Genomic DNA, 56,730 nt, shown 5'->3' with positions numbered 1-56,730 from the left:
TCGGTAAATTCCATCGTATTGCTGTGTTGATGGTTGCTCATTGCCCATACAAGCAAACCCGCAGGAAGAAGAAACGGTCCATAAGAATGGTGCTTGGCAACCTGCTGCAGTCCCATCATAGCAGCAAGAAAACAGATTACGATTTTGGCAAAAATCCCGACTATCCAAACAACGGCAATCAGGATCTCGATCCGCTCCAAAAGTTTAACAATATTAATGGCGCGCATCAGTTCAAATGTAGGAAATGTAGTCCGGCTGACCATGTAGTAGCCGTCACAGCCTATGGCTACGATAATGGTAATGAGGAGTATAATTCCTGACGCGACAATCGCATTCAAGTAAGTTCTCATCAGCTTCTTCTTTTTCTTCACATAGGTAAAAACGGTGCCAAACAGTATGACCTCAATAAACGGAAAACCGGTCGTCGTATAAGCCCCTTGCAAGATTTTCGTAAGCGGCTCCTCCATAACCGGCTTAAAATATCTGATATCAAACCGGTTAAGCGTTAATAAAAGTGATGCAATAAAGAGAACCGCCATGATCGGGTTTAAGAATTCGTTCACTCGTGCAATATTGTTCAGCCCATAATAGCACGAATACAAAGAAACAAGAATCAGCATGACCTGAAAGGTCCATGCGTTCGTATCCGGGAGTACGCTTGAAATCATGAAGTTGCTGACATTTCTGACGACATACGAACACAAATGAAGGGAGTAATATACGATGATGAGCGAAAGAATGCTCCCTATCCATTTGCCGCTAACCGTTTCTACTATGTCAAAAATGGATTGATACTGATAGAGCGACAAAAGGTAAATCCAAAGCGAATTAATCAGGACCCCAATAGCTATGGCTGTAATCATAGACAGCCATGCATCCTGTTTGGAATAAAAGGATGTCAGATTGGGCGCCATCAATAACGAACTTCCTGTCAGGAAGCTGACTGTTAATAGAAATAGCTGCCATCGATTCAAGGTGTGATTCATCGTTAACCTCCAAACCACATTTCGTAAATCGGTACAAACATGTTATTGATCCATCGGGTTAAGTGAAGAAAGTCATGATTCTTTAAATAACTGAACGTGTAAAGCAGGGTAAACATCCAGAAACCAGCCAGTACATAACGGTATTTGCGTTTACTTTTCTTGGTTGATGGTTTCAATTCTAGCACCTGTCGTTTCCAGTTTAATATTTACCCGTGCCTTTATTTTGGCTTCTGCAAAGTTTTTGGGCCAGTCGTTCTTCTTCGTTTCCCAATAATCAGGATCATCTTCATATAGAAGCTGACCAAACCCGAATACATCTGTTTTTTCTTTTTGTGCTTTATTCACTGCGCTCACCACTTCCTTTTTCAGCACTTCCGCCAAAAACTTCTCAATAATCTCCAATTCTGCAGGGTCACCAAGACTCACATTGCATGTCACTTCCTGCAGGTAACCCTTACCATTAACTTCTACGGAAAAAAAAACGTTATTCCCTTTTACTATAGGTTTCACACTTGTTTTAATTTCCTTGGCTACCAATGCAAGATGGCCTTTTTTGTTCCCGCATTTTTGAGTAAAAACAGAGATCTCCTTCGTTCTCCCTGAAATCATCGCCCATCCCTTAGATTCTTCCGCAGTTAACCAGCTCTTCAACCTGTCTTTATCAAATATGGCCAGTCCTGTAATCAGAAAGGTTTTATCGTTGGCTCGAATATTATTAAGATTGGAGGTGTCTGAAGCCTGTTTTGAGCTTTCCAATATCTCAATACCGGGAATGGCGGGATCCCTGTGTTCACCAAATCTCCACCGTACCACATCTTTTTCCAATACACCTTCTGACAGTCCCGTAGTTAAAGAAGATAATTGTAAGCGGTTGTTCAACGACTCACCAGGATTTTTAAAGATTGGCGTGTAGATCGTCAGGATTTCTTTTGCTGTTGAATGCTTTGCTATAAACATAGGAACAGTTTCTCTGAACTCATGATTTCGTTCCATAAAATCAAAAAGGGGCTTTAACCCTTTTTTTCTCGCATATTTCTCACCGATGACCACACTGTTAATATGAGAAAACATCATATACCGGGGAAGTATCCTGCCTGCCTTTTCAATCCCTTCATATATGGTAGAACCCTTCACAGAATAAGTATAGACAGAACCTCCTGACCCTCCTGATACCGCCCCTCCCTGGTTTCCAGTTGCCCCGTTAGGATTTAAAACTTGAATATGAACCTCTGTTTTTCCGGTTTTGCTTATGTCAATTCCAAGGGAAGAAACGATAAGCAGTTCATTCAATTCGCGCCTCCCGTTGCATCCAGTTAAACAGAACGTGACTACAATTGTAATAATCAATAGTATTTTTAGTCTTTTCATGAGGTTGCTTTCCATTTTTTATAGAGTTTTGTCTGTTTCCACCAGAAAGGAAGACGTAAAAGAGTATCATCCTGTTCGTCTGTAAATGGGGCAAGGGATGTGAAATAAGGTTTTCCCATGGAGGTCAATGAACATAGATGAACAAACAGGGCCAGATAGAACATGATGATGCCGTAAATTCCTATTGTTGCCGCTAAAATCATTAACGCAAAGCGGAGTATCCTTGCCGCACCGCTGAATGCATAGTATGGGGAGACGAAACTTGAGATTGCAGTAAGCGAGACAACAATAACAATGGCAGGTGATACTAAACCCGCAGCAACTGCTGACTCCCCGATTACAATGGCCCCAACGATAGAGACGGCAGAACCGATCGGCCTCGGCATTCGAATGCCCGCCTCCCTTAAAATTTCAAAGATAATTTCCATGATCAACGCCTCTAAAAAAGCAGGAAAAGGAACTCCTTCACGCTGTGCGGCAAGGCTCACTAGCAGGTTCGTTGGGATCAGTTCCTGATGAAAGCTTGTAACGGCAATATAGACAGCGGGAAGCGAAAAGGAGATGATAAAAGACATCAACCGTACAAACCGGACAAGAATGGAAAGATCATAATGGCTGTAGTAGTCTTCAGCTGCTTGAAAGAATGAAATAAAGGTGACAGGCGTTATAAGAACGAATGGAGTTCCCTCTATCAGAATCACTATTTTCCCTTCAGCAATTGCCGCTGCTGCTACATCAGGACGCTCTGATGATTGAAACGTCGGAAACGGAGTATAACCATTTTCATCGATCAATTCTTCAATCATCCCTCCTTCAAAGACTTTGTCCGTGTCAAGATTGATCAGTCTGTTCATCACTTCATTTAATACTTGTAGATCGGCTTTGTTTTCCATATAAGCTACAAGCGCCGTCGTTTTTGTTACATTTCCTATCTGCAAGGGCTTGAAGCGCAACAGGGGGTTAGAGATTCTTCTTCTCAGCAGCGTCGTGTTAATTTGAAGGGTTTCAATAAACCCTTCTCGCGGACCCCTGACGGTCGTCTGTGACTCGGGCTCATCGATTCCTCTCGTTGGAAAGAATTCCAGCGGGATCGTATAAGCCACGACCAGTCCATCCACAAAGACAGCCACTTGCCCTTTTAAGATGGGTGTAATAATATGTCCGAACAGCTGATGTTTGTTGACAACAGCGGAAACCTCAATCTGCTGAATCAATTTCTGAGGGGTTACATCCTCTTCAGAATCCTGCCAATCGTGTATAGGCTGAAGAATGGATAGATCAATCTGCTGCTTGTTTACGAGCCCTTCAATGAAACAAACGACAAACGGAACAGGTCTCTCATAGAAAGGCAGGATCTTCACATCCATGCTCTCACCTAAGATATTTTTCAAGTGATCGAGGTTTTCATGAATCTGTAAAGAAACTTCAATATTTTCATAAGCTTTAGCTTCTGAACCTGCAATCGGCCGTCGTTTTAAACGTTTCCTGATCTTCATCCATTCATTCACCTCCACTTTGTTTTCTTCTCATTTTCTGTAGTATGCTGCCTTTTTATTCGATAAAACAAAAAGCCCTGCTGAAAACTCAGCAGAGCAAATAGATAATGACGATTATTTGGCTTGTTGTTTCAAGAATTCATCACTTGAAGTTTTGCCTTTATTTCTATTTAAATACCAATACAGCGGCAAGCCCAACAAAGTCACAGCGATTGCAATTAAGCTGTCCCTCGGATCATCAAAGATCGTCGCAATCACGATATAACCAGCCCCTATGATCGCAAACGCTGGAACAAACGGAAACAGAGGAACGCTGTACGTCCTTTTTTTCTCTTTGTTTCTCTTTCTCAATAAAAAGACGGCATAGAAGGCAAAAATGTAAAAAATATAAATTGCAAATATCGCCATGGCTGATAGGTAATCCGGGTTGGAAACAAGCATCAGAATAACGGCAAACACGACTTGCAGCCCTGTCGCAGGGATCGGTGTTCCAAACTTTTCTGAAACAGAAGCCAGAAAGCGGGATGCCGGAAGCTGCTTGCGTTGAGCCATGGCGTACGTTACCCTTGGGAACGTCAGAATTTTCCCATTAAGACAACCGAAAATAGAAACGGCGATTCCAATAGCAATCAGCTTTCCGCCAATATCTCCGAATAATAAGGAAGCTGCTCTACCTGCAGAGTTCTCGCCGAGGTCGACGATCGTGCTTGCAGGAAGTACATGAAACATCGCTACATTTACAAGGAGGTAAGCTGCTGTGACAACAAGAATACCGCCGACGATGGCTTTAGGAAGAATTTTTGCAGGGTTCTTCATTTCACCTGCTACAAAACCAACCATCAGCCATCCATCATATGCCCACAATGTCGCCAATATGGCTGCTCCCATACTAATCTCGCCTGTTAGTCCGCTGCCTGCATTCAGGACCTCTTCATTTCCTTTCCAGATCCCAAACACAATAATTAAAATAATAGGCAGCAGCTTTCCTATCGTTGCGGCGTTCTGAACAATTCCCCCGTACTTGGTGCCGAAACTATTAATGGCCGCCAAGAAAATAACGGTTATAATGCCAATCCATGGACCGGTCTTTTCATTCCATCCAAAAAGGTTCGCGATCAAAGAGCCAAAATAGAGTCCAAGCCCTCCAATGACAGCAGGTCCGTAGATGACCGTCTGAACCCATCCGCTTAAATAACCCCATACTTTTCCGTATACTTCTTCCATATAGACGTATAGCCCGCCTGTTTTTGGAATTTGAGTGGCAACTTCTGCAATAGTCAGGCCGCCTGCCAGGGTGATGAGTCCCCCCAGTATCCATGCCAGCAGCGCCATATTGGAGCCTCCAGCATACTCAATTACCTTTCCAGGCTTCATAAAGATACCTGATCCGATCACTGTTCCAATTACAATAGACATCGCCACTGAAAGCCCGATGTCTTTTTTGAGACCTGCTTCTGTGTTCACTTTTCTGTCCACTCCCAAACTATTTTTGTCTATTCTAGAAGGACTTTCTTTTAAAAACTTTATCATAGCCGGGATCATCTGTCACTACGCTCAAAAATAGTAATAGTATTCAAAAAAATCCAAATATACTACTAAGAACTTAATCATCATCTAATTCTGACTCAGCCAGCCTTTTCTCTTTATATGCCTTGTCTTTTTGGGCATAAAATACTTCAGCCTTTTCAATCAAGGCTCCTGAATTGTATTCCGGAATTCCAGCAGATCTTTCATAAACACCTTTAGGGATTAAACAATTGGCTTCTGGCCAGTATAAAGCGGCGTTACGCCTTTTTATGTCTGCAATCTTCACCCGGCCCCGAAACAAACCGTGCCGATTGTAAACCACAACGGATTCTCCTTCCCGTAAACCAAGCTCTAAAACGTCCTTCAAGTGAAGGAGTACGTCTTCTCTGGATGCTTGGTTAAAAGGATCCGTTTTATGATAAACCATGGAATTGAACTGTTTTCCTCTCCTTGTCGTAATGGTAAATTCTCCTCTTCCCTGCCGCTGTTCCGGCAGATCAATAGCAAAAAGCCGCCCCCTGCCGTCTTCTGTCGGGCAAATGCCTCCTTCACAAAGCCAGGCACCTCCCCATTGAAACACATCTCCTTTTTTGCAAAGATCCTGTATCCCTTTATAGTTTGGAGCAGCCATTGCAATCTCCTTTCTGACTGCTTCTGCATCGGAGAATTGCATGATATGCCTTTGATCCGGCCTGACTCTAGAAGCAAGTTCACTATAGATCTCCCATTCCGGACGTGCTTCTTCCATCCGCGGCCCATTAATTTCAGGTGAAAAATAGACCATTCTCTCGGTTGAAGTGGAAGTCCCGCCACCCGGCTGTTCATACCTTGTCATTGCAGGAAGGACGATGACATAATCCCTGGCATCAAGCAGAGTAGATGTATTAAGGATGATGTCCTGATGGACTCTGACTTCTATGTTTTCGAGACAGGACTTTACAAAGTCTGGATCTGGCATGGTCTCCAAAAAGTTCCCGCCTGACATGTAATACAGCTTCAGCTTTCTGTCTGCATCTTCAGTAAGGAGAGCATTCTCCAGGCTGATGCCAAGTATGTCTCCTTGCCAGTCTGGTATAGCAAAACCCCAAACCGATTGTACACGCTGCCGTGTTCTCTCATCAAATCCGCCGCCCGGCAAACTAAAGGGATCGGCTCCCATCTCACCTGCACCCTGGACACCCGAATGCCCGCGAATAGGCATCAAACCGCAATTTTCCCGGCCCAGAAATCCTCTGAGCAGTGCGAGATTAACAATCTGTGACACATTATCGGTGCCAAACCTATGCTGGGTCAGACCCATTGACCAGACAAATACACCCGACTTTGAGCAGGCCAGGATCTCTGCCAGTTCGCAGATTCGCTCTCTCCCTATGCCCGAAGACTTTTCAAGGTTTTCCCACGTCAGACCGCGCACATGACGTTTCATCTCTTCAAGTCCTTTTACATGCTCGTTAATAAACGAATGCTCCAGAGCTGAACCTCTCTCTTTACGCTCCATCTCAAACCAGTGCTTAATGATTCCATTAATCAGTGCAATATCCCCGCCAATCTTTACTTGATAAAAATCATCAGCAATTTTGGTACCGAATACAGCTGAATCAGGAATGGAAGGAATCCAATAGCGTTCCATGGAAGGCTCTGCATAGGGATTGATGATAATTACTTTTGTTCCCTTTCTTTTGGCAGCATAAATATACTTTGTAGTAACCGGCTGGTTGTTCGCTGAAACAGATCCCCAGAACACAAGAACGCCGGTCCCGATCCAATCCTTATAGCTGCAGCTTGATGCCCCTATACCAAGCATCCGGTGTAAAGCTGTCTTAGAGGGAGAATGGCAGATTCGCGAGGCGTTATCAATATTATTCGTTCCAATAAAACGAGCTGCTTTTGCTGCTATATAATAGGATTCATTCGTTATTCCCCTGGAAGTCAAATAGAACGCAAGCTGTTTCGGAGAAATGGCTTTTATTTTTGTGGCAATCGTATTTAGTGCTTCATCCCAGGTGATCCGCCGAAAATGCTGATCTCCTTTTTTTCTAATCAGCGGGTAAGGAATTCTGCCAAGCTGACGAAGCTCGGAACTGCTGTATTTCTTTAAGTTTTGTATATCATCATGCAGCATTTTTTCAGGTATTGCCGGCATTGTGTTTAAACGAAGCACATTGAGCCGGGTGGTGCATAGATGCATCCCTGAAAGGGTCTGGTCACGCAATCCGGAAACACCAAGTGCACATCCGTCACATACCCCCTCGTTCAATATTTTTGCTGCATATTTCAAGTTATCACGGTTCTCCCATGCTGCTTTCAGTGTGTCTCTTACATGATGAGGTTTGTTTTTCCCAAAACCAAATGGAACAGGACTCGCCCAAAGTGAGGGATCCGGCTTGAGCGGAAGTGATACTGGCCCTGTATGCTTTGTATTTCCCATACCATCGCCCCTTTGTCTGCTTGTGACGATTCTTTCTACTATTTTAAGAAAGGGACATCCTGTATATTCTGATTTTCCCTATACCTAATAACTCTTTTTAAAAGCAAGGATCGCCAGGTACGACAGACCGATGACACCAAAAAGGGGATAGAGATAATGGAGAAGAGAGGAATACCCAAACAAACTGATGACATATCCGCCTCCCATTAAAAGGCCTAAAATGACATTGGAAGATAACTTGAAAGATTGTTTCATCGGTTCGATCAGCCCGAATAAATTGCCGATCAATGTAGTGAAAATCTCCCCATAAACCACAATCAAAAATAGAAAGTGGACAAAAATACCCAGTTTGCTGATGATCTCTGCTACCGGAATTTCATATTGTACAGACTGCGGCACTAAGTATAGAGCAAAATGGCTGTTCAAAAGGATAAATGTAAGGCCTAATCCACCGAGGGCCCCTCCCCATTTAATGACTGTATCATCTTCTGCTTCACGGCTTAATGGCACGAGAACGGCCTGTGACAAGGTCAAATTAAAGGCAGCATATGTAAAGGGGCTGAGCAGCCATTTCCAATGCTGAGTAAAGTCTTCTGTTCTAATAAGGGGAGCTTCTATGGGAGAAAAAAGCATCGATACGGAAATGATCAAGGAGAATAAAATCATGACCGGAACGATTACTGAATTGGTCCACAAAATTCCGTTCATTCCTTTTTGCATCACCAAAAAGCACAGGATGATCGTTAGCATGATACCTGCATGAAACGGAAGATGAAGCTGTTCTGAAAATAGGGCTCCCGTTCCTGACAGCATGACCGAAGTGACCCCAAACAGCATGATGAACATGATGAAATTAATTCCCGAAGCAAATCGGTCTCCAAATAAATACCGGTTTAACGATTCATAGGTATCCGCCCCAATCGTTCGGGCCAGCAGCATAACTTTCGTCCCCAAAAAAATAAATAAGAAACCGCTGATTAAGATTCCCAGGAAACCCGCTGAACCATGGACGGTAAAAAACTCCACGATCTCTCTTCCTGTTGCAAAACCCGCTCCTACGACCGTCCCGATATAGGTGGCGGCTATTTGAATGATCTGTTTTCGCCGAATACCCATCCTGCCCTCCACTCAACTCGACCTCTCCGTTTAAATGTATGCCTGTACGAGGAAATTAGAAGAGCCCTGTGAGAGCCGGTACGCTCTACGTTTAAACATTAAGCTCTGTTATTGATTTTTGCAGGGTGTGATCGAAACGCCTTCTTTATGAGAAAAAGACTTGAGTGTCTCTTTCAAGCAACAATATGCTGTAACAAAGCTAAAACAAAAAAAGAACACAGCATTCTGTGTCCTCTTTTTGGTATCTTATTTCTTTTTTCGTTTTGGCAGTTTATCAAGGAGCCATCCTTTTCCGATTTCACAAAACCGAATTGGCATCTCCATTGAAATTAATATCTGGTCTTTTCCGATTATATTTAACATCCCGGTTTCCTCGTTCACTTGGCTAACTTCCGCTCTATCTGTTCCAGACACCGGTACGATCATCTTTTCATTGTTTAATCCTTTAATTTTAAAAACCTTTCCATCGAATGAAACTTTGTGACAATGTGGAGGGAGACCAAGAGTAATTTTGTTCACATTAAATACCTCCTAATAAAGATTTTCTCCATTGTAACAGATTATGTGCCTGTCTGTTCCTTATTTTTAAATTTTTTTAAATATTTAATTAATTTGTCGTATTATTGTATATAATCTTGCTATTTCTGCAAAAAAAAGGTTCTTTACTGATGCTATTTCCCCTCACGTATGAACCAAATCTTGTCCGTCATCATATTCTATTAATCAATACTAGATTCACTACTCTCGAAAGTTTGAGGTGTTTTCACATGAGTAGAGCGCAATTATTATTTAAAAGCGGATCGGCACTGGCTGGTGTTTATGCTGGCTATTTGTTTGGCTCGATGTCACCATTGATTAAAGCGCTTGTCATTCTTGCTATCATTGATTATATTTCCGGCATTTGCGCATCCGCCTATGAGGGTAAATTGTCAAGTTCTGTCGGCTTCAAAGGAATCATAAAAAAAGTCATCATATTTTGCATTGTTGCGGTTGCGCATTCACTGGATTCCTTATTCGGCGGACAATATATCCGGGATGCGACCATCTTTTTTTATTTATCCAATGAGCTTCTATCCATCATCGAGAATGCGGGCAGGACGAATATCCCGATTCCCGGGCTTATCCGAAAAGCATTCCTTATCTTGAAGCCCAAGTCAGATAAGGATAAAAAATAAACAAAAAAAAAGATCAGCTGCTGCTGATCTGTTTTTATAGTTGATAGTGAGAAGCGATCTTCCGAGCGATCTTATCAGGATCGATTTTGTACTCCCCAGCTTGAATTTTTTGTTTGAGTTCTTCTATTTTAGCACTTCGCTCATTCGTAAACTTATCAGCCATATATAACTCCTGAGCTTCCTTAGAAATTTCGACCTTATCTCGAAGTTCCTTTTTTTCCTCTTGCTGCTGTTTATTAACGGGTGCTGAATTATACAGCTTCTCCACTCTTTGTACGCGATTGATCTCCACAATAACATCTCCTTTGTCTAGAAGCTCACATTCCCGACGCATACCCAATCATCTTCAATTTCAGAAGGTTCCAGATAACGCATATACAGTTTTTGGCCACTTTTATCATACTTAACTTCAAACTCTTTTTCGTTTTGCCGAGATTCACAAAAAAAGTGGATAAATTCTTGGGTAAACAGATAAGGAGTAAAATTTTTAAAGTCCTCTAAATGATTTTCTACCCAAAGTTGAATATCTTCCTGTTTAATCGTTTTCATATTACTCTTCCCTTGCCCCATTTATGTTGTGATGGTTGATGAATGTATGTATGAATACCCAATGAAAAACTTTCATAAACACCTAAAAAGATATCTTCTAATAGTTTTCGCAGCCTATTTTTATTTAAAGGGGTACCTAATAAAAAAATAGAAATTTTTTCTAAGAAATGCGTAAGCGACCTGCTTAAGTCCGACAAGCGCTGGAGCTCATACCCAGCAACACGCTTTTTGTGTTGAGGGAATGAGTGAAGCGACCTCGAGGACTTGGTCGCTGAAGCTAGACATTTCATAAAAAGACGTTCCTCTCCAATAGATGAACGTCTATCTCAATTCATTCAGCTTTGGAATGACGCCCATCTCTTCTACATCCTCTTTGGTCTTTTCCGTTCCCAGCATGAAAATTTGCCGGTAAATCTCGAACATGATCTCGTTATCTTCTTTCCGGTCCAGTTCACCCTGGTTTTCGTAAAAGAAAGACTTGGTTGAAAAAATATCTTTTCCTTCTTTTTTATTATGTTCGTGCAGCTGACGAAATAAACCTCGCAGCTGCTCTATCTCTGCCTCGTTAGCTCGGATTTCAAATAGATGCATGCTTTCGTCGGCCGGAAGGGTATTGATCTCACCTTTTGGATTAACATAAAACGTAATTCTATTTTCATCCATCGCACGTCATTCCTCCTAAGATTCTCTTTCTCATTCCTTTCCCTTATTTGCCAGCTGTTTAAACTTAAAAACCAGAAACAAAAAGGCTTTCCGGATTTAGGTAACAGGTCTATAATAGATTCCGTGTTTAAAGTTTTCAGATAGTAGGTGTTAATAATATGAAATTATTCTTCTCTTCGTTTCAGTGGATGGTCTTCATCCTTGCGGGCAGCATAGTAGCACCTATTTCCATCGGCACTGCCTTCCATCTTCCACCGGCTGAAATAGCTGAACTCCTTCAAAGGACATTTTTTATTATTGGCATTTCCGGTTTTCTGCAAGCCTTGTTCGGACACCGTCTTCCTATTACAGAAGGGCCAGCTGGTCTATGGTGGGGTGTTTTCATGGTCTATGCAGGACTCGTTTCAGCCGGTTCGTTAAACGGACAAGATGTGCTTCATCAGCTGGAAATGGGAATGCTGATCTGCGGGCTTCTTTTCATTTTTCTAGGGTTGATGAAATGGATAGGCCCTCTCAAAAAGCTGTTTACTCCCCTCGTTACAGGAACTTATTTGATCCTGCTCGTTGCTCAGCTAAGCGGCTCCTTTATTAAAGGAATCCTGGGGATCGGATACTTATCAAACAGTGTGGACGGCAAAGTTGCGGTTACAGCCATCGCCATTTTAATTTTGTCCATGGTTCTGGGAAAAGCGAAGAGCAAGTTTTTGCGGAGCTATTCCGTTTTGATCAGCCTGATTGCCGGATGGGGCCTTTTTTCGTTATTGGGGCTGGTCAAAGACTCAGGCTTTCACGGTAAAACCGTAGCCCTCCCTGAGATTTTCGCATGGGGAGCTCCACAGTTCAGCGGCGGCATCGCTCTGACTTCCATCATTATTGGTTTCCTGCTTCTCGCCAATATGGTCGCTAGTGTCAACGTCGTCGAGAATGTGTATAAAAATGAAAAACAGCCTCATTCAGACATTAATTATAATCAAACGACAGGATTGATGGGAATAAACACGCTGATTGCCGGATTGTTTTCGGCCGTGGCCTGTGTTCCGATATCCGGTACGGCAGGATTTATCCTGACGACCAAAATGTTTCAGCGCCTTCCCTACATCATTGGGAGTTTGATGATCCTCGCCATCAGCCTGTTTCCAAAGCTTACGTTCTTTTTCGCAAGCATACCTGCACCTGTTGGCTATGCGACGATTTTTGTTCCTTTTTCAAGCATGATCGGACTGGCTTTAAAGGAATATCGCTCACTGAAATTTAATGAAAATACGCTGTTTGTTATCGCCACATCGTTAATGATCGGCTTGGGGTCCACCTTCATTCCTCCTGCTGCTTTGAAGGGTCTGCCCAACATATTAACTACTTTGCTGAATAACGGGCTGATCCTTGGTATGCTGACCTGCATGCTGCTCGAACAACTGAACAAACGGCAGTCGAAGCTGAGCGACTCCCCTTCCTTTTAGGATTGATAGAGGAAGGCAGTACGCTCAAAGTGAATCGCCACACGTAAAACACGAAAAAGCAATCCAGTATATTTAACCGGATTGCTTTTTTTATATTCCTCTTTCATTACTGCCAAGAGCCTCAGATTTTATTTTTCTCTACAAATAATATAACATCCTCCAGTTCGTCAAACACCCGTGAGCCAACGATCTCTGTTTCTTCATCATAGAATGTGGATTGAAAAAATCCGCTGTCGCCTTGAGGAACATAACGGATTCGTACCAAATCATCCTTTACACCCGGTAAATCTGTTTTTTGCTTAAATTCAAACTCTCTCTCCGGATTTCCCATCAGAGCCATAATCTGCTCTTTCACTTCCATGCCATTCCCTCCAGCTATGTATTTAGATTAATAATTTCCTAAATAGATCTTTATTAAACTTTTTGGGTTTTTGGTACCTTGTTTGGTGACAGGCACTGTAATTACACAAGTGTGTAAATGCGGTGCCTGGCACCACCTCCTAAATTTTAAAGGTTTAAAAATAGTGATAAAAGATAATGTTTAGGTGTATAGCTATTTTGGGACAGATATTGTCACCTTATACAAGGAGTGATTTACAATGGATCAAGGTTTATACACAGCAAAAGCTACCGCACAAGGCGGAAGAGATGGCAGAGTTTCAAGCAAAGACGGGAAACTTGATTTAAAGCTCAGCATGCCAAAAGAGCTCCAGGGGTCCGGCGGTGAAGGAACAAACCCTGAACAGCTGTTTGCCTGCGGTTATGCTGCCTGTTATCAAAGCGCACTGCAGATTGTTGCCGGCAAACAGAAAGTTGATGTTTCAGACAGCAAAGTTACAGCTAACGTGACGATCGGCAAAGATTCTTCAAACGGCGGATTTAAGCTTGCAGTCGTCCTGGAGGTTTCTATTCCGGGCCAGGATCAGGAAAATGTTCAGAAGCTCGCAGATGAAGCTCATCAAGTATGTCCGTATTCCAAAGCGACACGAGGCAACATTGATGTAGAGATTAAAGCTGTCCAATAAAGAAACATCCAGCTGGTTCCTCAGTCTTTTGAGGAGCCAGTTTTTTGTAGTTTCTGTTAAAGCATATTGTTGATTTTCATTCCTAATGGACCTTGCATACTGATGCTTAAGAGAGACCCTCAAGTCTTTAACTCCAATAATAAAGGGGTGATAGCTGGCGATGATAAGAAGGCGGTTCAAACTCTCCATCCCCTTCCCTCCAATGATTTTAAGGATCCCACCTCTCAAATATTTCGTAAAAAAACAATTAAAAAGTAAATTTAAAAAGGAATTTTGTTACAGATAGTCGAATAATAGAATTTTAGCCGGAAAATTTGCAATACATAAACACTTTGTATCGGGTAAAACTTCAGGTCTTTAGAAACCTGAGTTTTAATACATAACAAAGGGGGATTGGTTTGATATCTTTTCGTCATGTTAATAAGCACTTCGGCGATTTTCAGGTTCTGAATGATATTAACCTGGAGATTAAAGAAGGGGAAGTTGTTGTTGTCGTCGGTCCATCGGGGTCGGGAAAGAGTACATTGCTCCGGTGTATCAACCGGCTCGAAACAATTACTGACGGAGATCTCACCGTCAACAAAAATGCAGTAAACAGCAAGGAAACAAATATTAATGATCTACGCAAAAACATTGGCATGGTATTTCAGCATTTTAATCTTTATCCACATATGACCGTGCTTGAAAACATCACACTCGCACCAAAAAAGGCATTAGGGATCTCACCTTCAGAAGCCAAAAAAACGGCGATGTTCTACCTTGAAAAAGTTGGGATTCCAGACAAAGCTGATTCCTATCCATCCCAGCTCTCAGGAGGACAGCAGCAGCGAGTGGCCATCGCCAGGGGCCTCGCATTAAAACCGAATATCATGTTGTTCGATGAGCCAACCTCTGCCCTTGATCCCGAAATGATTGGTGAGGTTCTGGATGTTATGAAAACACTCGCAAAGGACGGGATGACCATGGTGGTCGTCACTCATGAGATGGGATTCGCCCGTGAAGTGGCTAACCGGGTCGTGTTTATGGATCACGGCAGAATACTTGAAGACAGTGAACCTTTAGCATTTTTCTCCAATCCAAAAGAAGACCGTGCAAAATTATTTTTAAGCAGAGTTCTAAACCATTAAAGGAGATGAGACATTTGAAAAACAAGAAATGCTGGTTGTTGGCTATTATTCTGGTACTCGTAATCAGCATGCTCTCAGCATGCGGAAGCGACAAGACAGGCGGAGAATCAAAAGATACACTATCTGCCATCAAAAAACGCGGTAAACTGGTGGTTGGTGTAAAATATGATACCAATCTTTTCGGTTACAAGGATCCTTCCAGCGGAAAAGTAGAAGGCTTCGATATTGATATTGCAAAAGCACTTGCCAAAAAAATCTTTGGTGACGAAAAAAAGCTTGAACTAAAAGAAGTTACATCAAAGACACGTGTACAAATGCTGAAAAACGGTGACATTGACGCGATTATTGCCACAATGACTATTACAGAGGACCGTAAAAAGGAAGTTAACTTCTCTGATGTCTACTTTAAAGCAGGCCAGTCGCTGCTCGTGAAAAAAGGAAGTAAAATCCAGGGTATTGATGATGTGAAGAAAGGCACAAAGGTGTTGGCTGTAAAAGGCTCCACTTCTGTTCAAAACATCAAAGACAAATCTCCTGATTCCCAGGTACTCGAGTTTGAAAACTATGCTGAAGCCTTTACCGCGTTAAAAGCTGGGAAAGGTGATGCATTAACAACAGATAACTCGATTCTATACGGGATGGCTGACCAGGATTCGAACTATCAATTGGTAGGACAGCCATTTACCGATGAGCCATATGGAATCGCTTTGAATAAAGGCGATGACAAGTTCACAAAGTACGTGAATAAATTCCTTAAAGAGCTTAAGGACAGCGGTGAATATGACAAAATCAAGAGCAAATGGATAAAAGAACAATAATGATTTTTGTGATGGATGGGCAGCTTTGCCCATCTATCCTTCTTTCGTAAAGGAGGGAATTCATGCTAGACTTCACCATACTGATCGACAACTTTGACACCTATCTTGATGGCTTTGTCAACACCCTGAAAGCAAGCCTTCTTGCTTTGGTCTGCAGCTTTATTCTTGGTGTGATCTTCGCTGTTATGCGGATCTCTCCGTTAAAGATTTTTCAGATCATCGGAACAGCTTTTGTGGAATTTGTCCGAAATATTCCTCTCATCTTGATCCTGTTTATCTTTTATTATGGATTGCCGAGTTTAGGCATGAAGCTTAGCGGTTTTCAAGCGGGAACCATTGCTCTTTCCATCTATACAGCGGCATTTATTGCAGAAGCGATCCGCGCGGGTATTTTATCCGTGGATAAGGGTCAAATGGAAGCTGGCCGTTCATCAGGCTTGACGTACATCCAAACGATGAGATACATCATACTTCCTCAGGCCATTAAAATCGTTATTCCTCCGCTTGGCAATCAGTTCATTAATCTGGTGAAAAACTCTTCCATCCTTGGCGTTGTTGCAGGATTGGATTTAATGTACTTTGGAGATTCCATCTCTTCATCTACGTATGTTGTATTTGACGTCTATATTTTTGTGGCGATGTTCTATCTTGTTCTAACTATTCCACTCAGCTTATTCGTCGGTTATCTTGAACGGCGTCTTGCTGTGAGCGGATAAGGAGGAGACGCACAATGGATTTTATCGGTGCTTATTCCGCAGGAAATCTGCTCTTTTTGCTAAAAGGTTTGATGACTACACTTTTCGTTGCCTTCATCGCTATTGTTTTCAGTTTTATTTTCGGTAGTATCTTAGGAATCTTGCGCTATGCAAAGATACCGGTTCTATCAAAGGTCGTTGCCGTATGTGTTGAAACAATACGGAATCTGCCTTTGCTGCTGATTATCTTTTTCACATTTTTCGCCTTGCCTGAAGTCGGCATTAAAATGAGCGTTATGATGGCTGCCGTATCAGCTCTTATTATCTTTGAATCTGCCATGCTATCAGAGATTGTCCGAAGCGGATTAAACTCCATCGAAAAAGGACAGATTGAAGCTGCCCGATCCTCCGGCCTCACCTACATTCAGACGATGCAGCACATCATATTGCCTCAGGCCTTAAGAAGAATGGTTCCGCCGATTGTCAGTCAGTTTATCTCTCTTTTAAAAGACACCTCTCTTGCTGTTGTCATCTCGCTTCCTGAGCTGCTGCATAATGCGCAAATCGTGAATGGTAAAAACGTAAATTACGTGATTCCCACTTTTTTACTCATTGCATTCATCTACTTTCTCGTTAACTATTCATTATCATTGCTCGCAAGAAGGCTTGAAACGAAAGAACGGAGCAACCGGAAATCAACAGGAAAAACATTGCCGATTCAGCAGCAGGCCGGCAGTGAACCGATGTAAATAACGAAGAAAAGAGCTCAGTTGCCATGGGCTCTTTTTTCTATGTTAAAATAAGTGAAACTTAATGTCGGTCTTAGTGCAGGATACTATATAAGGGGTGAAAAAAATGAATGCATTTACGTATACAAAACGTGAGGAAATTATCAATGCCATCACCCATGGCATCGGAGCGGTTTTCAGTATTATTGCTTTAACCCTACTTGTTGTTTTTGCCAGCGCACAAGGGACACCGCTTCACATCACATGCTTTGCTGTTTTCGGCGGATCCATGCTGCTTCTCTATACTTCTTCAACCCTCGTTCACAGCTTTCCTGAGGGAAAGGTCAAAGATATTTTTGAGATCATGGACCACTCAGCCATCTATATCTTTATTGCGGGTTCTTATACACCGATTCTATTAATTGTGGTAAAGGGAGCTCTTGGCTGGGCATTGTTTGGAACCGTTTGGGGGATCGCCTTGGCGGGTGTGGCGTTTAAAATCTTTTTCACGAAGCGCTTCGTCATTCTCTCAACAATCGGCTATATTCTTATGGGGTGGCTGATTATATTCGCTTTTAACCGTGTGGTCGTCACTCTTCCTGAGCAAGGTCTTGCCTGGCTGATCGGCGGAGGAATTATGTACACGGTCGGGGCCGTTTTTTACGTATGGCGTAAGTTCCCTTTCAACCATGCAATCTGGCATCTCTTCGTACTAGCTGGAAGTGCCTCTCATTTTATGCTTATGTTCTATATTCTCAAGCTTTCATAAGCTGAAGACGCTGAACCGTATGTGTCAGCGTCTTCTTTTTATTTTTCGCGCATTACAGAACGAGGAGGCTGCTCCTCTCTTTTCATTTCTTTTTTCATATATTTCTCCGCTTCAACCGGCTGAAACCCGTATTGGCTGTAGAGTCCATGGGCATCCTTTGTCACAAGAAGCATTCCTCGTACCTCCTGCAGTTCTTTATGGGAAGTAATCGTCTCAATCAGCCATTTGGAAAGTCCTTTTCCGCGATGCGGATCCAGGATAAATACATCGCAAACATAAGCTGTCGCCACATAATCTGTTACGATCCTCGCAAAACCAACCTGTGTCTGATCATCGCCATTCTTCTCATAGACTCCAAAACAAAGAGAATGATCTACCGCTTTTTGAACCCTTTCTCGGGTAATGCCTTGTGCCCAATAGGATTCCTTTGTTAAATACTCGTGAATCAGATCAATATTGAGACTCTTCTTATCCATTGAAATAACGTATGATTCTTTCGTCCATTCCTCCATGAATTCCCCTCCTGATTTTTTGGTGCCTGGCACCAGCATTTTTCCTCAAAATATAACAAAATTAGACTTTTTTACCATTGTTATCAATGTTATTCTAGATATAGTGACTTAAGTCCTTTGGAAAGAGGTGTGAAATGGACTTTTATCGTCATTTTCAAAGAATGCTTCTAAGAAATTATCTCATAGGATCACTTATCGCAGTCATTGGAGTTGGGGGTTTTTTTGTCTTTTCGACTCTCCACTTTTCTACCTTTGAAAAATGGATGATCTCAGGGATCCTAGCTTTGTCTTTTTTCATCATGTGTTTTATTGAATACCGTGCTTTCTCCCGTCACATCAAGCCGATCTACCGGGCGTTTTACAAATCGAACCCATCGATCCGCACGTTGACGAACGGATTTGTTCAAGCTCACCGTTTTCCTTTGCTGACGGTAAAACGGATCATGGGGCCTCACTTTCTTGGACTATCAGTTCCAGCAATCATTTTAGTGACCGCAGCCATTTACTTTGGTTTTCTCAACATGCCCTATATGTACCTGTTCATGGGCGGTCTGGGGGCCGTTATCGTAGCTGGAATGCATGCCATTGTTGAATTTTATTTAACAACGAGTGCCGTGAAACCGATCATTGAAGAACTCAGGAATCGGGCGGTCGAACTGCACGGAGATTCTCTGTCCCAAAACAACAGAGTGTTTGTTTCGATTCAGCGAAAAATTCAGCTAAGCACCATTTTTATTGGAACATTTCCTGTACTCTTGTTCGCTCTTGCCAACCAGGTCAAATTATATGAACAGGCAGCCTCCATCACGAGGTCATACTGGAGCTGGGCGATCTTCATTCTGTTGCTTGGCATGCTTTTTGCTTTTTTCGGGACGTACCTGATCTACAAAGATTTGCTCGCTCCGATGAAGAACCTTCAAACGGCCATGGAAGAAGTACAGCTTGGAAACAGCCAATTTTTGCTGGACAACACGTATTCTGATGAATTTTCAAGGCTTGTTTCAGGGTTTAATCATATGAGTTCTTCCATCCGCGACCGGGAAGAAATGAACCACCAGCTTCTGGACAGCTTTTTTGCCGTCATGGCAGCCACAATGGATGCACGTGACCCGTATACTGCCGGACATTCACAGCGGGTTGCCGAGTATTCGGTTCAGATTGGTGAGAAAGCAGGCCTTAGTATGGATGAACTATCTACACTAAAAAAAGCAGCCCTCCTCCATGACATTGGAAAAATTGGTATCCCCGATCATATTCTATTAAAAGACGGAAAATTGGACGATATCGAGTTCAGCTACATTAAAAAACATCCGGTGGTTGGTTTTTCAATCTTATCTCAGGTTCAGCCGAAGGAAGCTATGGAGCCACTTCTTCCCGGCGTGAAATACCATCATGAACGCTATGATGGAAAAGGCTATCCAGAAGGGCTTTCTGGTGATGACATTCCCTTCTTCGGAAGGATAATTGCAGTAGCAGACGCTTATGACGCCATGACATCAGACCGGCCTTATCGGAAAGGCATGAGCAGAGACAAGGCAGTCGCCATTCTGCTTGACGGCAAGGGTACACAGTGGGATCCAGCATTAGTTCCTCTATTAGTTGAGGAACTGAAGCTTTCTTCCGTGTCTTAATGAAACAACGGCTATAACTTACCACAAAAAATCAGGAGTTATTATGCGATTACTATTTTTTCTTATCAGCTTGATCGGAATCATCTATTCTTTTTTCGTGATAGCGATCACCAGATTAGACACTGGCGCTCTCGCTATACTGTTCGTTTCTCTCTTGTTACTGGCAATAGCTATTGTCTTCCATCCACTCAAAAAGCAGTGGAGAAAAAACAAGAAATTCCGGATTTTCACAGTTTCAACGGTATCCATTGCCCTGATTATTGCCATGCTGCTTGAAGGGCTGATTCTTACTTCCATCAAAGATGAACATCCCGCAAATATTGATTATGTACTCATTTTAGGAGCCGGGATCAAGGATGGTACGCCTTCAAGAGTGCTGAAAGAGCGGCTGAACAAAGCCGCATTGTACCTTCACAAACATCCCGGTGTTAAAGCTGCCGTAAGCGGAGGACTGACCGTCGGCGAGAGTAAGACAGAAGCAGAAGTCATGGGGAGGTATTTAAAAAACAAAGGAGTTCCTTCAACCTCGATTGTTTATGAAAACAAAGCAACAAGCACTTATGAAAATATAAAGTTCTCAAGAAATCTGATGAAAAAATATCTACCTGCCGGAAAACACCAGCGAGTGCTGATCATCTCCAGTGATTTTCATCTCCACCGTTCGAAATGCCTGGCAGAAGGATTGGGTTTAAAAGCATTCGGACAAGGATCTTCTGTCCCATTGTCCGTCACCCCTCAGGTACATGTACGTGAGATTCTTGCACTCGCCAAATACTATGTCTTTGATAAGGATTATTTTAAATGATCAGCACCCTTTTCCAGGGTGCTTTTTCTTATGCCGAAATTGAATAGAGACATCATCTATTGGAATGATATACAAATAAACACATGAATCTACTCTTGGATGGAGGCAGCTATGTTCGGTAAACGGCAGAAGAAAAAAGAAAAAGCAGCGAGTAAGCCTTCCGGACAAAGTGGAAGCCAGCTTACCATTAAACAATTACTGGATAAATGCAAGGCTTCACAAGACTTTGTATCCTTTACAAAAAGCGATCAGCATCCATTTACCATTTCCTATTACAAAAGTATGGTAAACCCGGATCTTGTTCATCGTGATTTAATACCCTATTTGACCCGCTGTTCATCAATGTCTCTCAAACAGCTGGCTTCAGAAATCCCGGTGGAGAACATCGAGCATACTAAGGATATTCAAAAAATAAAAGATAGTGTATTAACCGGTTCGATAATGGTGCAGCCAGACCCTAAAAAGGCCGACTGTCTGTTAGTTCCTGCGGCAACTGCTGAGAAGCGCCAGATCTCTGTTCCTGAAACTGAATTCAGCGTTGTAGGGCCGAAGGAAGCGTTTGTTGAGGCGATTGAAGTCAACATCAATATGATTCGAAAAAGACTGCCAATCCCTGAACTTCATGTAAAAGAAGTCAAAGTAGGAAAGCTCTCGAAAACAAGGGTAACGATTCTTTATATTGACGGCATAGCCAGCCAGGAGAATGTTAACACCCTGTTGCAGCGGGTTTCGGACATTGAATACGATCACATTTTAGACAGTAGCTATGTTCTTCAGATGATATCAGACAACCAGAATTCTCCATTTCCCCAGTTGATCAACACAGAGCGTCCTGACCGTGTGGCAGCTGTTTTAGCCGAAGGAAAAGTTGCTTTACTCGTTGATGGTTCACCGAGTGCTCTGACAGGCCCTACTACGCTTGTAGAATTTTTCTCGGCCTTTGAAGATTACTTCCTGTCATGGCATGTCGCTTCCGTTTTCCGGATGCTCCGTTTGCTGGGAGTTCTGTTTTCCGTGCTGTCCACACCACTTTACGTTGCTGTTCTCACGTTTCACTATGAAATGATCCCAACCGATCTTCTTGGTACTTTGATAGCTTCCCGCTCCGGCATACCGTTTCCGCCGATCGTAGAAGCGATCATCTTGGAGTTATCCATCGAATTGCTTCGTGAAGCCGGGGCACGCCTCCCTTCCAAAGTCGGGCAGACCATCGGTATCGTTGGCGGTATCGTTATTGGAACCGCTGCGGTACAGGCCGGATTAACGAGCAACGTTCTATTAATCATCGTTGCCCTTGCTGCACTGGCCTCCTTTACGACGCCAGTTTATCAGATGAGCAACACGATCCGCCTGATCCGCTTTCCTTTTCTGGTCTTTGCACAATTTTGGGGACTGCTTGGAGTTTCCATCTGTTTTGCCTTTGTAATGGGCCATATGCTTCGACTTACCTCGCTTGGCAGGCCCTATATGGCTCCCCTTTATCCTTTAAGGATGGTTGATCTTAAAGATGCATTCATCCGCCTGCCATTCAACCTCCAGAAATCGCGTCCCATGCAAATGAGGCCTGCAGATCCGGCACGAATAAATTATGAAAGAGCGAATCAAAAGAACGACATTGAAGAATAATTCAACAGAACGAAGGTGAAGAACATGAACATCCATCCGCCAGAAAATAAACAGGTATCTCCCTATTTTACCTTTTACCTTGTATCCACCATGCAGATTGGTGTCGGGGTTTTGGGGTTTCAGCGATACATCGCCAAATCCGCGGGCCATGATGCATGGATGACTGTGATTTTCAGCGGCATACTGATCCATCTACTTGTCTGGATGATCTATAAGATGTTAAAACGCAGCGATGGGGACATTATCGCCGTTCATAATGATGTGCTTGGCAAATGGATAGGCGGTCTATTAAGTTCTATATTCATGATTTATTCTGCACTTTTGGCGCTCACTGTCCTGAGAACGTATATAGAGGTCATTCAAGTTTGGATGTTTCCCCACATCAACACATGGGGAATCTCGTTTATTTTTTCGCTGCTGGTCTATTATTTTGTCAGCGGCGGATTCAGGATGATAACAGCTGTCGCATTCTTTAGTGTGCTGATTGGAACCCCTCTCGTCTTTTTAAAATTCTTTGCGATAAAGGATGCTCATATCTATAATATTCTTCCTTTGTTTGATCACTCGCTGATCGACTATTTTGTCGGTACGAAGGCAATGACCCTTAATTACCTGGGCTTTGAAATGCTTTTCTTTTATTATCCTTTTATCAAAAATCCCGAGACCTCCCACAAATGGTCTCAATGGGGCGTATTATTCACGATCGTCATTTATACCATTACAGCGGTAGTATCGTTTTCCTACTACAGTCAAGGCCAATTAAAGCATACGATCTGGGCTACACTTACAATCTGGAAAATCGTTGAATTCCCTTTTGTTGAGCGTTTTGAATATATCGGAATCTCGATGTGGCTGTTTATTGTCCTGCCAAACATATGTATCGCTATCTGGTGTGTGACACGGGGAGGCAAACGGCTATTTTCCGTAAAACAAAAACACTCTCTAATCATCATCGTCATTCTTGTATTTATCGGAACATTATTATTTAAAGATCGTCAGCAGATTGACCAGCTGAACAATTGGGTTTCTATAGTAGGTTATTATTTCATTTATTTTTACATTCCACTTCTCTTCCTGCTTCAGTTGCTGATTTACAAAGTGAGGCAACGAAAAAATGAATAAGATCAAACTTGTATTTTTAATTGTGCTTCTGCTTGCTGCTGGTTGTACTCCACAAAAACAAGTACTGGAGGATATTCAGCTCATCGGAGTGGTCGGGTATGATTATGTTGATGGAAAGAAATTTGAAGCTACTGTAGCTGTTCCTATTACAACCGGAGGAACTCAGCAGGCGACTTTATCGAGCATAACTTTTTCTGAAAAATCGCATTCGAGTAAAAACATTCGACAGGTCCTTCAAGCAGAATCACCTCGGCCTTTTGCGACGGGCCGAGTTGCGGTCATCTTGTTTAATGAAGAGCTTGCGAGCCGCGGAATTACAAAAATTATTGATTCCCTGCAGCGGGATCCTTCAGTGGGAAGAAATATTTATGTGGCTGTTGCAAAAGGAAAAACAAAGGACATATTAAACAAGCAGTACCCGGTTGGAGAAATCGTTCCCGTTTATTTAAAACGAATGATCGAACAAAATATGGAGCTGACACTCCCTAGGGCAAACTTTCACCACTTTAACTACAGCTATTACGGAAAAGGCAGTGATCCTTTTATGCCGCTGATCGATATGAAACATGGCCATATTCGGATCGCCGGTGTTGCGTTGTTTGATCATTCCAAATACGTTGATCATATCAGCTTTAACGATGCCTTTATTTTCAAGCTCATGTACCAAAATTTCCAGCAGGGATCCCATGAATTCAAATTTGGAAAAAACAATTATCTTAACCTTGAAAACCTGAACTCCACGGTAAATTATGATATCGATCATGGCAATACAAATCCGGTGATAAACATGAAAATTCATATCACCGGCAAAATCAACGATGCAGCCGGCACTCCGCTTTATCAGAAAAAAACCATTGATATGATCGAAAAAACAATCAAAAAGCAAACCGAACATCAAGCCAAAGCGATGGTAAGGAGGTTTCAGAAAGATGAGATTGATCCTCTCGGATTAGGAGACAGAGCCAGAAGCCAGTCCAGGCATTTCAATTTTAAAGACTGGGAAACAAAATACCCTGATGTCCCTGTCCATATTAAAGTTAACATTCGAGTCACCCAAGGCGGCATTGTGGAATAAGAAAAAGCGTCAGTCCGGCTTTAGCCATCTGCTGACGCTTTTTTGCTGCTGCTTAACGTGTAAGGATATCCATCTAGCTGTGTTACAGATATTGGACTATCCATTACAAGCTCAATCGGAAAGATTTTTGCCTGCTTATTAGAAACAAGCCATGAACTGATCTCGGCAGAGTTTAGAAGCGCTTAATTTAAGATAAACCTGCCTCACTGATTTCTTCTTCAAACTCATGTCCTACTTTTTCCTGATGAGTTTTCCCCCAATTTTCCATCATACGCAAAGTCTCCTCAAGATCTTTACCGTATGGTGTAAGGGAATAAACCACCTTTGGAGGCACCTGGGGATATACGGTTCTTGTGATCAGCCCGTCTTCTTCCAGTTCCCGGAGCTGTTGCGTCAGCACTTTCGGCGTGACAGCAAAAAGCTTCGCCTTTAATTCCCCAAAGCGAAAGTCTTTCTCCTGAAGCAGACAAAGAATTACGCCTTTCCATTTCCCGCAAACCACATCCAACGTTACCTCAATAGGATGAAAATATTTTTTCTTCCTTTCCTTCATTAAACCCAATCCCCCTGCTACAGTTAGTTTTTCATAGTATCAAAAATGTAACTATCTATCTTAAAAGTACATACTATTTAAATTACCTATGTCCCATTATACTTAGTATAGAACAGATTCCACGAAAGGAAAATGTATGAAAACAGAAAAAAAACAAGTTACAGTAAACCTGATAGGTAAAGGCGATCAAACTCTCATCCATCCAGATGATTTTCATACAGTTGTCCAGTTATTACAGTCAGCCGTCGAAGAAGGTTTAGCAAAACAGATTGAACACTTTCAAGACATTTTGGCATTTCGAACTACAGCTACAGGTGTCGGAGAAACCATCCTCAGTATGAATAAAAAGACCAACGAAATTCTTTTTTTCGCTCCATATCCTTTTAAAATCCTTGCTGACAGCCTGAAAATAAATATCTCTTACCATAAATAATCCTTGGGATGCAGGGATTTTTTAATACCTGCCTTTTTTACTGAAGAGCTATGTTTTCGGCAGCCATTATAGTGACCATTCTCCCAGTACCCTTAAATCAGTTTAATGACTTTTGAACGAAATTTTCTTCATAAAAAGGAAACAAAACGGCTTAAACGGAACTTTTTATTATCAAACTAAAGGAGGAGCAAGAATATGAAGTACATAAAAAAATGGACAGGTACGGTTTTAACTGCCGGTCTGGTTTTCTCAATGTTTGCCGGTACGGCACAGGCCGCCAAACCTTCCCAGTCACATGATTTATCACCTGCCACGGCCTATGTAGATGTTGCTGCTGCGACATTGTGGACGAAACCGGCAGAAACAAGGCCTTTAGATGAGCCATCCTTAAGCAACCCCGTAGATCTAAGAAAATGGACGACGAGTATGACCTATGAAGAGAAGCTTTGGCTTGTTGGACCTCTGGAAACCCAAGCATTATACGGAAACAAGGTAACGATAACGGACGAGCAGGGAGACTGGGTAAAAGTAGCTGTTGATGGTCAGCCAACCCCTCGACTCGAAGCAGGATACCCAGGCTGGATGCCAAAATCACAGCTGGTGTACAACAAAAAATTTGCCAAAGAAGAGAACAAGCCTTTCGCCTTGATCAAAAGTCCAACAGCATGGCTGTACAAGGAAAAATCATTGAAGCATAATGATCTTGAATTAAGCTACAATACCAGGCTGCCTGTTCACAAAATAAAAGGTTCCTCTGTTGGCGTGCTTACACCAGAAGGAAAGACAAGATATCTTGATCGCAAGGATGTTCAAGTCTATCTCTCAGAAGACTCAATTCCGGTACCAACCGGTGAGGACCTTGTAAATGAAGGCAAGAAATTCCTGGGGCTGCCTTATTTATGGGCCGGTGCTTCCGGATTTGGATTCGACTGCTCCGGATTTACCCATACGCTCTATAAAGCAGCAGGAATTACAATCCCACGGGATTCTGGACCCCAATCCCGAGCTGGTACACCCGTTGCAAAAGAAGACTTGAAAAAGGGAGATCTTCTCTTCTTCGCCTATAATTCAGGAAAAGGAAGCGTTCACCATGTAGGAATGTATGCAGGTGACGGCATGATGATCCATTCTCCAAACTCAAGCACAACTGTAAGAATTGATAAAATTGAAGGGATTTACGCACAGGAATTTGCAGGGGCAAGAAGGTACCTTCCTTAAAACATGGATGAAAGCACACGGAGCAATGTTCCGCGTGCTTTTTCTTGTTTACATAAAAGCGGCTTCAATCCGTTTCATCAGACGGCCGATGCATCTATTCGTTTCGTGAAGGACCACATTCTTATCCATGTTCTTCAATATGCGGTTCTCCATCACCATTTCTCCATCAATAATCGTCGTTTCGACGTCGGCCCGAGTGGCCGAATAGACGATACGAGAGATCGTATCTACACCATAAGAGGGATACATATGAAAATCATTCAGGTTTAAAATAGCAAGATCCGCCTTTTTTCCAACCTCAAGGCTGCCGATCTCATGATCCATTCCTACTGCCCGGGCTCCTCCGATGGTCGCCATCCGGAATACGGTTTTAGCATTCATGGCTGTAGGCCCATGGACTGGCTTTTGAATCAGCGCTGCAAGCCTCATTTCATTCAACATGTCCAAATTGTTATTACAGGGTGCACCGTCTGCACCCAAGCTGAGATGAATTCCTTGCTGCAGCATGTCTGGCACTTCGGCGATTCCTGAGGAAAGCTTCAGGTTTGACCCTGGACAATGGCTTACTTTCACCTTCCGCTTTTTTATAATGTTCTTTTCCTCATCATCAAGCCAAACACAATGTGCCAGAATCAGCCTCTCATTGGCAAGCCCGATATGGTCAAGATAAACCACATTACGCATTCCGGTTTCCTGTTCTACCAGTGCGATCTCACCACGATTTTCCGCTGCATGGGTGTGAACACAAACACCATGGCGGCCTGAAAGTTTCTGAACTTCGGTAAGCAGCTCCTCCGTACAGGAAACCACAAAGCGTGGACAGAAGGCATATTGTATCCTTCCATTCTCTTTTCCATGCCACTTCTCAAGCAGGTCGACGCTTTGCTGAAGAGATTTTGACGTGCTCTCCTGCAATCCGATTGGAACTTCTTCCCCTTTATCCATCATCACTTTACCGGAAAGTGCACGAATACCGCCCTTCGCAATAGCCTGAAACGCAAAATCCGTATGATTAACGGTCTCCATATCCACGATCGTAGTGGTACCGCTCTGAATCAGTTCTCCAATTCCAAGCATGGCCGAATAATAAAGGGATTCTTCATCATGGGATGCTTCGAGCGGCCAGATTTTCTGTTTCAGCCAATCCATTAGTTCCAGATCATCTGCTTGTCCTCTGAACAAGGATTGGCACAGATGGATATGCGTTTGAATAAACCCGGGGATGATGGTTCTGTTTGTAGCATCTATGGTTTTATCCGCCTGATAATCAAGGCTTAAGCCAATATCAGTTATGCGGTTGTTTTCAATGTAAAGATCTCCTTGAACGATCTCTTCCTGTGCATTCATCGTTACAATTTCTGCATTTTTTATAAGTATCGATGGCATGGATATCCTCCTTTTCTTTATAACAGAAAAGAAAAGAACGATTTCATAGCATGGAGAATTTAAGGTTCTCCGGTAGATACTTTCGATCCATATTATCGAAACTATATGAAATCTTTCTAGTTTTCTATCAGCGCGTTTTATTTAAAACTTGCAGCTTTAAAGAAGTAACCGAAAAGCCGTTTACGGGTGCCATGTCCTGCGAACACGTGGAACAGGCGATCACCACATCCTCCAGCGCCTTTAAACGAACGAAATCCCCCGGCTTCGACAGCGGCTCTGCGATCACATAGTCGCCTTCTTCATCAAGCACATTGTTCATGAACCAGTTGATTGGATCCGGGACAGGCAGATGACCTAAAGAATAGGTTTCTAATGCTCTATTAAGATTATCATGGCAGTTCGGATGATCTTCAAGATGGAAATCTACTTTATATCGGTAATAATCGCATGCCGGAAAAAAGAAATCGTGCTTTCCTACCGTGTCCTGCAAAAGCTGCATGAGCGGCCGGCGCCGGTTGCTGTAAAGAAAATCTCCTTCTTTCAGGCGGATGCTGCTTAAGCTTGCCCTCATGTGGACGGGTGAGACATGTTCGTTATGATCCTTGAGAGAAAAACAGACAAAGTCACCGACCTGTTTTCCTTCCATGTCAATAATCACGAGTTCTTCCCCTGCTTTTACAAGCATGCTTCTTGCTTCATACGGCGGAATAATAATTTCTTCTTTAATACGGTATTTGTGATCGATCGGCATACTTCTCCCCCTTATTCAATGAATACTGCAACCGCTCGAACTGGGGATCCCGTCCCTTTTCGTATTCTCAACGGCAGTCCGAAATACAGAAAACGCATACCGGCAACCTGATCAAGATTGCATAGATTTTCAGTATTGGTTATGCCAAATTCCTTGCAGATCAGATGGCCGGAGTAATCCGGATCAAGCGGGTTATCGATAGCCGGGGAATCGATCCCGATATTGACTACTCCTTTTTCAGCAAGCCACCGTGCTCCGCTGTAATCTAAACCGGAATAGCGTGTCAGCCATTCCTCCGTCCCATAAGCTCTGTTGTAGTGGCCAGTATATAACAGGCAGATGTCTCCTTTTTGCAAAATCTGGCCGGAAGCGTCCAGCGCGTTTTCCAGCTCCTGCGGAGTAATATACTCTTCTGGATGAACATGAGACAAGTCCAGACATACGGCGGGCCCGTAAAAGAATTCCAGCGGCATCTCATCGATGAATTTTCCATTGGGGTCATACTCATACGTGGCATCGCTGTGGGTAGGGCCGTGTTCATTGATCAAAAGATTGTTGGTCGCGAACGGAAATCCGATCTTCTTCATGCTTTCTTCATGAGATATGTTTGGAAAGATCATTGTCTTTTGATGCAGCGGAAAAACAGGCATACCCTGATAGATTTCCTGTGACAAGTCTACAAGTTTCACACCCATAAACACCCTCCTTACAATACTGTTGGAATAACTTGGAAGCGGTCGACATCAATAAGTCCCATGTCGGTAATCTTCCACTCAGGGCTTGTAACGAGTGAGAGAAAAGATAAATGCATAAAGGGCACGTGGATCCCGCATCCCAATTCTTCTTGGGCGAGCCTGTGAAGTTCTGTAATCTTTTCACTGACCTCCACGCCTGTCATCTCATCGGTCATCAGCCCGCCTATATTGAGTGCCATATCCCCAACTACTTTTCCGTCAAGGATTAGCGCCAGGCCGCCATTCATAGCAATAACCCGGTTGACTGCTGTAACCATGTCTTCATAGTTAGTACCGGTCACGATGATGTTATGTGTGTCATGGGCGACGCTTTCTGCTATCGCGCCTCTTTTCAGCTTAAATCCATGTAGAAATGTTTTCCCGATTCTTCCGCTTCTGCCGTGCCGTTCGATCACCAGGAGCGGAAGAACATCCTGCTGAAGGCAAGGCTGAATGATGCCGTCTTTTATTTTCAGTTCAAATTCACGGGCACCTGTAAGATTTTGATCGGGTATCACTTCGATCGCTCTTACCTTTGCGCTTGAGGCTTGCGACGCTAGCACTAGATCTTGTGCTTTTACCGGTTTCCTTTTCACAGAACACTTCACACTTTCAGGATACGTATAGGAGGGAATATCTGTCGTCAGTTTATTCTGTTGTGCCGCCTTTTTGCCGCTAAGATACACTTGGTCAACCGTCATGTTAATAAGATCACTGATTACAGCGATGTCTGCGCGCTTACCTGGTGTCAGTACCCCGATATCCCTGAAGCCGAAGTGAGTCGCCGGATTGATCGTCACCATCTGAATCGCTTCAACCGGATCAATCCCCTGGGCAATCGTCCTTCTGACGATATCATCCATATGACCGGAATTCATTAAGTCTTCCGGCACCATATCATCCGAAACAAGGATGGCCCGCCTCGAATCCATGCCTTCTTCAGTGATCGCCCGAATGCACTCGGCCATATTCCGCTGAGATGAACCCTCCCGCATAAACACACTTACTCCGTAGCGAAGTTTCTCCACCATTTCTTCTTTCGTTGTTGTCTCATGGCAGGATACATGGGTACCTCCGCTGATAATATGAGCGGCGAGCTCTTCTCCAAACAAGGCCGGGGCATTTCCCTCGATCGTTTTGCCGATGCTTTTGGCATAAGAGACCGAAGCAATCAAATCGTCTATCAATTCAGGGGCGTTCTCAAACACAGGCCTGACATTGCTGAACCCCTGTATTTCACCAATTCCCTGGACATGAGGATCGTTTAACAGTTCCTTCATATCCGCTGATGTGATATCCTGGCCGGCCGTCTCCAATCCCGGTGCATCTGGAGTCAGGCATGGCACTGTAAAATATACGTTGTTAGGAAGCGTCTTTGCCTCCCTGACCATCTCCTGCATGCCATGGACACCGAGGACATTACCAATCTCATGGGGATCCGCAACAAGTGTTGTCGTTCCTGTAGGAATGGACAGCTTGGAAAATTCAGTAACCGTAAGCATTGCGCTTTCAAAATGCATATGCGAATCAATAAAACCAGGACAAATATAGCGGCCGGCGACATTTTCAACCTTTGTGGAAGGACCAATCAGTCTTTCGCAGTCCCCTGCCATCAGGATATATTCCCCTTTTATAGCCACATCGGCCTGATAGATCTCACGGGTAATGACATTGATAAATTGTCCGCCTTTTAATACGGTATCTGCAAATTGATTGGCATCAAGCAGCACATCAATGAGTTTCCGCCACTGGATGGCTTCTTTAATACCTTTTGTATCCATGAATTCAACCTCCTGACCTTTCCCAATCCAGGCTATCAATAATTCCTACGATTGCTGCATCTATTGGGGCATCTTTGTCAGCTGCTGCCCGTGAAGCCATACTGCCTGTGACATATAAAACTTTTTCTCCTACTCCCGCCCCCACCGTATCAACAGCGATGATCGGCATTTGCTGAGGAGATTCACTGATACCGATCGGCTGGGTGATCAGCAGTTTCGTACCTATCAGCTTTTCATCTTTTCTGGTTGCTGTTACCCGTCCAATAACTAAACCCATTTGCATGTCGTCCGCTCCTTACTGCCTGCTGATTTTTATACCATATTGTTTTGCTGCATCCCGCGCCAGCGGTGTGATAATGGCATGTTCTTCCGCAATCAGCAACTTCTTCTGTGCTTTTGCTGCAGACAGGATATCTGCCTCTGAGATGACAGACTGCTTTTGGCTGCTATCGTTCAGCCAGGAGGCAAGGCCTTCCCCATCTCTCAGCAATGTAACACCAAGCTTCTTCAACTGAAACAGTGTTTTGTGCAGCTCTGTTTTCAAGTATTCTGATCCTCGATCCAGTTCCTTACTGCGAAATACCTCATGAAAAGGATCGTTGCCATAAGGCAGGGCAGCAACTTTTTTACCGCTTAATAATGCTTGCAGGATGATACGGACAAATTCCCGCTGGTCGTTAAATCGCAAAAGATCGCCTGCAAGAGAAAAAGAGAGTACAGGAATAAGGATACAATCGGCCATTCGCAGCTTATCCTCAGTCAGACTTGAACTGAGATACCAGGCATCATGATTGCTTTCCCCAGCAAGATGTTCTTTCGTGAAATGGCGGAACAGGATTTTTTCTGTGAACACTTCCAGCCTGATCTTGCTTTTTCCTGCTTCACGGAGTAGGGCGAGCCCTTCTTCCATCCCTGTAAAATGATAGGTTAGCAGGGAGAGCACATAGGGAACTTTTTCTCCTGGCGGACAAAGCATGTGCAGCAATGTATTCCTGACCAGAGCGCTCTGCCTGGCGTCATGCACGATTACTCTCCTTTAGAAAGCATTGCTCTTTCGATTTCACTATGAGGCCGCGGGATCACATGAACGGATACGAGTTCCCCCACTCGGCTTGCCGCACTGGCGCCTGCATCTGTCGCAGCCTTTACTGCTCCAACATCTCCTCTGACCATAACTGTAACAAGTCCGAAGCCTACTTTTTCATAACCGCAGATCTCGACGTTTGCAGCTTTTACCATTGCATCTGCTGCCTCAATTGCCCCGACAAGGCCCTTTGTTTCAATCAAGCCTAGAGCTTCTCCCATTTTTTCATTCCTCCTGGTCTCTTTGGTTTGCTTAGATTCTATGTTTCTGCTTGTTCTATTCCTTCGCCGCATCGCCTGAATTCAAGGCAAACTTTGACAGAAGCTTTTCCGCCACATTCGTATGGGTTCTTGGAATGACGTGTGCTGAAATGACAGTACCCACCCTCTCTGCCTCTTTTTTTCCTGCTTCTACTGCAGAAGCGACAGCAGCGACATCTCCGCTCAAATGCAAGGTAACACCAAGAGCGCCGTGAACCCCGATCACCTTCTCGATGGCGGCTATCTTTACGTCAGCCGCTTTAACAGCCGCGTCTGCTGCTGAAACAGCGGCACAATATCCTACCGTCTCAATCATGCCTAATGCATACAATGCTTCCACCATCCTTATCTATCAATTTTAATTGCCATCCAGCATCTTATAGACGCTCGGCAAGCAGCTGGAAAGATGCTGATGGGGTCCGTACAGTAAAAAGTAGCCTTCTTCAATTTTAAAGCGTATATTCCATTTTGATAGATTTGCAGAAACCGGAAGAAGTAGAGCGATCGTCTCGTAACGCGACATTCCTTCTATGATCACGAGTGATTCTCTTGTGCATGAGACCTCAAGCTGCTTAAGGAGCCAAGCCCCCGGCTGTTCGATATAAAAGCGTTTGATCTTTTTTTCCGATTGGTGGTTCAGCGTCTGAAACAGAGTTCGTATGGCTGCTTCCAACTCGCTGCTATCATTATGATAGAGTTCTAGAAGAAAAGGCTTCTGGCCGTTTTTATCCCATTGGATGAAATATTTAATATCTCCGTTCTGTGCCAGCCACTCTTGAACGATCACCAGATGGCCTGGAGATGAAACCTGAGAAGAAAAAACAGCGACCGCTTTTGCGGGGATCGGCCGATGAAACCATTCCATCGTTTCAGGCTGAAGATTTGAGTATAGCCATACAGAAAATCCGCTTTTTGTTTTGCCAAATGACTTTACGGAGGGTTCATCGTCGTTATTCCTCTCTGGCCTATGGTTTGTTTCTGTATGTTGGCGGGATGGAATGCCTTGAGAAAGAGAAAGAACTTGAAGTTTGGATACGAGCTCACTCCCCGGATCCTTGCTGAACGATGAGTGTTTTTCTTTTTTTTCGGCCTTTACAGGTGGAGAACCAGCAGCACTTCCAAGACGCTTCTCCTTATTCAGCTTCTGGTAGTTCGGCCGGTAAAGCTCTTGCGCTGTCTTTGTTTGAGGTGTTTCTCCCCTCTTCTCTGACAGTTCCTGTTTCGCTCTTGCGGGGTGATCATTGCTTTTTAACACTTCCTGTACGATGGCTCGCATGAATTCCGACACATGGACTCACCTCCTTTTATAGAATTTTGGACAATTCGGGGTGAGGCCGGGGAATGACATTAGAAGAAATCAGTTCTCCTCCTGTCTGGGTGTGCGCCTGCCTGCCTACTTCGATGGCAGACGACACAGCGGCTACATCTCCTTCAATAATGACGGTTACAAGGCCTGAGCCGACTTTTTTAAATCCTGTCATCTTTATATTTGCGGCTTTGGCCATGGCGTCCAGTGCCTCGATCGCTGCTGTCAGGCCTCTCGTTTCAATCATGCCAATTGCATTCAATCAATGTCCCCCCTTGCTTTACAAATAATCTTCCAGATCAATGGGTCCGAACGGAATGGACGTACGTTTGAACGATTCCTTATGAGCCAGCGGTACGGTAGCGTCAATCCCCATTTTCGCTGTGACCCCCCTGACATTATGAGACGCCTCCAGTGGAGAGCCTTTTGCACCGGGTACGATAAAAATATCCTGATCGGCTTGTACTCTTACAGCCATCGCCCATTCCACATCCTCCGGGTCAAAGATATCCACATCTTCATCTACCACAATGACGTGCTTTAAGTCCTTATCACTCGCAAAGGCAGCAATCGCCGCTTGCTTACCGTCACCTTCCGACCTCTTTTCAATCTGAATGACCGCATGAAATCTTGCCACTCCGCCCATTGTAATATGGACTTGTTTCACGTTGGGCACCGTCTGTCTGACCGTACTCAGAAGTGTGGCTTCCCGGACAAGCGCCATCGGAAGCCTCTCCTCATAGCTCGAAGGAAAGATCGTCTGGCAGATGGCATTGTTTCTGTAGGTTACCGCTGAAAATTCAATAACTGGCTGAGGAGCTCTCGTACCATAAAAACCAGCGAGTTCCCCGAACGGGCCTTCCATCTCACGTTCATACGGGATCATTTTGCCTTCCAGAACGATTTCCGCTTCTGCCAAAACTTCCAGATCCACGGTTTTGCACTGCACCACATCAAGCGGTTTGCCGATCAAAGCACCCGCAACATCGAGTTTATCTGCATGATACAAATGTGTGCTGATCTGGGAACTGAGCACCACAGCAGGCACTACTCCAAACATCACAGCGACTTCCATCGGTTCACCGCGCTCTTCATACTCATGAAATTGCTGGAGAAGTTCAGGAGAGGTAATCAGCACGCTCGTCTTGTTTTCACCTAAGAATTGCATCCTTCTGATTGATGTATATCTCTTTTTTCCGCTTATATCTTTCACGACAAGAATTCCTGAAACATAATAAGCGCCGGAATCATCTCCGTGATAGGTTGGAATAGGAAAGAGCGCATCCAGATCAAACCGCCCTAGAACCACGTTGTCATGAACCGGTCCTGTTTCGATCAATCGTGTTGGGATCGGGGAAACAATAGAATCGATAATTTTTGAAACAAACTGATCTGGTGCAATGCCGATGCTGTCCGCCAGGAGGGCACGATCCCCGCCTAAGCCTCCGACCATGGGTGAAGAGTAGCCTTTCACTTTTTCAAAGTAGAACGGCTGCCTCCCTTGCCTGGCATTGAGAACGGCTCCGAGCTCATACAGGGGGTTTACTTCTCTTTTTACCCTGAGAAGTTTATTATCCGCTTCCCAGTGGTCAAGCAGGGCACGCATTGAAGAAGGGTTCATGCTTTCTCCCCCCATCGTTGTAGAAGCTCATGATCAATGCCCAACATGTCCAGAATCCGACCGGACATAAAATTAATCAGTTCCCATATCTCTTTCGGCTTATGGTAAAACCCAGGCGAGGCCGGCATGATGCAGGCACCCGCTTCAGCAAGCCTCGTCATGTTCTGAAGATGTATCAGGTGAAACGGTGCTTCCCTTGGAACGACGATCAGCTGCCTTTTCTCTTTCAGCATGACACTGGCCGACCGGCTCAATAAGTTATCTCCTACACCATTGGCCATCGCGCCTAACGTGTTCATGGAACATGGCACAACAACCATCCCGTCTGTTAAAAATGAGCCGCTCGCCACAGAGGCAAACAGGTTCTTGTTGCTGTGCACCTCTGCATATTGTTTCAACGTCTCCATTCCGACACCGCACTCAAACTGCAAGACTTTCTCTCCCATTTCCGTCACGATCAAATGGGTCTCTACCCCGAGCTGGTGCAGGGCCCGGACGAGCGAGTAGCCATATAATGATCCGCTCGCTCCGGTAATTCCTACAACGATTCGTTTGTTTCGGGCCATGGCAGGTTAAACAACCTGGCTATTTTTTGAAAACTTTTTCCTGGCCGCTTCCATATATTCCTTTGTTGACATGATGTCGCCAAAAAGATCGATGTCCCGAAGCCCGGATTCGTGCATGGAATCATCCTTAGAGGCCGTGGAGTCAGACAGGCAGATCACATTGTAGCCATGATACAGCGCATCAGAACCAGTGCTTCTTACACATACATTGGTCCAAACACCCGTCAGGACGACCGTATCGATCTCTTCTTCCCGGCAGAACAGATCAAAATCGGTATAGCTGAATGCACTGTGCCGCCTTTTTTGGACGATATAATCTCCTTTGCTCTCATCCGGCTGCAGTTCTGGAATAAACTGAGAACCCCATGTCCCTTTGATGGCATGGACCGGACGGACCCTGAAGTCCCGGTCGTTTTTCCGGTGAGCTTCCTGTACAAAAACGACCTGAATACTTTCCTCATGGCAAAAATCGACGAGCTCTTTGATGGCCGGAACGATCTTTTCGCCGTTTTCGCAGCGGAGCGCCGCTTTTTCTCCGATAAAGTCATTCAGCATATCAATCACAACTACTACGTGCTTCTTTCCTCTCAGTTCCATGTACGGTCTCCTCTCTTACTTGCTTTTTTCAAGCTGCTGACGGCCGGATTTAGGTGCTGCTGTTTTAATCGCTCCTTCATAGTTTTCATACTTCAAAGTCCGGTCAAGGCGCTGGATGCTTTGCCGTTTGACGTACTCACCATATCCGGCTTCACCTACAATCCCGCCGGCTTCATAGTTATAGACCATATTACCTCTGACAATCGTCTGCACCGGCCGGCCTTTAAGCTTGATGCCATGCAGCGGGTTATATTTTGCCATAGATTCTGTCTGCTTCTCATCGATCTCCCACTCGCAATCAAGATCAATAACCGTAAAATCCGCATCACTGCCGATTTCCATTGCACCTTTTTTCGGATAGATGCCATAATGGATCGCTGCATTCTTACTCGTTACTTCCACAAAGCGGGACAATGATAAGCGTCCTTTGTTCAAACCTTCACTGACGAGAATAGGCACCATCGTTTCCACTCCCGGAATGCCCGGGAAACTGTTCCAGATCGTTGAGTCTGCGGCTGTTTTTTCCGTCGCAATCTCATATGGCGCGTGATCGGTCCCTACAAAATCAATCGTTCCATCTGCAAGTGCCTGCCAGTGTGCCTGGTTGTCTTCTTTGCCTCGAAGCGGCGGAGCGATCTTAGCGAATGCCCCTCTCTCACTCATGGAATCCTGGGCATTAAGCATCAAGTAATGCGGACACGTTTCAGCGGTTACTTTAACTCCCCGTTTTTTGGCTTCCCGGACAAGTTTTACGCCTTCTTTCGTACTCATATGAACGACGTGCACCCGTGCATCTGTTGCTTCTGCATAGCTGATGATCAGCTCGATCGCCACTTTTTCAGCGAGCGCCATCCGTGCCTCAGCCCAAGCCGGACCATCTTCCCGTCCCTCCTTCTTCAACTTCTCGGTATAAAACGTGCAAATATCATAGTTTTCAGCATGAACACCAATCGGCATGCCGGTTTTTGCGACCTTTTGGAAGATCTCCAGCATCTCGCCATCCGATACTTTCGGGAACGTTGGTACTGATGGCGTCATGTAAACCTTGAAAGCCACCACCCCTTCGTCCATCTGCGGATAAATATTATCAATCCATCCGTTCCTTGCGTCTTCTCCGGTCATGCCGCCCCAGAAGCAATAATCGATATAAGCCTGTCCCCGTATCGGGGCAATTTTCTTCTGAAAACTTTCACCATCCCGGACAGAAGGCTTGGAACAGCAAGGCATGTCAATGATCGTTGTCAGCCCGCCTGCTGCTGCCGATCTTGATCCAGTAGCGAATGTTTCGCGGTGTGTAAAGCCTGGATCCATAAAATGTGTATGCGGATCAATACACCCCGGGACGACAAGCTTTCCTTCCATGTCGATCACCTTGTCCGCTTTTAAAAAATGAATATCGCTGCAAAAGCCTGTTATCTTTCCTTCATGCACGAGGATGTTGGTGATGACTGTACGGTCTCCCTGTGGAATCATTGCATTTTTTAAAATTAAGTCCATTTCCGTCTCTCCCTTTTATGTTTTCAGAACAGAAACAGTGAAAAAGGGGCATTTTTGACATGCCCCTGATCGTGAGCATACCGCTATAAAGCCTCTGCAGAAGCATCCGATTTCAGCTGCTCCATCCTTTCCTGCTCATTTATATTCATAGACTTAAAATTAAATACTAGATTGAGCAAAATTGCTGTCAAACTTCCGATTACGATTCCGTTTTCAACGAGCAGCCTGACACTGTCCGGCAGCTGGCTGAACACCATTGGAACGACCGCTGTACCAAGCCCGATCCCAACGGAACAGGCGACGATCAGCAAATTTTCATTGTTTGAAAAATCAGCCTGAGAGAGCATCTTTACGCCAGATGCAATGACCATCCCAAACATCGGGACCATCGCACCTCCCAGAACAGCCGTTGGAATGATTGTCGTCAGCGCCGCTATCTTTGGAAGAAGACCGAGAATGAGCAGCAACCCTCCTGCAGCCATGACCACATTTCTCGTTTTTACTTTGGTTAAAGCCACGAGACCTACATTTTGAGAGAAGGACGTATACGGAAAGGAATTAAAAACGCCTCCGATCATAACCGCAAGTCCTTCAGCACGAAGGCCTTTTTTAATATCTTCCGGCTTAAGTTCTCTATCGCAAATGTCACTCAAAGCAAGGAAGACACCAGTAGACTCAATCATGCTTACAATCGCAACGATGCTCATCGTGAGGATGGCAGAAAAATGAAATTCCGGAACGCCAAAATAAAACGGCTGTACAAGATGGAACCAAGAAGCATCCTTAACAGGTGTAACATCTACGAGCCCCATAAAAGAAGCAAGTACTGTTCCGGCGATCAGCGATAAAAGAACAGAAATGGCCCGTACATATCCTTTGGAGAACCGGTTGATCAGAATGATGAGCACAAACGTAAAACTGGCGAGCGATAAATTTTCAAGGCTGCCGAATCCTTTCGAACCGAGCCCGCCGGCTGCATTATTCATCGCCACCGGTATGAGCGATACCCCGATGATCAGTACGACCGAGCCGGTAACGATCGGCGGAAAAAATTTCAGGATCTTTCCCACAAACTGAGAGAGCACCATGACGACAAGCCCCGAAGCGATAATTGCACCGTAAATGGCGGTGATTCCCTCCAGCTTTCCAATCGCAATCATTGGGGCTACCGCCGTGAACGTACAGCCGAGAATGACCGGAAGCTTGATGCCGAAGTGCTTTCCTCCAATGACCTGCAGAAGAGTAGCAATTCCGCAAGTAAACAGATCAATGGAGATGAGATATGCCAGCTGCTGGGCGTTCATACCGATCGCCGGCCCTACAATCAGCGGTACGATAACCGCTCCTGCGTACATGGCCAGAACATGCTGTAACCCGAGTACTCCAACCTTCCAATTTTTAAGTGCTGCCATTTTGCTTGCCTCCTTGATGTTTTTTGTGCAGCTTGCGTGGTTGCTTTCATCACCTCCTTTAAGAGCAGGAATATATTTGAAGCGGCATGTAAATCTCTCGAAGTGGACAGTAAATTCCTTGAAGTGGATCGTAAATCTCAAAAAGTGGACAGTAAATCCCTTGAAGTGGATCGTAAACCTGAAAAAGTGGACAGTAAACTCATCAAAACGCCATGCATCTGCAGCCTGCAAACTCCCATAATCATCCGCAGCTATGAAAATAGGAATGTTTTTTTGAAACTCTACTATATTTGTACAAACTGACTCTTTAAGACATACAACCGCTAGATTTATACAAGCCAATTTGTCCATAAATTATATGGGGAGGATGAACTTTGAAGACCATTGATTTTTGCGTAAATGGAAAGGACGTTTCGGTAACATGCAGTCCGACAAAGATTTTGCTCGATGTGCTGCGGGAAGATGCGGGGTTAACAGGCAGCAAAGAATGCTGTGGAAAAGGAGAATGCGGTTCCTGTACGGTTCTGCTGAATGATGTACCCGTCTGTTCATGTTTAGTGCTTGCAGGGCAAGTTCAAGGAGAACGGGTGGTCACGGTAGAAGGGATCGGAACGAAAGAAAACATGGATTTCGTTCAGCAAGCGTTTGTTGATGAAGGGGCGACCCAGTGCGGGTATTGTACACCGGGACTGATTGTGGCTTCACGAGCTTATTTAACTTCTATCGGCCATGTTCCTGGGCTCGATGAAATTAAACGGGCACTTGGCGGTAACCTTTGCAGGTGTACAGGCTATACAAAAATACTTAAAGCAGTCCAGACAGCGGCCTCCCGGCAGTTTTCAGCACGTGAACTCTAGGATGCCTTCCGTCTCGGCCATCCTGCTCGCCGCCGGCCGCTCATCCAGAATGGGTACATTAAAAGCTCTGCTTCCATGGAGAGAGACCTCACTCGTTCGCTACCAAACCGAAACATTGTTAAACGCCGGAATAGATGACATTTCAGTCGTACTGGGGTATAAGGCTTCAGAGCTGTCAAAGGAACTCAGCTCTTACAACGTAAAAACAGTCATAAACAAAGCCTACGAATCCGGGAAATGCTCGTCCATCAAAGCAGGAATGGCAGCTATAAGCCCCTCTTCTACAGGCGTAGTCATTGCTGCGGTGGATCAGCCGCTCTTGCTGAACGTCATCAGGCAACTGTACAAGTTTCACGGTGAACAGCCTGCCGCAATCATTATCCCTGCCTTTAAAGGAAAACGCGGACATCCCCTGCTTATACCAGAGCATTTTTATCCAGAGCTTTGCTGCATCAGCGAACAAACACAGGGACTCCGCCATTTCCTCAGAAACCGTCAGAACGAAATTGCCACGGTGGAAATCAATAAACCAAGTATTCTTTTAAACTTAAATGAGCAAGCCGACTACCAAGCAGCCTGTTGGGAGGATTCGTAATGTTTGTTTCAGAGATTGATATGCTGTCACCACGCTCTTTAAAGGAATGTCTTTATATCCTGGAGAACGAAAAAGCAAACCTTCGCCTTTTAGCCGGGGGAACAGACGCTGTCGTCCGCATGAAGGAAGGAAAGTGGCGTCCGGATTGCTGGGTAAGCCTTAAACATGTTGAAGAACTCCGTTTTATTACGATACAGAAGGATGAGATTCAGATCGGACCTCTGACGACTCATTCTGAAATCATCGCTTCCCCTCTCCTGCAGGCACATGCCGATGTTCTTGTACAGGCATGTCAGGAAATCGGGGCAGCACAGATGCAGAACATGGGGACCATCGGGGGAAATATTGCGACAGCCTCCCCTGCGGGTGATACGATTCCTGCTTTATATGCACTTGGAGCGGTTATTGAGCTTACTTCATTATCCGGAAAACGAGAGATGGATGTGGAGGACTTCTTTATCGGTCCAGGAAAAACCGCAGCTAATCCTAATGAAATCATCACTAAAATTGCGTTCAATGTCCGAGATAAAAATGACATCGGTATCTTTCAAAAGCTCGGTCCGCGGAAAGCTCAATCGATCTCGATTGTCAATGTTGCGGTTACGCTTTCCATGAAGGAAGGAACAAACCAGTGTACTGGCGGCCGTATAGCTTTCGGTTCAGTTGGCCCAACAGCCATACGGGCGAGAAAGTGCGAGGCGATGCTGACACTCGGTGCACTGACGAATGAAATGATCGCCAACATTGGCAAAGTGGCTTGGAAGGAAGTCATGCCGATCTCTGACATCCGCGCCTCCGCTTCTTATCGCAGAGATATGGCTAGCGCACTTCTCGAACGCGGACTATATCGTTTAATGAAAAGGTGGGCAGAAGATGGAAAACAGTCATTATAAGTACGTGGGAAAGCGGATTCCCAGGATAGACGGCCCTGAAAAGGTGACAGGCGAACTGAAGTATATGACGGATTATCATTTTGAGAATATGGTCTGGGGAAAAGTACTCCGCTCATCTTTTCCTTACGCACGCATCAAACAGATCGATATTTCAAAAGCCAAAGAATTGCCAGGCGTTATTGCGGTCTTAACGCATAAAGATATTCCCGGATTTAACGGTTTTGGCATCGTCGTTCCTGACCAGCCCGTCCTCGCAAGCGACGTGGTCCGGTGTACAGGGGATGCCATCGCGCTCGTCGCGGCGGAAACTCTGGAGATTGCTGAACACGCCGTTTCGCGGATCCATGTTGATTACGAACCCCTCTCCCCTGTTACCGATGCTGAGTTTGCGATGACAGACAGCGCGCCCCTGCTCCACGAAAGCGGGAATATCCATAGCCACGTAACGATAAAAAACGGAGACACAGAAAAGGCCTTTGCAGAAGCAGATATTATTCTTGAAAACACCTTCTATTCCCCGCGCCAGATGCATGCCTTTATTGAAACAGAAGGCGGCTGGGGTGTGGTGGAGCCGGACGGGATGCTCACGATCCGCTGTCCGGGGCAATACGCCTATAGGGATCGTCTTCAGATTGCCCGCGCACTGGCACTGAACCCGGCCAGAATCCGTGTGGTCTCTAATCCGATCGGCGGCGCGTTTGGAGGAAAAGACGAGATTACGGTTCAGATCTATTTGGCCCTCCTTGCGCTTCATACGGGAGGACGCCCGGTAAAAATACATTTAAACCGGGAAGAATCCGTCATTGCAGGCATTAAACGCCATCCCTTTAAAGTTCAGATGAAGACCGCCGCCAAAAGTGACGGAACGGTTATTGCCAACCAGGTTCGTGCGGTAGCCGACACGGGGGCATATGCTTCATTGGGCGGTGCGGTCATCGCGCTGGCCATTGAACATTGCTGCGGCCCTTATAAGGTTCCCAATGTTGATCTCGAAGGATTTTGTGTTTATACCAATAATGGCATTTCAGGGGCGTTCAGAGGCTTTGGGGTCAATCAAGTATGTGCAGCCATCGAAACACACATGGACATGCTTGCTGAAAAGCTCGATCTTGATCCCATTGAACTTCGAAAAAAGAACGTCTATCAAAAAGGCGATACATCGAGTATAGGGCATGTACTGAAAACAAGCGTCGGTACACTCCAAACACTGGAGACTGCGGAAAATTGCGAGCTCTGGAAGAATCGTAATGTCCATAAACAGAACATCACCGAACCTTGGAAAAAACGCGGAATCGGAATAGCCACCTCCTTTCATGCAGTCGGCATGGGAATCGGTCTCCCAGATTATGGAGCGGCTACCATCGAGCTAATGCCTGATGGAACCTTTAAAGTCGGGGTCGGATGCGAGGATATTGGAGGAGGAAACAGCACCGTCTATGCCCAGGTTGCAGCAGAGCTTTTAAATTGTGATATTAAAAACATCTCAGTCGTCCAGGGAGACACCGCAGAAACCATCGACAGCGGAACGGTGACCGCATCCCGTTCTACCTACACTGGCGGTAAAGCGATTGCCGCAGCCGTTCCCAATATGATCCGTCTTTTAACAGAAGCCGCAGCAGAGCTTAAAAATGTCTTGCCTGAAAATGTGCTGATCGGCGAAAACGAAATGTATGTTTTGGAAGAGGACAATGAGCACATTGTTTCCTACGGGGACATATACCATTATCTCTATGAAAAACACCGGTCTGTAAAAGTGGAAGGTCATTATATGCTTCCAAAAGAAAAGGAAGAGATCAAAGGCTCGGGCGGAGCACCTCACCATCTGTATGGCTATTTAACGCACGTCGTTCTTGTGGAAGTAGATACCTTGACGGGAGAAACAGAAGTGCTCCGGGTTGTTTCTATTCCCGATGCCGGCAAGGTTCTGAATCCTCAAGGGCTTGAGGGACAGGCAGAAGGCGGAGCCGTTATGGGAATCGGCTATACCTTGTATGAAGACGTTCTCATGGAAGCGGGGTATCACAAGACCACGAATTTCACGAATTACATCCTTCCTACGATCCGGGAAACACCGTTCATTGAAACAATTCCAGTCGATAGTGCAGAAGAAACCGGACCTTTTGGAGCGAAAGGAATCGGTGAAGTGGTGATGATTCCGATTATTGCGGCCATTACAAACGCAATCCATGATGCTGCCGGAATCCGGATTCAGCATCTCCCCGCTACTCCCGAACGAATTTTTACAGCACTTAAAGAGAAACAAACCACAACTCCGCGGGAAACAAGAAATGAATAAATTGGAACTGTACGAGAAACTCTCAACAGCCATCACACAGAAAAGACGTGTCTCTCTTCTAACAATTACTGCCGCTGGCCGAGCCGAAATGATCGGTAAGCGCATGCTTTTCTTTTCACAGGATGAAATCTATACTGAAGCAGGTCTCGACATGAAACTCGCCTTTCAGCTCGCTGAGATCTGCTTCCCCTTTTTCCTCAAACAACGTACGCGATCCGTAACATTTGTGAGTAATGATGAAACCCTCAAGGTGTTTCATGAAGCATTTGCGCCGCCACCGCATTTAATCATAGGCGGTGCTGGACATGTCGCAGAGCCCGTTGCACAAATGGGCAAGATGCTAGGTTTCTATACGTCAGTCATTGATGATCGGCAAGAATTTGCCCGCAAAGAACGTTTTCCATTTTCTGATAACGTTTGCTGCCAATCCTTTCATTCGTATTTCAAGTCTGTTCCTCTCAATAACTCCACCTATATTCTCCTGCTGACGAGAGGGCATCAATTCGATGTACTCAGTCTGCAGCAGCTGCTAGCCAGAAACGAAAAACCAGCGTATATTGGCATGATTGGAAGCAGACGGAGAATCTCAGGAGTTTTTGAACAGCTTCGTGCTGATTTTCCAAATGAAACCTTTGCCAATCTATATACACCTGTCGGGCTGGATATTGGAGCGGAGACACCGGAAGAGATCGCCGTCAGTATTTTTGCAGAGATCCTTGCAGTAAAAAAAGGCAAAATCGGTGCTCCACTCAGCTCTACAATCCGTGAACTGGCGAAAATAGGTTTTAGAAAGGGCAAAAAAGATGAAAGAAAATGAATTTATTCAAACCATACAAAACATCTTTAACACCGGCAATACTGCGGCATTAGCAACCATCGTCCGTACAAGAGGCTCGACCCCCAGAAAGGCCGGGTCCAAAATGATTGTCTATCAAACAGGAGCCATTACGGGTACAGTCGGCGGAGGCTGCGGAGAAGGCGAAGTGATCGAAAAAGCACTGGAAGTGATCAACACAGGCCTTCCTGTCATCCATGAGGTAGATTTAACAAGCGGACTTCTTTACGAGGATGGAGGCATCTGCGGAGGAATCATGGATGTATTCATTGAACCGCTGCTTTAAAAGAACAGGAGAATATTCCTGTTTTTTTGTTCATAGGATGTACAAATTAACCTGTCTCACCCCATGTGCAGCGTTTCTACTTTCATCTTAGAAATGAACGTTCCCTTTTTTCCGGTTAATTGATTGGTCTATGGATCCTCAAATGAAGAAAAGGGGTGTTTTCCATGTCAGCGGCAGGAAAAAGCGCATCAGGCAAAAGCTCTTCTCTGGACAGATTTTTTAAGTTAACTGAAAGAAAAACGAACACAAAGACTGAAATCCTCGCAGGAATTACGACCTTCCTTACCATGAGCTACATTATTTTTGTCAATCCCTCCATTTTGGCCGACGCCGGAATTCCGAAAGAAGCGGCTCTCGCAGCCACCATTTACGGCAGTGTTTTCTGTACGCTGTTAATGGCTCTTTGGGCAAACTTTCCGGTAGCTGTAGCACCAGGCATGGGATTGAATGCATTTTTCACGTATACGGTCGTGCTCGGTGCCGGTTTAACCTGGCAGACAGCCCTTGGTGCCGTGTTCATTTCCGGAATGGTGTTTTTCCTGTTAACGATCACCGGTGTCCGGCAGAAAATTGTTGACGGAGTTCCTGCACTATTAAAATCATCGATAAGTGTCGGAATCGGATTGTTCATTGCCTTTATCGGACTGAAAAACTCTGGTATCGTAGTTTCTAATAAAGACACCTTTGTGAGCTTAGGCAAGATTACTGAAACAGGCCCGCTGCTCGCACTGTTCGGACTTCTTGCGGCATCTTTTTTAATGGCGAAGAAAAAGAAGGGTGCTTTGCTGATCAGTATTTTGCTTACGACCGTTGTCGCCATGATTACAGGCTTTATTGACTATCCGCATGCCGCAAAAGATGTAGCCTCCTTTTCCCTTCCAAGCCTTTCTGATACCTTCCTGGCGATGGATCTGAAAGGTGCATTCGCTTATGGCATCCTATCGATTTTATTTTCTTTTACCATTGTTGAACTGTTCGATAACCTCGCAACATTAATCGGCCTTTCCAGCAAAGCCGGTCTGGCAGATGAAAACGGAAAAATAGAAAATCTGGACCGTGCCCTTCAGGCAGATGCCATTGGTACGATGGCCAGTGCAGCCATGGGCGGTACAGTCATGAATGCCTATGTTGAAAACGCCACGGGTATTTCAGAAGGCGGGCGTACCGGGCTTACAGCTTTAACTGCCGGAATTCTGTTCTTTTTGACGCTCCTTTTTGCCCCTTTGATTGCTTTTGTCCCATCAGTAGCCACAGCACCCATCTTAATTCTGGTCGGTGCCCTGATGCTCAGTGAAATCAAAGCAATCAGCTTTAATGATTATACCGATGTAATACCTGCTTTTCTTACCATAATTCTCATGCCTTTAACCTTCAGTATCGCCCAGGGGCTGGCTTTCGGTTTCATCTCATACACCATCTTAAAACTAACGACCGGCAAGCATAAGGAATTGCATTGGATGATGTACTTGATCAGTATTGCGTTTATTATCAACTTTATTTGGGGAAGCCATTAAAGAAGAATGCTTAGAAACGGGCCGGGATTAAACAGATTTCCCGGCCTATTCTCAAAAACAAGCAGATCGAAAGGGGCTCAAATAATGGATTTGAATCAAAAATCGCTTTCTGCACGACTGGCCGCCTCTTCTAAACGAGTCCCTGCCGACCTGGTCATCAAAAACGGCAAAATTATTGATGTGTTCAGCCTTACCTTGATTGAAGCAGATGTCGCAATATCTGATGGAGTGATCGTTGGGATTGGGAAATATCAGGGAAAAAATGAAATGGATGCAAGTGGTGCATACATATGCCCTGGACTCATTGACGGCCATGTACATATTGAATCATCCATGGTTACTCCTCAGGAATTCGCCAACGTCGTCGTTCCTCATGGCGTCACCACTGTCATTGCTGATCCTCATGAAATTGCCAATGTGAGCGGAAAAGAAGGCATCGATTATATGATGAATGCATCAGAGCATCTCCCCCTCGATGTATATATTGCACTTCCTTCCTGTGTGCCGGCTACACCATTTGAACATGCTGGAGCAGAACTGAACGCGTCCGATCTTGCACCCTTCTACGCTCATCCACGGGTGATCGGTTTAGGTGAGGTCATGAACTATCCTGCTGTTTTTCAAGGTGAAAATGACATGGTAAAAAAATTGTCAGATGCGTCGTTCCATCATAAGCACATTGACGGACATGCTTCCGGTGTCCCTGCAGATGGAATCAATGTATATATGGCAGCTGGAATTCGAACCGACCATGAATGTGTGACACCCCATGAAGCAAAAGACAGGCTGATGAGAGGCATGTATGTCATGCTCAGGGAAGGCTCGGCTGCGAGGGATCTCACCGTTCTTCTTGACGCAGTGACTGAGCGGAACGCCCGCAGATGTTTGTTTGTAACGGATGACAAGCATCTGGATGATCTAATCGAAAACGGCAGCATTGACCATAATATCAGACTGACAATTGAAAAAGGATTTGACCCTTTACTTGCCATTCAGATGGCCAGTCTTAATGCAGCCGAATGCTTTGGCCTAAAACAAAAAGGGGCCGTCGCTCCCGGATATGATGCGGACCTTATCCTTTTATCTGATCTTACAAGCTTTAAAATTGAAGAGGTTTATAAAAGCGGAAAGAAAGTGGCTGAAGAGGGCAGAATGCTTCCCTATAAAAAAATGGCCGCAGCCGCCTCACCTGCCATTACTAACAGCGTTCAACTTCACCCGGTCTCCAGCAACTCACTGGCCATTCCTATGAAAAATAATGAGACTGCAAACATCATTAAAATTATTCCAAACAGTATTGTAACGAAACATCTGAAAGAAAAAGTCAGTACTTCTGACGGCAGCTTCGTAATTGATGTGAACAGAGATCAGCTAAAACTGGTTGTTGCTGAACGCCACCACTTGACTGGAAACATTGGATGCGGAATTCTTAAAGGCCTTGGAATAACATCAGGAGCCATCGTATCCACTGTTGCCCATGATTCTCACAACATTGTTGCTGCCGGGACAAATGACAGCGACCTATTAAAAGCAATTGAGATTATGGTTGAAATGAAGGGCGGCCTGGCTGTCATCGAGAATGGTGAAGTACTTGCTTCCCTCCCGCTTCCGATCGCCGGCCTCATGTCAGACAAGAGCCATACGGATGTCTATCAGAAGCTGCTCGAAATCAATACAGCATTAAAGCAGATAGGATTTGCACATGATTATAACCCTTTTTTGACGTTATCCTTTCTGGCTCTTCCCGTTATACCTGAACTAAAGCTTACTGATATGGGATTGTTCGATGTGATAACATTTCAGCACATTCCTGATTCACATTAGCACCTCCTTTTCACCATTCTGTCTAAATTCCGATAAATGAAAAAGCTGGTTTTCAGGCCGATTTCTTCCGCCTAAAAACCAGCTTTTAGCTTTTTCTAATATTCCATTTCATCCTCTTGCAGCGACGATTGCAAAGTATTCATTAAATCATAATAATCATCAGGCTTTTCAAATTGATCGGGCGCCCAGTTCTGTTGGATCCAGGAGGCCACTTCCGGTGCACTTTGAAAAACCTGTCCTGTTGTATCACTGTCTCGAACGGTATATATGTTGTTATCTACATCGATTGTTACATCACAAGGAAAGGCTCCATCTTTTTTGTACAAAGAGTACTCCATGGCAAATACCTCCTCCTTCAATAGGATAATTAAGTTATACCCTGTTTGTCTCACTTTTATGTTATTCCATTGGGCGCATTTTTTGTTTCGAATAATGAATAATCTATCCGCGTACCCTATAAATGTATTACTTTAAGGAGGCCTTATGAAAAAGAAACAGCAAAAAACAGATGAAGCAATAACCAATGCACCAGATGAAAAAGAGTTTAGCATCGCCACAGGATTGAATTCAAAACATCCACTGGGGTCTGACGCTTATGCCCCGGGAGATTCTGTGAACGAACATAAAAATTTAGAAAGCGCCAACCTTTATTTAGATGAAGGTGAAATTAGCCAACAGAACAATAATCTATAACAGCTTGATAATCTCCTTAGCAATATATAACGCAACTCCCCAAATTAAGATAGCGGACAAGCGGTTTATGAACAAAAGCCGCTTCCCGTTCCCATCCCGTTCTCCAATCCACTTTCCTGCAAAAGCCAAACCGATAAACCACAGCCAGGAAACGGATATACACGCTATTGTAAAACCCAATTTCTCTGCTCCGCTATACACGATTGAGCTTGTCCCGATTACGCCTGCTGTATCCAACAGAGCATGCGGATTTAAAAGAGATACAGACGCGGCAAAGGTCACTTGTTTCTTCATGGGCAGGGCCGCTGCTTCACTGCTTTTTGATGGCTTACTTCTCCAAACGGACCAGCCCATGAACAGCAAGAAAAAAAATCCTCCCACAAATAGAATCATTTTAAGCCAAGAAAAACTTAAGATCAGCAATGAAACACCAAAAACAGCCAGCAGGATGAGGACTGTATCACAGATAGAAGCCGTTATGATAACAGGCAAAGCTTTTTTAAACTGCTTTTGGTTGGCACCTTGATTAAAAACAAACACATTTTGAACTCCTAAAGGAAGTATCAATCCTAACGCCAGCAGAAACCCATGTATGATCGGCTGCATCCTTTTCCCCCATTCCAACAATTTCTCACTCTAAAATTATGGCATAATTTCTTACCTATCGCAGAAAATAATGGAATGAAAAGGAGGTTTTTTTATGCAAAGTTTATTGCTGAAGATCATCAGCATACCGCTGATTCTTCTTCTGTGCACGTTTTGGTTTGAGAGTGTTACCTTTAACAGACCGCTGCCCTTCTTCATCATTACAATCATCCTTGCGCCGATTGCTGTTTTAATGGAATATGTATTTCTGCCCCGCCTATCCTTTTGGTCTGTTTTTGCAGCTGACTTCATCGTTTCTTACATTTTGGTTTACGCGATTAGTTCATTAATGTCCGGTGCTTATGTAACATTTTGGGGAACTTTTTTAATCGCCCTCACTTTTACATTGGTCGAACTGCTCATTCACAGACAAATCGTGGCTGATCATATGAGGCATTCTTATAATTGAGGCCTGACTAAAAAAAACTGCCGTAATCTTCGGCAGTTTTTTTTTGTCCTTCTCCAGACGGTTCATAAAAGTTGCAGTTTTGCCCCGGCTTGCCTACAATTACGGTGATTAAGTTAATATTATTCTAAAAAAGAAAGAGGTTATACGATGCGTACGATGCCTTTAGAAAAACGAGAAATCACATCTAGCCGTCTAGCATTAGGGTGTATGGGCTTTGGCGGCAATTGGGACCGCAGCCCCATTTCCGACGAAGAAATCTTAAAAACCGAAAAAGCAATTGATGCCGCACTTTCTTCTGGCATCACGATGTTTGATCATGCCAACATCTATACAATGGGTAAAGCTGAAGAAGCATTTGGGCATGTATTAAAGGGAAATCCAGACTTACGCGACAAAATGGTCATTCAAAGTAAATGCGGAATCCGCTTTGCTGATGATATCGGTCCTGGCCGTTATGATTTTTCTAAAGAACACATTTTGGGTTCAGTGGATGAAATTTTGCAAAGGCTTACGATTGACCATTTGGACATTCTCCTTCTTCACCGCCCTGATCCTCTCATGGAGCCTGAAGAGGTAGCAGAAGCCTTCCAGCAGTTAAAATCAGCCGGGAAAGTCCTCCATTTCGGTGTATCCAATATGAACAAAGCGCAAATCCAGCTTCTTGAAGCCTATTCAGACGAGCGCTTGATCGTTAACCAATTAGAGATGAGTTTAAATAAGCTTGATTTTGTCGATCAAGGCGTACATGTTAACCAACAGGCTGGAACGTCTGTCCATTTTGCTGACGGTTTGATTGAACATTGCATGCGGGAAGATATTCAGATTCAAGCTTGGTCACCTCTAGCTCAAGGAATTTTTTCAGGGAACAGCTCTTTGGAATTGTCTGAAGCAGAAGCGAAGACCAAAGAATTAGTAGCAAAAATGGCCGCTGAAAAAGGAACCACGCTTGAAGCAATTGTCCTTGGCTGGCTCATGAGGCACCCGGCGAAAATTCAGCCAGTTATTGGTACGACCAACGTTCAGCGCATTAAAGATGCTGTAGATGCTGTCCGACAGTCCGAAATGATGACACGCGAAGAATGGTATGAGCTTTATGTTTCTTCCAGAGGAAATAAACTTCCATAAAAAGAGAACGGCCAGACTCAGGATTAACCTGGAGTCTGGCTTCGTTCTTCTACGCCTCTCTCTTTATCCAAAACTACTTCTCTTTGCATGGTTTCATGCTTTTTCAGATCATGTTCAAGACGTCTCACCTTATTTCTCAACTGAACCACCTTTAAAATGCCAAAAAAGCCGACGGTCAATCCGCCAACGGCAGCCGATCCTAAAATAATAAGGACAAGCGGCCATTTCACCGTTCCAAAAATATAATTAAATTCTACATCGTTGCCATTTACTACGGCAAAAACGGCGATCAACAGGGCAAAAAGTAAACCGAATATCAAATATCCTTGTGCCTTCATGATCTCAGCCTCCTTAGCACTCCTATTCCCCATTTCCTTATATTTTAAATTAAAAAGTGAATAAATCCTTAACTTGCTTGATAAAAAGTTTAAACCATGTTACAGTTATAACAGTTATTTTTGTTCGGTACATGACTTCTTCGCAGCGGTTTGCGTCTTGAATGATATTTGAGCAGGAATAGTAATAAATCGTGGGATTATCCACACAGGAGGAACATCATATGTTACAAGGTAAAGTTAAATGGTTTAACGCAGAAAAAGGTTTCGGCTTCATCGAAGTTGAAGGCCAAGACGATGTATTCGTACACTTCTCTGCTATTCAAGGCGACGGTTTCAAATCTCTTGAAGAAGGTCAAGATGTAACTTTTGAAATCACTGAAGGTGCTCGCGGACCTCAAGCTGCTAACGTTCAAAAGTAAGTGTGACTATAAAAGACTCCTGATTTCAGGAGTCTTTTTTTTATTTTACTTTTTTCATAAAAGATTTTATTTCTTTAATAAGCTCATGTGGAGATTCGTACATTCCCATATGGCCAGTTTCCTTTAAAAGGATCTGTGTAATCATCTCACCGGAAACTGAAAAGGTTTTTTCAGAAGGAATAACTTGATCACTGTCGCCTGCCACAAGGAGAACCGGCATTTTTGCTGATTGAATGACATCATTCCGGTTGGGCCGGTTCTTCATCGCAACCAGTGCACAAATGGCTCCTTCGGCGGGAGTATCATAGCCAATATCCTTCGCTCTGCTTATTCTGCTTTTCTGTTGAGTTCCAGCAGCGAAAAGTTTCGGAACGAGCTGATCGATGACCCCAACCATGCCATCTTCTTTAATCTGGGCAATCTTCTCGTCTCTCCCCTTCCTGCCTGCTTCATCATCTGGAAAAGCAGTTGAATGAATAAGTGAAAAACCGTTCAGCCTGTTACTTTGATGGTCTGCAAAAGCTAATGTGATATAACCTCCTAAAGAATGGCCAAACATCGTTACCTTTTCTAGTCCTAGATGCTGGAGTAAATCTTTAATATCTTCGGAAAGATCTTCTACTGCGCACGCTGATTCACTTATCGATGATTTCCCATGACCTCGCAAATCGGGAGCGATCACTCTATAATCCCTTGCCAGCTCAGGAATGACTTCCTCCCAATACTGATGGCTGCCGCAAAAACCATGAAGCAACACCATTGGATCTCCTTTACCCTCATCGATATAAGACATTTTTACAGATCTGAGGTTGGCTGTTTTTAATTTCAAGGCTACTCCACTCCTTCTGTATGTACTCTTATCTTTTACCTATTATTCAAGCTTTCAAACTAGAGGAACCATGATCTTGATCTTTTGCCTAATAAAAAAAACGCATGGTTTTTCACCATGCGTTAAATTTCATCAGGGTTTTTAAGCTTTTTGTTCACTGCCGCTTTCTTTTATTCGGAGAAATTCAAGATAACAAAAAAAGACCCTTTATTTAGGTCTTTTTCCGTTCATCCATTACATCTTCCGCATTTTAATGCCGGAAACCGAATGATTTTTTCCTTTTTCTAAAATCAGATGAGCCCTGTACTTCGTAGGAAGAATGTTTTCACGCAAGTTTAATCCATTGATGGTGTTCCAAATATTCAACGCGAACTGGATGGCATCATCATCTTTTAAATCAGCATATCGATGGAAATACGAGACCGGGCTTTGGAATGCTGTGTTTCTTAGAATTTTAAATCGCTCAACATACCATTTCTTGATCTCTTCTTCGTCCGCATCAACATAAAGGGAAAAATCAAAAAAGTCAGAGACAAAAATCTGCGGTGTTTGCTTATTCCGTTTTTGTTTTGGAACCTGCAGGACGTTTATTCCCTCCACAATAACAATATCAGGCTCTGATATCGTCTGTACCCGGTCAGGCAAAATATCATATTCCAAGTGGGAATAAATTGGAGCCTCAACGTCTCGCTTGCCTGATTTTAGTTCGGATAAAAAATGAATCAGACCTTTTAGATCGTAGCTCTCCGGAAATCCCTTCCGACCCATAAGTCCCCTTTGCTCCAGAACAGCATTCGGAAATAAAAAGCCATCCGTCGTTACGAGCTCAACTTTCGGTGTATTCGGCCACCTTGAAAGAAGTGCCTGAATGATTCTTGATGTCGTGCTTTTTCCGACGGCTACGCTCCCCGCAATCCCTATAATGAATGGCGGCTTTTTTATTTGTTTTCTCAAAAAAGCATTGGACTGCTGATGCAGCTGCTGTGAGGATGTGACATACAGGTTCAGCAGCCGGCAAAGCGGCAAATAGATGGAGGACACCTCATCTAGAGAAACGTTTTCGTTGATTCCCTGAAGCTCCGATATCTCCCACTCCGTTAACGGCTGTATATCGGCCGAATACAGGCTCGCCCACTCGTTTCTTGAAAAAGAAAGATAGGGCGAGAACGACTCATTCTCTAACATCATCTGGCTCATTGCTGGCATCTCCTTTTTGGATCACTATGCTTAATATTCTATATAAACGGTCATAGGATACTCATACGTTTAAAAGTTCTTTCTATCGCTTTACAATGTTAACACAATTTTAAAGATAAGATAACCTGATTGTAAACCCAAACGACTTAAATAAGAAAGCGTTTTCTTTCAAAAACGTAAAAAGGACCTCCTTTAATAGGAGATACCTTTTTTATCCATAATCTTTTATTTGCGAAAGAAACGTTTTTTCCAAAAAATAAAGGAGACGAGGCCTGAAAGTGTGAATGCCAAGCATAGACTTACGAAAAATGCATGGGGATACTTTTGAAACGGCAAAGGAATATTCATGCCATAGAAACTCGCCACCATGGTAGGAAGAGCGAGTATGATCGTAATGGAAGTTAAGAACCGCATCTCCACGTTCAGGTTATTCGAAATAACCGAAGAAAAAGCATCCATTAAACTTTTCAAGATATTTCGATAAATCAGGCTCATCTCAATCGCCTGTTTATTTTCAATAATAACATCCTCAAGAAGATCCTTATCCTCTTCATACATCTTCAGATAGCTGACTTTCAACAACTTCTCCAGTACAGCATCATTCGACTTAAGTGAGGTCGCAAAATAGACAAGGGACTTTTCAAGTCTGAGCAGCTCAAATAAATCCTCATTCTTCAATGATTCTCTCAGTTCATTTTCGATCTGCTCCGTTTTCCGGTTGATCTGGCGCAGGTACCGCAAATAGTAAGTTGCGATCATTTGAAGCAGCTGAAAGACAAAGCGTGTTTTCTTGTAGGTATAAAAATTCTTGACTTTATGTTTTGCAAATAACTCCAGAATAGGGTTCTCCCTAAGACAAACGGTAATAAAGTGAGAATCAGTTGAGATCATGGCAAGCGGAAACGTATCGTACTGTATTCCATTTTCATCAGAAACAAGAATTGGAAGGTCTACGATAACGCTCACGGTGTTTCCTTCTTTTTCAACCCTGGACCGTTCTTCTTCATCCAAGGCATCTCGTAAAAAATCCGGATCAATCCCAATTTTTTCTACAACCAAATTGATTTCTTCATTGGTAGGTGCAATCAAGTTAATCCAGCACCCTTTTTTAATATCTTCCATCTCTGTCATTTGATTGGCACTGTCAGTGTAATAAACATTTAGCATATGATATACCTCTTACATTCAGTCTATTCCTATAATAAAACAAAACCCTTCAAAAAAGTAAACAAAATATTTATTTATTTTTCTCTCCTTACCATAACAAACTTCTCTTCTTTCTGCAGGTTTTGTTTGAATCTTTAACATGAGGCGTAACTTTGCCTACAACAGATTCTCCTTCCAAAAAATTACGATTTTTGAAGTGGAGTATCAACAGCCTGAAGCTGCTCGGTGTTTCGACGATTTTATCAGGTATTAAACTTGATGTAGCTCAGACAGCAGTCCAGCTGGGAATTGGCCTTTCCTCCGTCAAAATTATGAACAATTTGAGAGAGGGCCTTTATAGCATCGGTTTTAGGATACAGTAGAAAGACAGAGAAGAGGACCTTTTTGAATTAAAAGGCCCCCTTTCTTTATGCTAAATCAAGTTCAATGGTTACTTTGAAAAGATCGCCGTCTGCTTCAACGTCCATGCTGCCCTCGTGAAGATCAATAATGGATTTTGCGATCGCCAGCCCCAGTCCAGAGCCTTCTGTATGACGAGAGGTATCTCCGCGCTTGAATCGTTCAAACAATTCTTCTGTGTTGCCTCCCAATTCATATTTCGAGACATTCTTAAAGAAAAGAACGGCTATATCCTGCCTTTTTTCAATCGCTATATACACACGTGTGTTCTCAAGAGAATATTTAAGGATGTTTCCAATCAGATTGTCAAACACCCGCCAAATTTTTTGTCCATCAACATACGCATCAATCGACTGTTCGGAAGCAGACATCCTGATTTGGAGGGTTGATTGTTCAATCGCTTCATCGTACTCAGCCAATGCCTGCTGCAGCAGCTGAACGATATCCACTCTAGCCTTCATAAGTTCAATACTTCCGCTTGCCATCTTGGAAGCTTCAAACAGATCTTCTAT

The 56,730-nt window shown here is 44.0% G+C and carries 64 protein-coding genes and 1 riboswitch (2 of these 65 only partly in view); of the genes, 28 read left to right on the top strand and 36 right to left on the bottom strand.

Features of this window, described 5'->3' with window-relative positions; genetic code table 11:
- From P4361_RS07115 to P4361_RS07080, 8 genes are all read right to left on the bottom strand, one after another.
- Window positions 1-986: the 5' portion of an endospore germination permease gene (locus P4361_RS07115; protein WP_328088768.1), read on the bottom strand. The gene continues 109 nt to the left of window position 1, outside the view; 986 of the gene's 1,095 nt are visible here — the first part of the coding sequence; the start codon lies at window positions 984-986; the stop codon falls past the left edge of the window.
- A 2-nt stretch (window positions 987-988) separates the two neighbouring features.
- Complete coding sequence (locus P4361_RS07110; RefSeq protein WP_328088767.1) at window positions 989-1,162, bottom strand: hypothetical protein; 174 nt, start codon at window positions 1,160-1,162, stop codon at window positions 989-991.
- On the bottom strand, window positions 1,137-2,354 hold the full coding sequence (locus P4361_RS07105) for a Ger(x)C family spore germination protein (protein ID WP_328088766.1): 1,218 nt from the start codon (window positions 2,352-2,354) through the stop codon (window positions 1,137-1,139). The genes P4361_RS07110 and P4361_RS07105 overlap by 26 nt, the downstream gene beginning before the upstream one ends.
- Window positions 2,351-3,850, bottom strand: coding sequence for a spore germination protein (locus P4361_RS07100; RefSeq protein WP_328088765.1), 1,500 nt, complete (start codon window positions 3,848-3,850; stop codon window positions 2,351-2,353). Before P4361_RS07100 ends, P4361_RS07105 begins: the two co-directional genes overlap by 4 nt.
- Window positions 3,851-3,964: 114 nt before the next feature.
- Entirely contained in the window at window positions 3,965-5,314 is a 1,350-nt protein-coding gene (locus P4361_RS07095; protein WP_328088764.1) for an APC family permease, read from the bottom strand.
- A 139-nt stretch (window positions 5,315-5,453) separates the two neighbouring features.
- Window positions 5,454-7,805, bottom strand: a complete 2,352-nt coding sequence (locus P4361_RS07090) for an FdhF/YdeP family oxidoreductase (RefSeq protein ID WP_328088763.1) — start codon at window positions 7,803-7,805, stop codon at window positions 5,454-5,456.
- Between the two features lie 84 nt (window positions 7,806-7,889).
- Window positions 7,890-8,921 (bottom strand): YkvI family membrane protein, encoded by a 1,032-nt coding sequence (locus tag P4361_RS07085; RefSeq protein ID WP_265407916.1) that lies wholly within the window; start codon window positions 8,919-8,921, stop codon window positions 7,890-7,892.
- Between the two features lie 246 nt (window positions 8,922-9,167).
- A complete protein-coding gene (locus P4361_RS07080; RefSeq protein ID WP_328088761.1) occupies window positions 9,168-9,440 on the bottom strand; it encodes a hypothetical protein in 273 nt (90 codons plus the stop codon).
- Between the two features lie 248 nt (window positions 9,441-9,688).
- Here P4361_RS07080 and P4361_RS07075 point away from each other — a divergent pair, with 248 nt between their 5' ends.
- Window positions 9,689-10,096 (top strand): phage holin family protein, encoded by a 408-nt coding sequence (locus P4361_RS07075; RefSeq protein WP_091006270.1) that lies wholly within the window; start codon window positions 9,689-9,691, stop codon window positions 10,094-10,096.
- A 34-nt stretch (window positions 10,097-10,130) separates the two neighbouring features.
- Here the strand turns inward: P4361_RS07075 and flgM are convergent, their stop codons facing one another.
- The 3 genes from flgM to P4361_RS07060 all read right to left on the bottom strand — a co-directional run bounded on the left by flgM (window position 10,131) and on the right by P4361_RS07060 (window position 11,308).
- The gene (gene flgM, locus P4361_RS07070; protein ID WP_328088759.1) at window positions 10,131-10,388 is read right to left on the bottom strand and encodes a flagellar biosynthesis anti-sigma factor FlgM; all 258 of its coding nucleotides are present in this window, start codon (window positions 10,386-10,388) and stop codon (window positions 10,131-10,133) included.
- 17 nt (window positions 10,389-10,405) lie between these two features.
- Entirely contained in the window at window positions 10,406-10,645 is a 240-nt protein-coding gene (locus P4361_RS07065) for a hypothetical protein (RefSeq protein WP_053354917.1), read from the bottom strand.
- A 321-nt stretch (window positions 10,646-10,966) separates the two neighbouring features.
- Complete coding sequence (locus tag P4361_RS07060) at window positions 10,967-11,308, bottom strand: hypothetical protein (RefSeq protein ID WP_053354918.1); 342 nt, start codon at window positions 11,306-11,308, stop codon at window positions 10,967-10,969.
- A 158-nt stretch (window positions 11,309-11,466) separates the two neighbouring features.
- Here P4361_RS07060 and P4361_RS07055 point away from each other — a divergent pair, with 158 nt between their 5' ends.
- Window positions 11,467-12,765, top strand: a complete 1,299-nt coding sequence (locus P4361_RS07055; RefSeq protein ID WP_328088757.1) for a purine/pyrimidine permease — start codon at window positions 11,467-11,469, stop codon at window positions 12,763-12,765.
- 121 nt (window positions 12,766-12,886) lie between these two features.
- Here P4361_RS07055 and P4361_RS07050 read toward each other — a convergent pair whose 3' ends face one another.
- Window positions 12,887-13,126 (bottom strand): hypothetical protein, encoded by a 240-nt coding sequence (locus tag P4361_RS07050; RefSeq protein WP_053354920.1) that lies wholly within the window; start codon window positions 13,124-13,126, stop codon window positions 12,887-12,889.
- 238 nt (window positions 13,127-13,364) lie between these two features.
- On the opposite strand from P4361_RS07050, the gene P4361_RS07045 reads away from it, so the two are divergent.
- The 6 genes from P4361_RS07045 (at window position 13,365) to trhA (ending at window position 17,927) form a co-directional block, all read left to right on the top strand.
- The gene (locus tag P4361_RS07045; protein WP_265407920.1) at window positions 13,365-13,790 is read left to right on the top strand and encodes an organic hydroperoxide resistance protein; all 426 of its coding nucleotides are present in this window, start codon (window positions 13,365-13,367) and stop codon (window positions 13,788-13,790) included.
- Between the two features lie 398 nt (window positions 13,791-14,188).
- Complete coding sequence (locus P4361_RS07040; RefSeq protein WP_091006254.1) at window positions 14,189-14,917, top strand: amino acid ABC transporter ATP-binding protein; 729 nt, start codon at window positions 14,189-14,191, stop codon at window positions 14,915-14,917.
- Between the two features lie 68 nt (window positions 14,918-14,985).
- Window positions 14,986-15,735, top strand: coding sequence for a glutamate ABC transporter substrate-binding protein (locus P4361_RS07035; RefSeq protein ID WP_425590235.1), 750 nt, complete (start codon window positions 14,986-14,988; stop codon window positions 15,733-15,735).
- Window positions 15,736-15,797: 62 nt separating this feature from the next.
- Complete coding sequence (locus P4361_RS07030) at window positions 15,798-16,451, top strand: amino acid ABC transporter permease (protein WP_062231126.1); 654 nt, start codon at window positions 15,798-15,800, stop codon at window positions 16,449-16,451.
- A gap of 14 nt (window positions 16,452-16,465) precedes the next feature.
- Window positions 16,466-17,179 carry an amino acid ABC transporter permease gene (locus tag P4361_RS07025; RefSeq protein ID WP_062231123.1) on the top strand — a complete coding sequence of 238 codons (714 nt, stop codon included), beginning with the start codon at window positions 16,466-16,468 and terminating at the stop codon, window positions 17,177-17,179.
- Window positions 17,180-17,285: 106 nt separating this feature from the next.
- Window positions 17,286-17,927, top strand: coding sequence for a PAQR family membrane homeostasis protein TrhA (gene trhA, locus P4361_RS07020; protein WP_053354927.1), 642 nt, complete (start codon window positions 17,286-17,288; stop codon window positions 17,925-17,927).
- A 38-nt stretch (window positions 17,928-17,965) separates the two neighbouring features.
- Here trhA and P4361_RS07015 read toward each other — a convergent pair whose 3' ends face one another.
- Window positions 17,966-18,439 (bottom strand): GNAT family N-acetyltransferase, encoded by a 474-nt coding sequence (locus P4361_RS07015; RefSeq protein ID WP_328088754.1) that lies wholly within the window; start codon window positions 18,437-18,439, stop codon window positions 17,966-17,968.
- A 134-nt stretch (window positions 18,440-18,573) separates the two neighbouring features.
- On the opposite strand from P4361_RS07015, the gene P4361_RS07010 reads away from it, so the two are divergent.
- The 5 genes from P4361_RS07010 to P4361_RS06990 all read left to right on the top strand — a co-directional run bounded on the left by P4361_RS07010 (window position 18,574) and on the right by P4361_RS06990 (window position 24,698).
- Window positions 18,574-20,070: an HD domain-containing phosphohydrolase gene (locus P4361_RS07010; protein ID WP_328088753.1), complete on the top strand. Its 1,497-nt coding sequence runs from the start codon at window positions 18,574-18,576 to the stop codon at window positions 20,068-20,070.
- Between the two features lie 43 nt (window positions 20,071-20,113).
- Window positions 20,114-20,875, top strand: coding sequence for a YdcF family protein (locus tag P4361_RS07005; protein ID WP_328088752.1), 762 nt, complete (start codon window positions 20,114-20,116; stop codon window positions 20,873-20,875).
- Window positions 20,876-20,986: 111 nt separating this feature from the next.
- Window positions 20,987-22,501 (top strand): spore germination protein, encoded by a 1,515-nt coding sequence (locus P4361_RS07000; protein WP_328088751.1) that lies wholly within the window; start codon window positions 20,987-20,989, stop codon window positions 22,499-22,501.
- 24 nt (window positions 22,502-22,525) lie between these two features.
- Complete coding sequence (locus P4361_RS06995) at window positions 22,526-23,623, top strand: GerAB/ArcD/ProY family transporter (protein ID WP_328088750.1); 1,098 nt, start codon at window positions 22,526-22,528, stop codon at window positions 23,621-23,623.
- Complete coding sequence (locus tag P4361_RS06990; RefSeq protein ID WP_328088749.1) at window positions 23,616-24,698, top strand: Ger(x)C family spore germination protein; 1,083 nt, start codon at window positions 23,616-23,618, stop codon at window positions 24,696-24,698. The genes P4361_RS06995 and P4361_RS06990 overlap by 8 nt, the downstream gene beginning before the upstream one ends.
- Before the next feature lie 187 nt (window positions 24,699-24,885).
- Here the strand turns inward: P4361_RS06990 and P4361_RS06985 are convergent, their stop codons facing one another.
- Entirely contained in the window at window positions 24,886-25,251 is a 366-nt protein-coding gene (locus P4361_RS06985) for a helix-turn-helix domain-containing protein (protein WP_328088748.1), read from the bottom strand.
- Between the two features lie 136 nt (window positions 25,252-25,387).
- Here P4361_RS06985 and P4361_RS06980 point away from each other — a divergent pair, with 136 nt between their 5' ends.
- Together P4361_RS06980 and P4361_RS06975 are read left to right on the top strand one after the other, a co-directional pair.
- Window positions 25,388-25,684, top strand: coding sequence for a hypothetical protein (locus P4361_RS06980; RefSeq protein ID WP_053354935.1), 297 nt, complete (start codon window positions 25,388-25,390; stop codon window positions 25,682-25,684).
- A gap of 204 nt (window positions 25,685-25,888) precedes the next feature.
- Window positions 25,889-26,902: an NlpC/P60 family protein gene (locus tag P4361_RS06975; RefSeq protein WP_375162185.1), complete on the top strand. Its 1,014-nt coding sequence runs from the start codon at window positions 25,889-25,891 to the stop codon at window positions 26,900-26,902.
- 48 nt (window positions 26,903-26,950) lie between these two features.
- On the opposite strand, the gene P4361_RS06970 is transcribed toward P4361_RS06975, so the two are convergent.
- From P4361_RS06970 to P4361_RS06900, 15 genes are all read right to left on the bottom strand, one after another.
- Window positions 26,951-28,288, bottom strand: coding sequence for a 5'-deoxyadenosine deaminase (locus P4361_RS06970; RefSeq protein WP_328088746.1), 1,338 nt, complete (start codon window positions 28,286-28,288; stop codon window positions 26,951-26,953).
- A gap of 26 nt (window positions 28,289-28,314) precedes the next feature.
- Window positions 28,315-28,417, bottom strand: a riboswitch (purine riboswitch).
- Complete coding sequence (locus P4361_RS06965) at window positions 28,416-29,039, bottom strand: DUF1989 domain-containing protein (RefSeq protein ID WP_256225441.1); 624 nt, start codon at window positions 29,037-29,039, stop codon at window positions 28,416-28,418. (Overlaps the previous riboswitch by 2 nt.)
- An 11-nt stretch (window positions 29,040-29,050) precedes the next feature.
- Window positions 29,051-29,734, bottom strand: a complete 684-nt coding sequence (locus P4361_RS06960) for a cyclase family protein (RefSeq protein WP_256225440.1) — start codon at window positions 29,732-29,734, stop codon at window positions 29,051-29,053.
- Between the two features lie 11 nt (window positions 29,735-29,745).
- Window positions 29,746-31,554, bottom strand: coding sequence for an adenine deaminase (ade, locus tag P4361_RS06955; RefSeq protein ID WP_328088743.1), 1,809 nt, complete (start codon window positions 31,552-31,554; stop codon window positions 29,746-29,748).
- A 4-nt stretch (window positions 31,555-31,558) separates the two neighbouring features.
- Window positions 31,559-31,837: a EutN/CcmL family microcompartment protein gene (locus P4361_RS06950; protein ID WP_062231093.1), complete on the bottom strand. Its 279-nt coding sequence runs from the start codon at window positions 31,835-31,837 to the stop codon at window positions 31,559-31,561.
- A gap of 12 nt (window positions 31,838-31,849) precedes the next feature.
- A complete protein-coding gene (locus P4361_RS06945) occupies window positions 31,850-32,578 on the bottom strand; it encodes a hypothetical protein (RefSeq protein ID WP_328088740.1) in 729 nt (242 codons plus the stop codon).
- A 2-nt stretch (window positions 32,579-32,580) separates the two neighbouring features.
- Entirely contained in the window at window positions 32,581-32,859 is a 279-nt protein-coding gene (locus P4361_RS06940) for a BMC domain-containing protein (RefSeq protein ID WP_053354942.1), read from the bottom strand.
- 55 nt (window positions 32,860-32,914) lie between these two features.
- Window positions 32,915-33,214 carry a BMC domain-containing protein gene (locus tag P4361_RS06935; RefSeq protein ID WP_425589895.1) on the bottom strand — a complete coding sequence of 100 codons (300 nt, stop codon included), beginning with the start codon at window positions 33,212-33,214 and terminating at the stop codon, window positions 32,915-32,917.
- Window positions 33,215-33,256: 42 nt separating this feature from the next.
- Complete coding sequence (locus P4361_RS06930; protein ID WP_328088739.1) at window positions 33,257-34,186, bottom strand: hypothetical protein; 930 nt, start codon at window positions 34,184-34,186, stop codon at window positions 33,257-33,259.
- A gap of 16 nt (window positions 34,187-34,202) precedes the next feature.
- Window positions 34,203-34,466, bottom strand: a complete 264-nt coding sequence (locus tag P4361_RS06925) for a BMC domain-containing protein (RefSeq protein ID WP_269431867.1) — start codon at window positions 34,464-34,466, stop codon at window positions 34,203-34,205.
- Window positions 34,467-34,484: 18 nt separating this feature from the next.
- Window positions 34,485-35,825: a UbiD family decarboxylase gene (locus tag P4361_RS06920; RefSeq protein WP_328088737.1), complete on the bottom strand. Its 1,341-nt coding sequence runs from the start codon at window positions 35,823-35,825 to the stop codon at window positions 34,485-34,487.
- Entirely contained in the window at window positions 35,822-36,391 is a 570-nt protein-coding gene (locus tag P4361_RS06915; protein ID WP_328088736.1) for a UbiX family flavin prenyltransferase, read from the bottom strand. The genes P4361_RS06920 and P4361_RS06915 overlap by 4 nt, the downstream gene beginning before the upstream one ends.
- A 6-nt stretch (window positions 36,392-36,397) precedes the next feature.
- Window positions 36,398-36,988 (bottom strand): cysteine hydrolase family protein, encoded by a 591-nt coding sequence (locus P4361_RS06910; RefSeq protein WP_053354947.1) that lies wholly within the window; start codon window positions 36,986-36,988, stop codon window positions 36,398-36,400.
- Window positions 36,989-37,003: 15 nt separating this feature from the next.
- Window positions 37,004-38,485, bottom strand: a complete 1,482-nt coding sequence (locus tag P4361_RS06905) for a dihydroorotase (RefSeq protein WP_328088734.1) — start codon at window positions 38,483-38,485, stop codon at window positions 37,004-37,006.
- 83 nt (window positions 38,486-38,568) lie between these two features.
- The gene (locus P4361_RS06900; RefSeq protein ID WP_328088732.1) at window positions 38,569-39,897 is read right to left on the bottom strand and encodes a nucleobase:cation symporter-2 family protein; all 1,329 of its coding nucleotides are present in this window, start codon (window positions 39,895-39,897) and stop codon (window positions 38,569-38,571) included.
- A gap of 374 nt (window positions 39,898-40,271) precedes the next feature.
- Between P4361_RS06900 and P4361_RS06895 the strand changes: the two genes are divergently transcribed.
- From P4361_RS06895 to ade (P4361_RS06860), 8 genes are all read left to right on the top strand, one after another.
- Complete coding sequence (locus P4361_RS06895) at window positions 40,272-40,754, top strand: (2Fe-2S)-binding protein (protein ID WP_053354949.1); 483 nt, start codon at window positions 40,272-40,274, stop codon at window positions 40,752-40,754.
- The gene (locus P4361_RS06890; protein WP_328088729.1) at window positions 40,744-41,349 is read left to right on the top strand and encodes a nucleotidyltransferase family protein; all 606 of its coding nucleotides are present in this window, start codon (window positions 40,744-40,746) and stop codon (window positions 41,347-41,349) included. The genes P4361_RS06895 and P4361_RS06890 overlap by 11 nt, the downstream gene beginning before the upstream one ends.
- Entirely contained in the window at window positions 41,349-42,242 is an 894-nt protein-coding gene (locus P4361_RS06885) for a xanthine dehydrogenase family protein subunit M (RefSeq protein WP_328088727.1), read from the top strand. Before P4361_RS06890 ends, P4361_RS06885 begins: the two co-directional genes overlap by 1 nt.
- The gene (locus P4361_RS06880; protein WP_328088725.1) at window positions 42,223-44,538 is read left to right on the top strand and encodes a xanthine dehydrogenase family protein molybdopterin-binding subunit; all 2,316 of its coding nucleotides are present in this window, start codon (window positions 42,223-42,225) and stop codon (window positions 44,536-44,538) included. Before P4361_RS06885 ends, P4361_RS06880 begins: the two co-directional genes overlap by 20 nt.
- Window positions 44,531-45,355, top strand: a complete 825-nt coding sequence (locus P4361_RS06875) for an XdhC family protein (RefSeq protein WP_328088724.1) — start codon at window positions 44,531-44,533, stop codon at window positions 45,353-45,355. Before P4361_RS06880 ends, P4361_RS06875 begins: the two co-directional genes overlap by 8 nt.
- Entirely contained in the window at window positions 45,342-45,659 is a 318-nt protein-coding gene (locus P4361_RS06870; RefSeq protein ID WP_328088723.1) for an XdhC family protein, read from the top strand. The genes P4361_RS06875 and P4361_RS06870 overlap by 14 nt, the downstream gene beginning before the upstream one ends.
- A 164-nt stretch (window positions 45,660-45,823) precedes the next feature.
- Window positions 45,824-47,173, top strand: coding sequence for an NCS2 family permease (locus tag P4361_RS06865; protein WP_053354955.1), 1,350 nt, complete (start codon window positions 45,824-45,826; stop codon window positions 47,171-47,173).
- An 84-nt stretch (window positions 47,174-47,257) separates the two neighbouring features.
- Window positions 47,258-48,997, top strand: a complete 1,740-nt coding sequence (gene ade, locus P4361_RS06860) for an adenine deaminase (RefSeq protein WP_328088720.1) — start codon at window positions 47,258-47,260, stop codon at window positions 48,995-48,997.
- Window positions 48,998-49,092: 95 nt separating this feature from the next.
- Here the strand turns inward: ade (P4361_RS06860) and P4361_RS06855 are convergent, their stop codons facing one another.
- Window positions 49,093-49,335, bottom strand: a complete 243-nt coding sequence (locus P4361_RS06855; protein ID WP_053354957.1) for a hypothetical protein — start codon at window positions 49,333-49,335, stop codon at window positions 49,093-49,095.
- Window positions 49,336-49,480: 145 nt separating this feature from the next.
- Between P4361_RS06855 and P4361_RS06850 the strand changes: the two genes are divergently transcribed.
- Window positions 49,481-49,690, top strand: coding sequence for a hypothetical protein (locus P4361_RS06850; protein ID WP_328088719.1), 210 nt, complete (start codon window positions 49,481-49,483; stop codon window positions 49,688-49,690).
- On the opposite strand, the gene P4361_RS06845 is transcribed toward P4361_RS06850, so the two are convergent.
- Entirely contained in the window at window positions 49,685-50,296 is a 612-nt protein-coding gene (locus tag P4361_RS06845; protein ID WP_328088717.1) for a LysE/ArgO family amino acid transporter, read from the bottom strand. The two genes, P4361_RS06850 and P4361_RS06845, sit on opposite strands and share 6 nt — an antisense overlap.
- A 94-nt stretch (window positions 50,297-50,390) precedes the next feature.
- Between P4361_RS06845 and P4361_RS06840 the strand changes: the two genes are divergently transcribed.
- Together P4361_RS06840 and P4361_RS06835 are read left to right on the top strand one after the other, a co-directional pair.
- On the top strand, window positions 50,391-50,744 hold the full coding sequence (locus P4361_RS06840; protein ID WP_053354960.1) for a DUF2512 family protein: 354 nt from the start codon (window positions 50,391-50,393) through the stop codon (window positions 50,742-50,744).
- A 147-nt stretch (window positions 50,745-50,891) separates the two neighbouring features.
- Window positions 50,892-51,869: an aldo/keto reductase gene (locus tag P4361_RS06835; RefSeq protein ID WP_265407946.1), complete on the top strand. Its 978-nt coding sequence runs from the start codon at window positions 50,892-50,894 to the stop codon at window positions 51,867-51,869.
- A 23-nt stretch (window positions 51,870-51,892) separates the two neighbouring features.
- Here the strand turns inward: P4361_RS06835 and P4361_RS06830 are convergent, their stop codons facing one another.
- Window positions 51,893-52,207, bottom strand: coding sequence for a LapA family protein (locus tag P4361_RS06830; protein ID WP_062231064.1), 315 nt, complete (start codon window positions 52,205-52,207; stop codon window positions 51,893-51,895).
- A 221-nt stretch (window positions 52,208-52,428) separates the two neighbouring features.
- On the opposite strand from P4361_RS06830, the gene cspD reads away from it, so the two are divergent.
- Window positions 52,429-52,626, top strand: a complete 198-nt coding sequence (cspD, locus tag P4361_RS06825; RefSeq protein ID WP_053354963.1) for a cold-shock protein CspD — start codon at window positions 52,429-52,431, stop codon at window positions 52,624-52,626.
- Between the two features lie 40 nt (window positions 52,627-52,666).
- Here the strand turns inward: cspD and P4361_RS06820 are convergent, their stop codons facing one another.
- From P4361_RS06820 to P4361_RS06810, 3 genes are all read right to left on the bottom strand, one after another.
- Window positions 52,667-53,455, bottom strand: a complete 789-nt coding sequence (locus P4361_RS06820) for an alpha/beta hydrolase (protein ID WP_328088712.1) — start codon at window positions 53,453-53,455, stop codon at window positions 52,667-52,669.
- 234 nt (window positions 53,456-53,689) lie between these two features.
- The gene (gene coaA / locus P4361_RS06815; protein WP_091006140.1) at window positions 53,690-54,652 is read right to left on the bottom strand and encodes a type I pantothenate kinase; all 963 of its coding nucleotides are present in this window, start codon (window positions 54,650-54,652) and stop codon (window positions 53,690-53,692) included.
- A 225-nt stretch (window positions 54,653-54,877) separates the two neighbouring features.
- Window positions 54,878-55,819: a magnesium transporter CorA family protein gene (locus P4361_RS06810; protein WP_053354965.1), complete on the bottom strand. Its 942-nt coding sequence runs from the start codon at window positions 55,817-55,819 to the stop codon at window positions 54,878-54,880.
- A gap of 152 nt (window positions 55,820-55,971) precedes the next feature.
- Here P4361_RS06810 and P4361_RS06805 point away from each other — a divergent pair, with 152 nt between their 5' ends.
- A complete protein-coding gene (locus P4361_RS06805; RefSeq protein ID WP_328088711.1) occupies window positions 55,972-56,181 on the top strand; it encodes a hypothetical protein in 210 nt (69 codons plus the stop codon).
- Window positions 56,182-56,226: 45 nt separating this feature from the next.
- Here the strand turns inward: P4361_RS06805 and P4361_RS06800 are convergent, their stop codons facing one another.
- Window positions 56,227-56,730 carry the end of a histidine kinase dimerization/phospho-acceptor domain-containing protein gene (locus P4361_RS06800; protein WP_328088710.1) on the bottom strand. Its footprint extends 1,728 nt past the window's final position, so only the last 504 of its 2,232 coding nucleotides appear in the window; its start codon lies off the right edge, out of view; it ends in the stop codon at window positions 56,227-56,229.

This window comes from Fictibacillus sp. B-59209 (assembly GCF_036216745.1).
Taxonomy (GTDB): Bacteria; Bacillota; Bacilli; order Bacillales; family Fictibacillaceae; genus Fictibacillus_C; species Fictibacillus_C marinisediminis.
Note: the sequence above shows the minus strand (reverse complement) of the source record. Positions and strands in the feature narration are given on the sequence as shown.

Excerpts from the sequence above, each read along its gene's own strand:
- P4361_RS07105 (WP_328088766.1), bottom strand. The coding sequence starts at position 2,354 with ATGAAAAGACTAAAAATACTATTGATTATTACAATTGTAGTCACGTTC.
- P4361_RS07100 (WP_328088765.1), bottom strand. The coding sequence starts at position 3,850 with ATGAAGATCAGGAAACGTTTAAAACGACGGCCGATTGCAGGTTCAGAA.
- P4361_RS07090 (WP_328088763.1), bottom strand. The coding sequence starts at position 7,805 with ATGGGAAATACAAAGCATACAGGGCCAGTATCACTTCCGCTCAAGCCG.
- P4361_RS07085 (WP_265407916.1), bottom strand. The coding sequence starts at position 8,921 with ATGGGTATTCGGCGAAAACAGATCATTCAAATAGCCGCCACCTATATC.
- P4361_RS07075 (WP_091006270.1), top strand. The coding sequence starts at position 9,689 with ATGAGTAGAGCGCAATTATTATTTAAAAGCGGATCGGCACTGGCTGGT.
- P4361_RS07065 (WP_053354917.1), bottom strand. The coding sequence starts at position 10,645 with ATGAAAACGATTAAACAGGAAGATATTCAACTTTGGGTAGAAAATCAT.
- P4361_RS07060 (WP_053354918.1), bottom strand. The coding sequence starts at position 11,308 with ATGGATGAAAATAGAATTACGTTTTATGTTAATCCAAAAGGTGAGATC.
- P4361_RS07055 (WP_328088757.1), top strand. The coding sequence starts at position 11,467 with ATGAAATTATTCTTCTCTTCGTTTCAGTGGATGGTCTTCATCCTTGCG.
- P4361_RS07050 (WP_053354920.1), bottom strand. The coding sequence starts at position 13,126 with ATGGAAGTGAAAGAGCAGATTATGGCTCTGATGGGAAATCCGGAGAGA.
- P4361_RS07045 (WP_265407920.1), top strand. The coding sequence starts at position 13,365 with ATGGATCAAGGTTTATACACAGCAAAAGCTACCGCACAAGGCGGAAGA.
- P4361_RS07035 (WP_425590235.1), top strand. The coding sequence starts at position 14,986 with ATGCTCTCAGCATGCGGAAGCGACAAGACAGGCGGAGAATCAAAAGAT.
- P4361_RS07030 (WP_062231126.1), top strand. The coding sequence starts at position 15,798 with ATGCTAGACTTCACCATACTGATCGACAACTTTGACACCTATCTTGAT.
- P4361_RS07025 (WP_062231123.1), top strand. The coding sequence starts at position 16,466 with ATGGATTTTATCGGTGCTTATTCCGCAGGAAATCTGCTCTTTTTGCTA.
- trhA (WP_053354927.1), top strand. The coding sequence starts at position 17,286 with ATGAATGCATTTACGTATACAAAACGTGAGGAAATTATCAATGCCATC.
- P4361_RS07015 (WP_328088754.1), bottom strand. The coding sequence starts at position 18,439 with ATGGAGGAATGGACGAAAGAATCATACGTTATTTCAATGGATAAGAAG.
- P4361_RS07010 (WP_328088753.1), top strand. The coding sequence starts at position 18,574 with ATGGACTTTTATCGTCATTTTCAAAGAATGCTTCTAAGAAATTATCTC.
- P4361_RS07005 (WP_328088752.1), top strand. The coding sequence starts at position 20,114 with ATGCGATTACTATTTTTTCTTATCAGCTTGATCGGAATCATCTATTCT.
- P4361_RS07000 (WP_328088751.1), top strand. The coding sequence starts at position 20,987 with ATGTTCGGTAAACGGCAGAAGAAAAAAGAAAAAGCAGCGAGTAAGCCT.
- P4361_RS06995 (WP_328088750.1), top strand. The coding sequence starts at position 22,526 with ATGAACATCCATCCGCCAGAAAATAAACAGGTATCTCCCTATTTTACC.
- P4361_RS06990 (WP_328088749.1), top strand. The coding sequence starts at position 23,616 with ATGAATAAGATCAAACTTGTATTTTTAATTGTGCTTCTGCTTGCTGCT.
- P4361_RS06985 (WP_328088748.1), bottom strand. The coding sequence starts at position 25,251 with ATGAAGGAAAGGAAGAAAAAATATTTTCATCCTATTGAGGTAACGTTG.
- P4361_RS06980 (WP_053354935.1), top strand. The coding sequence starts at position 25,388 with ATGAAAACAGAAAAAAAACAAGTTACAGTAAACCTGATAGGTAAAGGC.
- P4361_RS06970 (WP_328088746.1), bottom strand. The coding sequence starts at position 28,288 with ATGCCATCGATACTTATAAAAAATGCAGAAATTGTAACGATGAATGCA.
- P4361_RS06965 (WP_256225441.1), bottom strand. The coding sequence starts at position 29,039 with ATGCCGATCGATCACAAATACCGTATTAAAGAAGAAATTATTATTCCG.
- P4361_RS06960 (WP_256225440.1), bottom strand. The coding sequence starts at position 29,734 with ATGGGTGTGAAACTTGTAGACTTGTCACAGGAAATCTATCAGGGTATG.
- ade (WP_328088743.1), bottom strand. The coding sequence starts at position 31,554 with ATGGATACAAAAGGTATTAAAGAAGCCATCCAGTGGCGGAAACTCATT.
- P4361_RS06950 (WP_062231093.1), bottom strand. The coding sequence starts at position 31,837 with ATGCAAATGGGTTTAGTTATTGGACGGGTAACAGCAACCAGAAAAGAT.
- P4361_RS06940 (WP_053354942.1), bottom strand. The coding sequence starts at position 32,859 with ATGGGAGAAGCTCTAGGCTTGATTGAAACAAAGGGCCTTGTCGGGGCA.
- P4361_RS06935 (WP_425589895.1), bottom strand. The coding sequence starts at position 33,214 with ATGATTGAGACGGTAGGATATTGTGCCGCTGTTTCAGCAGCAGACGCG.
- P4361_RS06920 (WP_328088737.1), bottom strand. The coding sequence starts at position 35,825 with ATGAACCCTTCTTCAATGCGTGCCCTGCTTGACCACTGGGAAGCGGAT.
- P4361_RS06915 (WP_328088736.1), bottom strand. The coding sequence starts at position 36,391 with ATGGCCCGAAACAAACGAATCGTTGTAGGAATTACCGGAGCGAGCGGA.
- P4361_RS06910 (WP_053354947.1), bottom strand. The coding sequence starts at position 36,988 with ATGGAACTGAGAGGAAAGAAGCACGTAGTAGTTGTGATTGATATGCTG.
- P4361_RS06905 (WP_328088734.1), bottom strand. The coding sequence starts at position 38,485 with ATGGACTTAATTTTAAAAAATGCAATGATTCCACAGGGAGACCGTACA.
- P4361_RS06900 (WP_328088732.1), bottom strand. The coding sequence starts at position 39,897 with ATGGCAGCACTTAAAAATTGGAAGGTTGGAGTACTCGGGTTACAGCAT.
- P4361_RS06885 (WP_328088727.1), top strand. The coding sequence starts at position 41,349 with ATGTTTGTTTCAGAGATTGATATGCTGTCACCACGCTCTTTAAAGGAA.
- P4361_RS06880 (WP_328088725.1), top strand. The coding sequence starts at position 42,223 with ATGGAAAACAGTCATTATAAGTACGTGGGAAAGCGGATTCCCAGGATA.
- P4361_RS06875 (WP_328088724.1), top strand. The coding sequence starts at position 44,531 with ATGAATAAATTGGAACTGTACGAGAAACTCTCAACAGCCATCACACAG.
- P4361_RS06870 (WP_328088723.1), top strand. The coding sequence starts at position 45,342 with ATGAAAGAAAATGAATTTATTCAAACCATACAAAACATCTTTAACACC.
- P4361_RS06865 (WP_053354955.1), top strand. The coding sequence starts at position 45,824 with ATGTCAGCGGCAGGAAAAAGCGCATCAGGCAAAAGCTCTTCTCTGGAC.
- ade (WP_328088720.1), top strand. The coding sequence starts at position 47,258 with ATGGATTTGAATCAAAAATCGCTTTCTGCACGACTGGCCGCCTCTTCT.
- P4361_RS06855 (WP_053354957.1), bottom strand. The coding sequence starts at position 49,335 with ATGGAGTACTCTTTGTACAAAAAAGATGGAGCCTTTCCTTGTGATGTA.
- P4361_RS06850 (WP_328088719.1), top strand. The coding sequence starts at position 49,481 with ATGAAAAAGAAACAGCAAAAAACAGATGAAGCAATAACCAATGCACCA.
- P4361_RS06845 (WP_328088717.1), bottom strand. The coding sequence starts at position 50,296 with ATGCAGCCGATCATACATGGGTTTCTGCTGGCGTTAGGATTGATACTT.
- P4361_RS06840 (WP_053354960.1), top strand. The coding sequence starts at position 50,391 with ATGCAAAGTTTATTGCTGAAGATCATCAGCATACCGCTGATTCTTCTT.
- P4361_RS06835 (WP_265407946.1), top strand. The coding sequence starts at position 50,892 with ATGCGTACGATGCCTTTAGAAAAACGAGAAATCACATCTAGCCGTCTA.
- P4361_RS06830 (WP_062231064.1), bottom strand. The coding sequence starts at position 52,207 with ATGAAGGCACAAGGATATTTGATATTCGGTTTACTTTTTGCCCTGTTG.
- cspD (WP_053354963.1), top strand. The coding sequence starts at position 52,429 with ATGTTACAAGGTAAAGTTAAATGGTTTAACGCAGAAAAAGGTTTCGGC.
- coaA (WP_091006140.1), bottom strand. The coding sequence starts at position 54,652 with ATGAGCCAGATGATGTTAGAGAATGAGTCGTTCTCGCCCTATCTTTCT.
- P4361_RS06810 (WP_053354965.1), bottom strand. The coding sequence starts at position 55,819 with ATGCTAAATGTTTATTACACTGACAGTGCCAATCAAATGACAGAGATG.